Annotated in this window: 44 protein-coding genes, 1 rRNA gene and 1 riboswitch; of the genes, 27 read left to right on the plus strand and 18 right to left on the minus strand. The window is 40.2% G+C overall.

Annotated elements, in window-relative coordinates:
* The first annotated feature begins 50 nt into the window (after positions 1–50).
* From rrf to DP73_RS13840, 3 genes are all read left to right on the plus strand, one after another.
* Positions 51–166, plus strand: a 5S ribosomal RNA gene (rrf, locus tag DP73_RS13830).
* Positions 167–352: 186 nt separating this feature from the next.
* Positions 353–691: a YtrH family sporulation protein gene (locus DP73_RS13835; protein WP_034600279.1), complete on the plus strand. Its 339-nt coding sequence runs from the start codon at positions 353–355 to the stop codon at positions 689–691.
* The gene (locus DP73_RS13840; protein ID WP_034600281.1) at positions 688–1,158 is read left to right on the plus strand and encodes a hypothetical protein; all 471 of its coding nucleotides are present in this window, start codon (positions 688–690) and stop codon (positions 1,156–1,158) included. The genes DP73_RS13835 and DP73_RS13840 overlap by 4 nt, the downstream gene beginning before the upstream one ends.
* A 96-nt stretch (positions 1,159–1,254) precedes the next feature.
* Here DP73_RS13840 and DP73_RS13845 read toward each other — a convergent pair whose 3' ends face one another.
* From DP73_RS13845 to DP73_RS13855, 4 genes are all read right to left on the minus strand, one after another.
* A complete protein-coding gene (locus tag DP73_RS13845) occupies positions 1,255–1,638 on the minus strand; it encodes a DUF1330 domain-containing protein (protein WP_052090677.1) in 384 nt (127 codons plus the stop codon).
* A gap of 40 nt (positions 1,639–1,678) precedes the next feature.
* Positions 1,679–1,816 carry a hypothetical protein gene (locus DP73_RS23490; RefSeq protein ID WP_165574415.1) on the minus strand — a complete coding sequence of 46 codons (138 nt, stop codon included), beginning with the start codon at positions 1,814–1,816 and terminating at the stop codon, positions 1,679–1,681.
* A 49-nt stretch (positions 1,817–1,865) separates the two neighbouring features.
* Positions 1,866–2,492, minus strand: coding sequence for a 4Fe-4S dicluster domain-containing protein (locus DP73_RS13850; protein ID WP_034600282.1), 627 nt, complete (start codon positions 2,490–2,492; stop codon positions 1,866–1,868).
* A gap of 68 nt (positions 2,493–2,560) precedes the next feature.
* The gene (locus tag DP73_RS13855; RefSeq protein WP_052090679.1) at positions 2,561–4,924 is read right to left on the minus strand and encodes a molybdopterin-dependent oxidoreductase; all 2,364 of its coding nucleotides are present in this window, start codon (positions 4,922–4,924) and stop codon (positions 2,561–2,563) included.
* Between the two features lie 470 nt (positions 4,925–5,394).
* Between DP73_RS13855 and DP73_RS13860 the strand changes: the two genes are divergently transcribed.
* Positions 5,395–5,946 (plus strand): prolyl-tRNA synthetase associated domain-containing protein, encoded by a 552-nt coding sequence (locus DP73_RS13860; protein WP_034600283.1) that lies wholly within the window; start codon positions 5,395–5,397, stop codon positions 5,944–5,946.
* A 13-nt stretch (positions 5,947–5,959) separates the two neighbouring features.
* Here the strand turns inward: DP73_RS13860 and DP73_RS13865 are convergent, their stop codons facing one another.
* Complete coding sequence (locus DP73_RS13865) at positions 5,960–6,568, minus strand: nitroreductase family protein (protein WP_034600284.1); 609 nt, start codon at positions 6,566–6,568, stop codon at positions 5,960–5,962.
* 184 nt (positions 6,569–6,752) lie between these two features.
* On the opposite strand from DP73_RS13865, the gene DP73_RS24325 reads away from it, so the two are divergent.
* From DP73_RS24325 to DP73_RS13880, 4 genes are all read left to right on the plus strand, one after another.
* A complete protein-coding gene (locus tag DP73_RS24325) occupies positions 6,753–6,860 on the plus strand; it encodes a 4Fe-4S double cluster binding domain-containing protein (protein WP_348982431.1) in 108 nt (35 codons plus the stop codon).
* Position 6,861: 1 nt separating this feature from the next.
* Positions 6,862–7,497: a DUF3786 domain-containing protein gene (locus tag DP73_RS13870; protein WP_034600285.1), complete on the plus strand. Its 636-nt coding sequence runs from the start codon at positions 6,862–6,864 to the stop codon at positions 7,495–7,497.
* Between the two features lie 412 nt (positions 7,498–7,909).
* The gene (locus DP73_RS13875) at positions 7,910–8,596 is read left to right on the plus strand and encodes a response regulator transcription factor (protein ID WP_034600287.1); all 687 of its coding nucleotides are present in this window, start codon (positions 7,910–7,912) and stop codon (positions 8,594–8,596) included.
* Complete coding sequence (locus DP73_RS13880; protein WP_034600288.1) at positions 8,571–10,643, plus strand: HAMP domain-containing sensor histidine kinase; 2,073 nt, start codon at positions 8,571–8,573, stop codon at positions 10,641–10,643. The genes DP73_RS13875 and DP73_RS13880 overlap by 26 nt, the downstream gene beginning before the upstream one ends.
* A 137-nt stretch (positions 10,644–10,780) precedes the next feature.
* Here the strand turns inward: DP73_RS13880 and DP73_RS13885 are convergent, their stop codons facing one another.
* Positions 10,781–11,155 (minus strand): MerR family transcriptional regulator, encoded by a 375-nt coding sequence (locus DP73_RS13885; RefSeq protein WP_034600289.1) that lies wholly within the window; start codon positions 11,153–11,155, stop codon positions 10,781–10,783.
* A 223-nt stretch (positions 11,156–11,378) separates the two neighbouring features.
* Between DP73_RS13885 and DP73_RS13890 the strand changes: the two genes are divergently transcribed.
* A complete protein-coding gene (locus tag DP73_RS13890) occupies positions 11,379–12,512 on the plus strand; it encodes an MFS transporter (RefSeq protein ID WP_242865766.1) in 1,134 nt (377 codons plus the stop codon).
* A gap of 138 nt (positions 12,513–12,650) precedes the next feature.
* Here the strand turns inward: DP73_RS13890 and DP73_RS13895 are convergent, their stop codons facing one another.
* Positions 12,651–13,757 (minus strand): DUF362 domain-containing protein, encoded by a 1,107-nt coding sequence (locus DP73_RS13895; RefSeq protein WP_034600322.1) that lies wholly within the window; start codon positions 13,755–13,757, stop codon positions 12,651–12,653.
* A 433-nt stretch (positions 13,758–14,190) separates the two neighbouring features.
* Here DP73_RS13895 and DP73_RS13900 point away from each other — a divergent pair, with 433 nt between their 5' ends.
* From DP73_RS13900 to DP73_RS13915, 4 genes are all read left to right on the plus strand, one after another.
* Positions 14,191–16,965, plus strand: a complete 2,775-nt coding sequence (locus DP73_RS13900; protein ID WP_034600291.1) for a response regulator — start codon at positions 14,191–14,193, stop codon at positions 16,963–16,965.
* Between the two features lie 32 nt (positions 16,966–16,997).
* On the plus strand, positions 16,998–17,834 hold the full coding sequence (locus tag DP73_RS13905) for a protein-glutamate O-methyltransferase CheR (RefSeq protein ID WP_034600292.1): 837 nt from the start codon (positions 16,998–17,000) through the stop codon (positions 17,832–17,834).
* Positions 17,835–17,906: 72 nt separating this feature from the next.
* Positions 17,907–19,874: a response regulator gene (locus DP73_RS13910; RefSeq protein ID WP_034600293.1), complete on the plus strand. Its 1,968-nt coding sequence runs from the start codon at positions 17,907–17,909 to the stop codon at positions 19,872–19,874.
* A gap of 157 nt (positions 19,875–20,031) precedes the next feature.
* A complete protein-coding gene (locus DP73_RS13915) occupies positions 20,032–21,558 on the plus strand; it encodes an FAD-dependent oxidoreductase (protein WP_034600294.1) in 1,527 nt (508 codons plus the stop codon).
* Positions 21,559–21,733: 175 nt separating this feature from the next.
* Here DP73_RS13915 and DP73_RS13920 read toward each other — a convergent pair whose 3' ends face one another.
* The gene (locus DP73_RS13920) at positions 21,734–22,546 is read right to left on the minus strand and encodes a DUF2935 domain-containing protein (protein ID WP_034600295.1); all 813 of its coding nucleotides are present in this window, start codon (positions 22,544–22,546) and stop codon (positions 21,734–21,736) included.
* Positions 22,547–22,843: 297 nt separating this feature from the next.
* On the opposite strand from DP73_RS13920, the gene DP73_RS13925 reads away from it, so the two are divergent.
* Positions 22,844–23,308, plus strand: a complete 465-nt coding sequence (locus DP73_RS13925; RefSeq protein WP_034600296.1) for a NapC/NirT family cytochrome c — start codon at positions 22,844–22,846, stop codon at positions 23,306–23,308.
* A 98-nt stretch (positions 23,309–23,406) separates the two neighbouring features.
* Here DP73_RS13925 and DP73_RS13930 read toward each other — a convergent pair whose 3' ends face one another.
* The gene (locus DP73_RS13930; RefSeq protein ID WP_034600297.1) at positions 23,407–24,360 is read right to left on the minus strand and encodes a helix-turn-helix transcriptional regulator; all 954 of its coding nucleotides are present in this window, start codon (positions 24,358–24,360) and stop codon (positions 23,407–23,409) included.
* A gap of 221 nt (positions 24,361–24,581) precedes the next feature.
* Between DP73_RS13930 and modA the strand changes: the two genes are divergently transcribed.
* The 7 genes from modA (at position 24,582) to DP73_RS13965 (ending at position 32,636) form a co-directional block, all read left to right on the plus strand.
* On the plus strand, positions 24,582–25,391 hold the full coding sequence (gene modA / locus DP73_RS13935) for a molybdate ABC transporter substrate-binding protein (RefSeq protein WP_034600298.1): 810 nt from the start codon (positions 24,582–24,584) through the stop codon (positions 25,389–25,391).
* Between the two features lie 115 nt (positions 25,392–25,506).
* Positions 25,507–26,199 (plus strand): molybdate ABC transporter permease subunit, encoded by a 693-nt coding sequence (gene modB, locus DP73_RS13940; RefSeq protein ID WP_034600299.1) that lies wholly within the window; start codon positions 25,507–25,509, stop codon positions 26,197–26,199.
* On the plus strand, positions 26,192–26,860 hold the full coding sequence (locus tag DP73_RS13945) for an ATP-binding cassette domain-containing protein (RefSeq protein ID WP_034600300.1): 669 nt from the start codon (positions 26,192–26,194) through the stop codon (positions 26,858–26,860). Before modB ends, DP73_RS13945 begins: the two co-directional genes overlap by 8 nt.
* A 390-nt stretch (positions 26,861–27,250) precedes the next feature.
* Positions 27,251–29,926, plus strand: a complete 2,676-nt coding sequence (locus tag DP73_RS13950) for a sensor histidine kinase KdpD (RefSeq protein WP_034600303.1) — start codon at positions 27,251–27,253, stop codon at positions 29,924–29,926.
* A gap of 1 nt (position 29,927) precedes the next feature.
* Positions 29,928–30,611 carry a response regulator gene (locus tag DP73_RS13955; RefSeq protein ID WP_034600304.1) on the plus strand — a complete coding sequence of 228 codons (684 nt, stop codon included), beginning with the start codon at positions 29,928–29,930 and terminating at the stop codon, positions 30,609–30,611.
* A 27-nt stretch (positions 30,612–30,638) separates the two neighbouring features.
* Entirely contained in the window at positions 30,639–31,973 is a 1,335-nt protein-coding gene (locus DP73_RS13960) for a TrkH family potassium uptake protein (protein ID WP_205623396.1), read from the plus strand.
* Positions 31,974–31,985: 12 nt separating this feature from the next.
* Positions 31,986–32,636, plus strand: a complete 651-nt coding sequence (locus DP73_RS13965; protein WP_034600305.1) for a TrkA family potassium uptake protein — start codon at positions 31,986–31,988, stop codon at positions 32,634–32,636.
* Positions 32,637–32,770: 134 nt separating this feature from the next.
* On the opposite strand, the gene DP73_RS13970 is transcribed toward DP73_RS13965, so the two are convergent.
* The 3 genes from DP73_RS13970 to DP73_RS13980 all read right to left on the minus strand — a co-directional run bounded on the left by DP73_RS13970 (position 32,771) and on the right by DP73_RS13980 (position 35,182).
* A complete protein-coding gene (locus DP73_RS13970) occupies positions 32,771–34,177 on the minus strand; it encodes an MFS transporter (protein WP_034600306.1) in 1,407 nt (468 codons plus the stop codon).
* A 10-nt stretch (positions 34,178–34,187) separates the two neighbouring features.
* Positions 34,188–34,556 (minus strand): MarR family transcriptional regulator, encoded by a 369-nt coding sequence (locus tag DP73_RS13975; RefSeq protein ID WP_242865764.1) that lies wholly within the window; start codon positions 34,554–34,556, stop codon positions 34,188–34,190.
* A gap of 278 nt (positions 34,557–34,834) precedes the next feature.
* Positions 34,835–35,182 (minus strand): YggT family protein, encoded by a 348-nt coding sequence (locus DP73_RS13980; protein ID WP_034600309.1) that lies wholly within the window; start codon positions 35,180–35,182, stop codon positions 34,835–34,837.
* Positions 35,183–35,389: 207 nt separating this feature from the next.
* Between DP73_RS13980 and cooS the strand changes: the two genes are divergently transcribed.
* Positions 35,390–37,309 (plus strand): anaerobic carbon-monoxide dehydrogenase catalytic subunit, encoded by a 1,920-nt coding sequence (gene cooS, locus DP73_RS13985; RefSeq protein WP_034600310.1) that lies wholly within the window; start codon positions 35,390–35,392, stop codon positions 37,307–37,309.
* Between the two features lie 75 nt (positions 37,310–37,384).
* Here cooS and metA read toward each other — a convergent pair whose 3' ends face one another.
* The 3 genes from metA to crcB all read right to left on the minus strand — a co-directional run bounded on the left by metA (position 37,385) and on the right by crcB (position 40,597).
* Entirely contained in the window at positions 37,385–38,308 is a 924-nt protein-coding gene (metA, locus tag DP73_RS13990) for a homoserine O-succinyltransferase (protein WP_034600311.1), read from the minus strand.
* Between the two features lie 171 nt (positions 38,309–38,479).
* Positions 38,480–39,772 (minus strand): homocysteine synthase, encoded by a 1,293-nt coding sequence (locus DP73_RS13995; protein ID WP_034600312.1) that lies wholly within the window; start codon positions 39,770–39,772, stop codon positions 38,480–38,482.
* Positions 39,773–39,934: 162 nt separating this feature from the next.
* Positions 39,935–40,041: riboswitch (SAM riboswitch) on the minus strand.
* A gap of 181 nt (positions 40,042–40,222) precedes the next feature.
* A complete protein-coding gene (crcB, locus tag DP73_RS14000) occupies positions 40,223–40,597 on the minus strand; it encodes a fluoride efflux transporter CrcB (RefSeq protein WP_034600313.1) in 375 nt (124 codons plus the stop codon).
* A 267-nt stretch (positions 40,598–40,864) separates the two neighbouring features.
* On the opposite strand from crcB, the gene DP73_RS14005 reads away from it, so the two are divergent.
* Both DP73_RS14005 and DP73_RS14010 read left to right on the plus strand, forming a co-directional pair.
* Positions 40,865–41,791 carry a LysR family transcriptional regulator gene (locus tag DP73_RS14005; RefSeq protein WP_034600314.1) on the plus strand — a complete coding sequence of 309 codons (927 nt, stop codon included), beginning with the start codon at positions 40,865–40,867 and terminating at the stop codon, positions 41,789–41,791.
* A 64-nt stretch (positions 41,792–41,855) separates the two neighbouring features.
* Positions 41,856–42,932, plus strand: a complete 1,077-nt coding sequence (locus DP73_RS14010) for a radical SAM protein (protein ID WP_052090681.1) — start codon at positions 41,856–41,858, stop codon at positions 42,930–42,932.
* Between the two features lie 13 nt (positions 42,933–42,945).
* Here the strand turns inward: DP73_RS14010 and DP73_RS14015 are convergent, their stop codons facing one another.
* Together DP73_RS14015 and DP73_RS14020 are read right to left on the minus strand one after the other, a co-directional pair.
* Positions 42,946–43,371, minus strand: a complete 426-nt coding sequence (locus DP73_RS14015; RefSeq protein WP_052090683.1) for a YueI family protein — start codon at positions 43,369–43,371, stop codon at positions 42,946–42,948.
* 92 nt (positions 43,372–43,463) lie between these two features.
* Positions 43,464–43,934, minus strand: a complete 471-nt coding sequence (locus tag DP73_RS14020) for an HAD hydrolase family protein (RefSeq protein WP_034600315.1) — start codon at positions 43,932–43,934, stop codon at positions 43,464–43,466.
* 186 nt (positions 43,935–44,120) lie between these two features.
* Here DP73_RS14020 and DP73_RS14025 point away from each other — a divergent pair, with 186 nt between their 5' ends.
* Positions 44,121–44,654, plus strand: a complete 534-nt coding sequence (locus tag DP73_RS14025; protein ID WP_052090685.1) for a DUF2179 domain-containing protein — start codon at positions 44,121–44,123, stop codon at positions 44,652–44,654.
* 118 nt (positions 44,655–44,772) lie between these two features.
* Here DP73_RS14025 and DP73_RS14030 read toward each other — a convergent pair whose 3' ends face one another.
* Entirely contained in the window at positions 44,773–45,024 is a 252-nt protein-coding gene (locus tag DP73_RS14030; protein ID WP_242865765.1) for a hypothetical protein, read from the minus strand.
* Positions 45,025–45,280: 256 nt separating this feature from the next.
* On the opposite strand from DP73_RS14030, the gene DP73_RS14035 reads away from it, so the two are divergent.
* Positions 45,281–45,709: a universal stress protein gene (locus tag DP73_RS14035; protein ID WP_034600318.1), complete on the plus strand. Its 429-nt coding sequence runs from the start codon at positions 45,281–45,283 to the stop codon at positions 45,707–45,709.
* Positions 45,710–45,906: 197 nt separating this feature from the next.
* The gene (locus DP73_RS14040) at positions 45,907–46,335 is read left to right on the plus strand and encodes a universal stress protein (protein WP_034600319.1); all 429 of its coding nucleotides are present in this window, start codon (positions 45,907–45,909) and stop codon (positions 46,333–46,335) included.
* Positions 46,336–46,496: the final 161 nt, after the last annotated feature.

The raw sequence follows: 46,496 nt of genomic DNA on the forward strand, positions 1-46,496 counted from the left end.
GGTGCATGTTTGAGAGATCAGCCTTCGAGAGAAAGCGAATATCTCAGACATCTGGTGATTATGCCGGAGGGGTTCCACCCGTTCCCATACCGAACACGGAAGTTAAGACCTCCAGGGCCGATGATACTTGGGGCATAGCCCCTGGGAAAGTAGGTTATTGCCAGGTAACAAAGACAAAATGACTATCTCTTATGAGGTAGTCATTTTGTTTTTGTTACAAGTTTTTATTTGATAAAGTCCTGGGTTCACCCGTTCGAGTTTCATGCAAGGTAAGCTTGTTATATTCATAACTTAGGAGAGACTTCATAAAGGCTATGAAAGAATCATATCTTAATCATGAGGTGCTTAAGGTATGGTAATAATCTTGGCTAGTCTTTTTAGCAGTATTGTTAATAATTTTCTAATCTCTTTTGGGGTAGTGGTTGGAGCTAGCATTTTTGGAGGAATAGGAGCTGTCATAACGAATGATCCACCACTTAAGGCTATGCTGGATATCGCAAGTTCTATTAAAATATGGGCTGTCGCAGTAACCTTAGGAGGTACATTCGATTCTTTTGCGGTAATAGAAAAAGGCTTATTTGAAGGAGAATTTAAATCCATCATAAAGCAGGCTATATATGTGTTGACCGCTCTCGTAGGGGCTAATATGGGTTATAAAATTATTGAGTTAATCCAAAGGTGTAGCGAATGAACCCATTAAGAAATAAAAGATTAAACCTCAAATCGTGCTTTTTTTCTGGAATAATCATCGGAATACTTGTTGGTGGGGCGGCTTTTAGTATTATGGTAAGTTATAGATTAGATTCATTATATAAAAGGATTGCCTACCTTAACCAAATCATTCAAGATAAGAATGCTGTACTGGAAAAATTTGAGAAGAATATTAATACTAGAAATCTGCGAGTTAAGCGTATTGAAGTAGCACTGGTTTTTGATGGAGATGAAATTGATCAAATAAATATTGAAAGAAGCATAAAGGACAGATATAGCTCACTATTAGGCAAGGAAGTTAATAAAATTGACCCGGATTTAATTATTGAAGTCGTGGATAAAAGAATTATGAAGATCGAAGATAAAGAATATAAATTAAAGGTTAACAAACTAATTATTACAGAGGTAATGAAAATATGGATCAGTGTAGAATCAGTGAATCTATAAGACAAATTATTGTTCCGTAACTAAAGAAGAATCTTAAAACTTTAACTGCCAGAACTTTGTTCTGGCAGTTTTGAATCCGCTTATGCCTTATTGATCTTATTTTGAACCTTTGACCACCGTTTTAGAGGGTAAAGGTTCGGTGACATAAAGGACAGCTCGTTCAGTGCTGCTAATTCTATCTTTGTGAATTTCTTGATAGGCATGATTGTTAATCATTTCCATGAAAGCTTTCCGGGATGGGTATTCAACCAACATGATAAAATCCCATGTTTCTTGCCCTTGTAACATTTCATTTGGTTTTCCCATATAAATGACTCGGGCACCCACATCGGAAACTATCCCTGAAGCATTTGCAAGATACCTCTTGTACCGGTCAAACCCATCATCTGTTTTAAATTTAAGAAGATTTAGCATAACAAAGGGCGATTCATTGTCCAGATTACGTGTAAACTCCTCCATATTCACGACTGATATATCCATAGTGCCACTCCTTTCTTACATTAGCTAACCTGCGTAAAACCTAAAGTGTAAGTTGCAGAGCCAACTCTTGGCTGTTGCTTTTTAGAATTATGTGAGTTGTTGCTAGAATACTAAACATACCCGCAGCGAGCTGTATTAGTATAGTACTCACGGTTAATAGCCATTCTTTCCGCAGCATGTTGTGAAACACCTCCAGAAAACATTAATTGGTTAGTTTTTGTGTATCATTAAAGCAGGAAATATACCGAAGGTTGTGTTCCTTTTTCAGATAGAAGTTGAGTGTATTGTCGTCCATTTAGACGTTGCGATACATCACTATTGGGATCAGTGAGATCTCCAAAAAACCGTGCTTTTGCTGGGCAAACTTCGATACAGCTGGGGGCCTCACCTCGGTCGACGCGCTGATAACAAAAATTGCATTTAGAGACGGTTCCCTTTTCTTGGTCTATGATACCGTAATCTCCCGTTGGATAATCAGGAAAATAAGCTGGTTCTGTTTCGTTAAATTGTCGTACATTCTGATAAGGGCAGGAGATTACACACAGGCGACAGCCGACACATTTTTCGTAATCCTGCATGACTATGCCATCTTCACGTTGATGGGCAGCTCCTGTAGGACAGGCTTTTACACACGCCGGTTTTTCACAGTGTTGGCAGGCCAAGGTCAGATACTGAAGCTTTAGGTTTGGATAAGTTCCTTTAGGGGTATCCATGCTCTTTCCGCCATAGGTTAGAACACGATTCCACCAGATTTCATTGGGGAGATTATTGTTAAGCTTACAGGCAACGGCACAGGTATGACATCCTATGCATCGTTTTATATCGACTAGCATTGCAAGACGTTTTTTTACCATCCTTTTAACCTCGTTTTTCCTAGTGTACTAATGGCTTCGTGCAGAGAGCAGTTATATGTCTTCGTCAACTAAATCTTCCGAATCTCGCAAAGTACATCATAAAAGGGCTGATTGTAACTCGAGGTATTCAGATGATCTAAAGTGAGTTCCTGGTATGAGCCTTCCTTAAATTGTTTGCGTTGCCAACCTTTTGGGACGCTGACCATGCCGGGACGTAAACCATCGCTAAGGATTGCTTTTAATACAACATGACCACGGTCATTAAAAATTTCTACCATATCCCCTGTATTGATACCCCGCGCAGCTGCGTCTACAGGATTTATTTTTACAGTTGGTTCCGGATCAAGTTCGCGCAGCCAGGGTGTTGTTGCCCACTGGCTATGGAGGCGCCAGCGCACCCGCTCTGTATGATAGATCAAAGGGTATTTATTCTTCAATGGGTTATCATGCCAGGCTTCGGCCGGTAAAGTAAAACTTGGCAAATGTTCTTTACTTTGATCAATAGGCACCCCACAATCTAGGCGTGGCTTTGGATTCTCGAGGTAGAATTCCAATCGGCCTGAAGGAGTAGGGAATTTGTCGCCCTTCCAGTTTATCCAGCAGCTGGGCAAAGTTTGGATGACCTTCTCTTTTTGAAGTCTCTCCCAAGTCAGCCCTGCTGATCGAGCTTGATCCGTATCAATCATCATCTGGATAAACTCCTCATCGGTATACTTAAAAAATTCTTCAAAACCTAATCCTTTAGCTAATAAACGGTAAATATCCATATCGGATTTTGATTCATAAGCCGGTTCCACGGCCTTTTCAGATATCGTCGTTGTAGGTTGGTCAGGTCCTTGCACGAAATCAACAGTCTCAAACCAGTGTGCTTCAGGTAAAACCATATCAGCATAGTTGGTTGTATCCGTTTCCATTTGATCAACGGCTACAATAAATTCGACTTCCGGCAGAAGGGTGTTAATAATTTTGTTTTGATTTGTAGCGTTAGACACTGGATTGCTGCAATAAATATACATGGCTTTAATGGGATGGGGTTTATCTTTAAATTTTCCCGTCTCGAAGACTTCTTGCAGATAAATCCAGGGTACATAGCTGGCTTGTTTTCCCCGTGGAAATAAATAAGGAATTAAATTTAGGTTGTAGCCAGTTAACCCCGTGTGCCCCAAGGATGCCCCAGGCTTAGCAATATTTCCGGTTAGAGATGCTAGGATGCCCCAAGCATGTCCTGTTTGTAAACCATTGTCATACTGAATAAAGCCGGTATAGATACTTGCTGGTTTCTGGTTAGCGTAGAGCCGTGCTACATCCCGGATAGTGTTAGGTTTAATCTCGCATATCTCAGTCACTGCTTCCGGTGTATATTGGACGACAGACTCTTTGAGCAGCGAGAAGGCTGTTTTGACGTTTATTCCCGAGATTGTGAAACTGCCTTCCAAGGCGGGGTGTTTTACTTCAGAAAGCACTTTTCCTTGGTTGGATTCTATATCCCAGACTATATAGGGACTGGGTTTCTTAGGGTCGTTTTTTATAGTTTCGGAATTGGTCTCTGAGTTCCTAAGATCACTCTGTCTTAAAAACTTTCCGGTATCGTCGCGTACTAAGAAGGGGGCTACCGTGTGATCCAGTAAATAGGGCAAATCATATAATTTTTCCTCAATGATAACCTGTACCATGGACAGGGCTAGAGCCGGGTCTGTACCGGGACGAATGGGAATATGTTGATCAGCTTTAGCTGCAGCGGTGGTAAATCGAGGATCAATTACTACAACCCTTGCCCCAGTCTCCTGGGCGTCTGCGATGAAACGCCAATCATGAGGATGGGAATCGGTAATATTTGCGGCCCAGACAAGGATTGTCTTAGCATTGGCCAAGTCGGCAGGATCATTGCGCTGGTTGAAACTACTACCGCTACCGATAACTCTTCCTAGGCCATAGGTATCTGACATATCCAAAGAGTGTTCTGTTAGGGTTGCCTGCATTAAATTGGCCAAGCGATGAGCACTATAAGCTCCATTGATGAAGCCCATATTTCCGCTCACTGCAGAAAAGGCTACAGATTGTTTTCCGAAGGATTCCTGATAGGTTTTGAATTTATTGACAATTGTGTTAATTGCTTCATCCCAAGTAATGCGTTCCCATTTTCCTTCTCCGCGTTTTCCAATCCGTTTCATGGGGTATTTGAGACGATTCTGATCATTAATGCGTTGAACGTGACAGAGTCCCCTTAAACAAATCCGGTTATAGCGTGGATCAGGAAAAGGGGCTAGAGATGTTTTTACCACCTTACCTTCACGTACGTGAACATAGAGACGACAGCGTGATTGACAGTTACCTATACACATGCAACTGAAAATTTGCTCCTTGGGGGACATTCCTGCCGGTTTGCCTTCAGCCAGCTTACCTGGGCTTGTTCTTTCTTGATTTTTACCCACAGTAAATACCTCTCTTAAAATGAAACTCAGACTAAAAGAATGTTATGCATATTCCATGCCAACCCATTAAACTCCAAAAATTAATATTTTTGGGTTTTAGGTGTGCGTAACAAGTGACAAATAATACAAGTACTGTATATAAATGCAACAAAAAAATTGATGTACGGAGAAGTGCGAGAAATTGAAGTCGATTTTGAGGATTTCGTAGATTACAAGCACAACGATTAACTTAGGAAACCATTTCCCTTTAAATATAAAATAACAAGAGATAACACTGCGGATGGAAGCAGAGCTTATTTATAGTGCCAAGGGAATATGTACTCCCCTCGTGGTAAAAATAAAGGCTTGATACCTGCATTGAATTACAATGGAAGCATCAAGCCTTACCTTTTGTTTAGTCAGATTAGCTGTTGTTGAGCTGACAAAAGTACTATAATAAATACAAAAACTAAAAAGCGAGAAATGTTCGAATGCAAAACATAATAATGGACCGCACGCTTTATCAGTCCAAACCTAACGAGGCAAACCGAACGAAAAAGGAAATGGATACTTACAATCTTTTGGATAAGTTGGAGATTTCGTATTTCCGGTTAGATCACGAAGAAACTCCGTCCATAGAGGTTTGCTACGAAGTTGAAAAGCTATTAGGAATTGAAATCTGCAAAAATCTATTTCTTTGTAACACCCAAAAAACAAGATTTTATCTGCTAATGATGCCGGGCCGCAAGAAGTTCAGAACGAAGGATTTATCCAGACAAATAAATTCTTCCAGATTATCCTTTGCCGAGGCCGATGATATGGAGAAGTATTTAAACATAGTTCCTGGATCAGTTAGCGTATTAGGTCTGATGAACGATGTAAACAAATGTGTAACACTGTTAATTGATAAAGATGTATTACGGGATGAATTCCTTGGATGTCATCCTTGTGTCAACACATCTAGCTTAAAAATCAAGACTACAGACCTTTTAACCAAGTTTTTGCCTTATACCGGACATGAACCCACTTTTGTGGAATTATAATTATGACAAGCTCTTAAACCTCTTTAAGCAAAATCTGGTCCAGCTCGATTCGAGGACGAGCATTTGGGCTTTGGTCAGGGTAGCCGACAGGCAGTAAGGCTACTACATTGTAGTTCTCGCCTAGTCCTAAAATCTGCTTAACTTTCTCTTGATCGAACATCATAACCCAGCACGTGCCAAGGCCCAGGTCGACAGCACGTAGTGTAATATGATCGACAGCGATGGCGGCATTTAGGCGTAAGTAGGCTTCGGCAGTGGCTTGATCCATCGGTCGGCGTTTGGCATAGCTTTCTGTGTCCATTTTTTCCAGGGGAGTATCTTTAAAGGCTCCCGCTTCCATGAGTTCGCGTGCGCGGGTTCCTATGCCACTAAGGGACTCTGTGTCTATACAACAGGCGATGACGACTGGCGCTTGGCTTACAAAGGGTAAGGGAGTAGCATCCCTTAATTGGCCACGAGCGGTTTCACTTTTAATCACGACAAAGCGGGTAGGTTGAAGATTACTGCCAGATGGGGCTAGTCTTGCAGATTCAATAAGTTGAGTAATGTGAGATTCTGGGATTGGATCTGATTTGAATTTACGAATACTACGTCTGGCTTTCATTGCTTCGAGTAATTCCATTTTAAAAAACCTCATTTTCTTTAAATTGTTGGAGTTATTATGGAAATTTGCATGTAGTATGGGGCATAGCGGTTACCTCGCAGCTACCGCAGTCGATTTAAAGATAGTATTAGGAATGAAATGGTTCTTATTCCTTATCCAATGATTTTACCATAATATAATATATTAAAGTAACCAAGATCATATGGGAGAAAGTTACATTGAATCAGACAATCGTGATAAAATGGGCACAAAGATTCATGGGTGCGACATCTGCCAAGAGGTCTGCCCCCGAATGAATAGGAGGGCATAAGATGGAAACAAATTACCGAATTGCCTATAATAAATACTGGCAGGATTTGAAAAAGATGGATCCGGAAGAAATTGCCACACACCTGGCGGTGACCTATTCTAGCGATACTCAACAATTCATTGTAAACTTCTTCAATTCAGAGTACATAGTGGATTACAATACCGAAAGGATCTATAGAAAAGCAGATGGACATGTACCTGAGATAAACGCTGCAATAATCATGCTTAATTACCTGGCCTATGCTAAAAAGCCTCAAGACGTGCCTAGAAAATGGGTTAGTCTCAAAGAACTTCCGAATGGAGGAATGTTGTTCTATCCTGCCTTTCATAAAGATTCGATCTTAGGACTAGTTAAATCCTTCGGGCAACAGTCTAAAAGATTATTAGAGTGCGCTGCTGCCTTAGGTGGAGTACCGGCATCCTTTGGAGATGCGTCAGTTGTTTTTCAAGCCTTTCCCGAAATTCCTCTATGTGTAATAGTTTGGGAAGGGGATGAAGAAGTTCAGGCGAATGCTACCATCCTATACGAGCCTTCTATTGAACATCTACTGCATATTGAGAGTGCAATTGGGTTGGGGATGTATCTGGCAAGTAAATTAAGGCGGGAAGCAAAATCCTCTTATAAGATAGGGAGTTAAAAATAATAGATATACACGTTAGGGATAATCTGAGGATGGAGTGGAAGAATGTTACTTAAGGAATAAAAGGCATTAGTCTAATTTAGTAGACTTTAGATGTCTCCCGTTTACTTAATACACAGGTAATGAGCCTGTGTTTTTTGTTTATCTGAATACTGGCAGAAAGTACATCACCATTTTCCTTCTCCTCCTTTACTAGACATTGTTATAAATTCAGTGTAGTTTACAAGTGGTAGTTTAATGTTTAATCTCTAATGTCTAATGTCTATATTTCAAATCCTAGAGAAGTTAAGAAGTTCTTAAGAATTAGGTTAAGATTATCGTAAGATTTAGTTGATATCATTCCTTTAGAGCAAAATAAATAAAGGGTGTGATATTAATTGTCTAGATTTATATGTAGGAGTGATACATCGTGAATATCCTTGTTTGTGACGATGATAAAGAAATATCGGATGCTATTAAAATTTATTTGGAAAATGAAGGATATAAAATATTTAAAGCTTCTAATGGCCTAGAAGCGTTGGAAGTCATAGAGGAAATTGAAGTACATCTGGTAATTATGGATATTATGATGCCCCGAATGGATGGCTTAAGAGCAACAATGAAGATCAGAGAGGATAAGAATATTCCCGTGATAATGCTCTCAGCAAAATCTGAGGATACTGACAAGATAATTGGGTTAAATATGGGAGCCGATGATTATATCACTAAGCCATTTAACCCTTTAGAATTGATTGCCAGGGTGAAGTCACAGCTTAGACGATACACAACTCTAGGGAGTCTGGAGACCAAAACTAATGTCTATAAAACAGGTGGACTTGTAATAGATGATGAGTTGAAGACTGTAACAGTTGATGGTGACGAAGTGAAATTAACTCCCGTTCAGTACAAAATGCTAAAGCTGTTGACTGCTAATGCTGGAAGAGTGTTTTCAATTGATGAAATATATGAAAAGGTATGGAAAGAAACGGCTTTTTGTCCGGAAAATACTGTGGCAGTTCATATCAGAAAAATTAGAGAAAAGATTGAAATAAATCCTAAAGAACCTAAATACTTAAAGGTGGTGTGGGGCATTGGATATAAAGTGGAGAAACTATAGTCATTCAATGGTAGCTAAGGCTGTGGCTTTTATAATCGTGATCCTCTGTTTGACTAGTTCTCTAACAATATTTGCAAATATTGTAGTTTTGCATAATGAAGATTTTGATATTGTTTTTGAAGAAAGTTATTATCAGGGTAAGGATTACTTGAGCAACTGCTCAGGAGTCATTGAAAATATCAAGAAGGTGCAAAAATATAAGAGCAAAGAGAACATTATAAATGGTGGAACTTTGACTGAAAATGTCATAGCAGAGCAAGAAGATAGATTATTTTGGGAGTTTCAATATAACTCAAAAAGCTATAATCCTAATTTAACGTCTGAGGAGAATCGTAAGACATTCAGGGAAGTTTATGCTGATGAACTATTGCAAGCGAAGAATAGTCAAATCAAGCAGGATCTCAATGACTTTAATATGGCCCTGCAAAGATTAACAGGATACCAAGGCCTTGTTTATTATGCGAAGAATGGTGAAACCGAATTCTCTAACAGCACAGATAAAAACAAAGAATCCTTCAAAGCTTTTCCAGCCTATATGATATTTGAGGGCTATGAAAATGAAGTATTTCCTCAAGAAGTTAACCAAAATACTCGGTATTACTGGCTTTCATCAAGTACGAATAATATAGAACAACAAGATGCTATTTATATCGCTTTTACTCAGGATTATTTGAATCCCAGAATTGTCGAATGGAAAGACAATAAGCTGTTGATAACAAATAGTCTCTATCAAATCGCTGCTTTGCTCATAGTTATGCTGATGGCCTTAATATATCTAATACTTGTAATAGGAAGGAAACCCTATGACGAACAGGTACATCTGAATTCCTTTAGCAGAATCTTTAATGATATTAACTTAGCTATGTGCATTTTGCTGGTCGCTATATGGGCAATTGTCATCTCTGAATCAGAACAGTTTAAAAGCCTTAACCTGATATTTCTAATAACTTTATTTACTGCAAGCTTAGGTTTATTATTGTTTCTTTCTTTAGTAACCCATTTTAAAAACCGGACGCTTATCAAGAACACCCTAATCTATAAAATATTTCATAAACTATTTACCTTCTTCAGAGATATCTATAATAGTGGAAGTGCAGGTGTAAAGGTTGTCTTAATTGTTATAGGTTATCCGATAATCGTAGCCATAACATTTTTTATGTTTCCGATAACTCTTGGGGCAGCAGCCTGGATAGCGCATAAGAAAGTTAAGGAATTTAACGCTATAAAAGAAGGCGTGAAAAGGGTAAAAGACGGAGATCTCCACTTCAGCATAAACGCTAACGGAAATGGAGAGTTTGCTAAGCTTGCGGCAGATATTAACAGTATCGCCGACGGGCTATCTAAAGCGGTTGAAAACGAGATCAAAAGTGAACGGTTAAAAACAGAATTAATCACTAATGTCTCCCATGACATTCGAACCCCCTTAACTTCAATCATTACCTATGTTGACTTATTAAAACACGAAAAGGATCAATCAAAGGTAGATAATTATTTAGAAATAATCGATCAGAAGTCACAAAGGTTAAAAGTACTAACAGAGGATTTGTTTGAAGCGGCTAAAGCATCAAGTGGGAATATTCAGGTCAACTTCGAAGAAATTGATCTCATGTCTTTAATAACCCAAGGGTTAGGCGAACTTGATGACAAAATCCAAGAGAGTAAGTTAGAATTCAAAATCAGTCATCCAAAGGAAAGACTGGTCGTTAAAGCCGATGGGAAGTTATTGTGGCGAGCTATTGAAAATTTGTTATCAAATATATTTAAATACGCCCTGCAAGGGTCAAGAGTCTATATTGACGTTACCAATGTCGGAACAGTAGCAACCCTAACTATTAAAAATATATCGGCCTATGAACTAAATATCTCTTCTGACGAGCTTATGGAGCGATTTAAAAGAGGGGATGAATCTAGGAGCAGTCAAGGCAGCGGGTTGGGATTATCTATTGCTAAGAGTTTACTGGAAATTCAAAGAGGTGGTTTTAATATTGAGATAGATGGGGATTTATTTAAAGCAATAATTCAAATGCCTCTTGTACAGAGGAATTAAATTATTAAAATCGACAATATAAAAGTTGAGGGCAGCAAACTGAAGTTTGCTGCCCTCTATTCAATAAAGTTAGATGCAATATTTATAAAAAATCTTATTTAGCTAAAAGGAATCTAATAATATAATCAAAGAGAGGATTACCTAGGAACGGGTATATTACAGCCAGTGTCATACATTTTAAGTTTAAAATCGATAAGTTTGAGGTTTTCTCTTAAATCAGCCATGTGCTTGAGAACCTCTTTGCGGTGATCGAGAAACAATTGCCGACGAATTTCTAAAGTCTCATCACCTTGCAGACACCACTCGATATATTGCTTAATTTGTTTTATAGGCATACCAGTATTTTTCAAACAGCAAATGAGCTTTAACCACTCTAGGTCACTATCAGAAAACTCTCTGATTCCAGATTTGCTGCGATCAACAAAAGGAAGCAAACCCTCTTTGTCATAATAACGTATTGTATGTGCAGTTAGGTCGAATTTCTCAGCGACTTGACTGATCGTGTAACTCATAGTAATTCTCCTCTAAGGTCTCTAATTCAACTTAGAGCAAACTCCAAGCATTTTTTTAGTATAGACTACTTAATCTTGAATTACAATCAGTTTAGTAATACAGTGATAGAAGCCGAGTATAGAATTAAAAATAAAATGCTTTATGAAGGGATTAGGGGATTAATTGAAAAATATCGATGATGGAAAAAGTAATTTCGAATTAAGTAATTCTTTAGTGTTAGTAATGGCTATAGCCAGTGGTATCACTGTGGCTAATTTATACTATAGTCAGCCTTTACTTGTAGAAATTGCCGAAAGCTTTCAGGTAACTCAGGTTAGTGTTGGTTTTGTGGCTATGCTTACTCAGATCGGATATGCCCTAGGGATGCTTAGTATTTTGCCTTTAGCAGATATTAAGGAAAAAAGGTTTCTGATTGTTTCCATGCTGCTGTGTTCTGCTTGTGCATTGTTAGCTATGTTTTTTTCTTTTAATATAACGGTAATTTCAATTGCATCCTTTGCAGTAGGCTTTACATCTGTAGTTCCTCAGCTGATTGTTCCCTTTGCTGCACAATTAGCTAATCCGCAAGAGAGAGGAAAGATCATTGGATCTGTCATGAGCGGTTTATTTATAGGTATATTGGTATCCCGTACCTTCAGTGGTCTTGTGGGAGAATATTGGGGATGGCGAATTGTCTACTTAATTGCAGCTGCCTTAATGATTGTTCTGGCCATTTTCTTAAGCAGAATGCTGCCTTTATGTCCTCCAACTTCGAGTATGAAATATAAGGAATTGTTTAAATCTATGGTGAGTTTGACCAAAGGTCTTCCGGTATTAAGGGAGGCATCTTTGAATGGAGCCCTGATGTTTGCCTCCTTCAGTGCCTTTTGGACATCTTTGGTTTTCTTGCTCGAGAGTTCACACTATAATATGGGAGCTGATGCTGCCGGTCTCTTTGGATTAGTCGGTGTGACAGGCGCTATGGCTGCCCCGATCGTTGGCAGGATAGCAGATAAACGAAGCCCGAAATTTACTGTGGTAATCGGCATGATCTCAGTAACAATGGCTTATATTTGTTTTATTACTTTAGGGTTTAAATTATGGGGATTAATTATTGGAGTGGTATTTCTTGATTTAGGAGTTCAGTCTTGTCAGATTTCCAATCAGGCTAGAGTGCATTCTCTTAACGATGAAGCACGTAACAGACTAAATACAGTTTACATGGTCTCATACTTTAGCGGAGGTGCCCTGGGATCCTATCTGGGATCATACAGCTATGCCCATTTTGGGTGGTATGGAGTTTGCAGTTTAGGACTACTAACTCAACTAATAGCCTTTATAGCTCTCAAGACCTATAAAGCAAAGCCACATATCTAAATACATACTTAGTTGGTTCGCTAATCTTTCAAAGTGTTTTGTTTTAGCTAATAAACAGAAATCCCCAATGGTGATAAGGATAGGCTCAGCGGAAAGTGTACCGTTGAGCCTTCTACCGGTTTTATAGGAAGTTTTTATTTAAATTGTAATTAACTCGTAGTCTTTACTGCCTAGCCCCATTTCGACGGCATAGTCAATTGCCACTTTCCAGTCGGTGGTTGGGCTGACAGCGGTAAAATGATCATGATGCCCTTGGGAATGTTTTTCTAATATACTGCCGGCCATAACGGGCTGAGAGTTTACAGCATCTGCACAAGCAGCATCGAGGGCTACCGGGTCAAAGGAAGCAAACATACCTACATTTGGAACAATCGGGATATCGTTCTCAGAATGACAGTCGCAGAAAGGGGATACATCAATTACTAAACTGATGTGGAAGTGGGGACGCCCCTTCAGTACAGCCCAGGTGTATTCAGCAATCTTTTTATTCAATATTTCATTGGACTCTCCCCAATCAGCTTGAACAGCATCCGTTGGACATACGCCAATACAGCGTCCGCAGCCGACACAATTTAGATGATTTATGTTAGCTTTGTGTTCTGTCACGGTTATGGCATTATGGGCGCAGATTTTTGTACATACACCACAGCCGATGCATTTCTTCTGAAAAACTTGGGGTTTGCCGCTGCTGTGCATTTCCATTTTGCCGGCGCGGGAACCGCAGCCCATCCCAATATTTTTTAAGGCACCGCCAAAACCGGTTAGTTCATGTCCCTTGAAATGGTTTAGAGAAATGAATACATCGGCATCCATAATAGCTTGCCCAATCTTTGCTTCTTTCACATAGTTGCCGCCTTCAACGGGAATTAATGCCTCGTCGGTACCTTTCAAGCCATCGGCAATCAGTACATGACAACCTGTAGAAAAAGGAGAAAAGCCATTGAGGTAAGCTGAATCCAGATGGTCAAGAGCATTTTTTCTGCCACCGACATATAAGGTATTACAATCGGTGAGAAAGGGTTTTCCGCCTAGTTCCTTCACAATATCCACGACAGTCTTGGCGAAATTTGGTCTTAGATAAGATAAGTTTCCCGGTTCTCCAAAATGAATTTTAATTGCGGCGTATTTTTTCTCAAAATCAATTTGATTCATTCCTGCAGTTTTGATCAACCGGCTTAACTTCTGCTGCAAATTTTCTTTCATGGTCACGTGCATATCCGTAAAATACACCTTTGATTTTTCCAACATAATAACCTCCAAGAAATTTGATTCGTTAAGTGTACCTAAAGGATTAATCATTGAATTAGATTAATGGGATAATCATATGTCACCCTTATTTTAGCATAAACCCTTGAGCATACTTTAAGTCAAGTGAAAATTTCTTGAAATAAACCTAAACATTATACCCTTCAACGATATCATTCTTAGAGTTTATGAGTGACTCTCTTATTTGAGAGAATAAACATTAGAATTTGTAAAATTATTTAGTAAGAGCAAGAGATCTCGCGTTGAAGGTGAGGGACGACTTTTGCTCTTTTCTCCACGTATCAATCCAAAATATAACAATTACCGACAGATTTACCGAAGGAGATTGAACGATAAATGTTGAATCACTACACTAAAGTAAAGAAGTAGGCAGTATTGGATTTGTCCATTCTTTCAGGAAGGAATCAGAGCGATGAAACTTAAATCAAAGCTATCTCTGGGTTTTGCTTCGGTATTATTAATAGTTGCTGTTTTTTTTGGGATATCTATTTACTCTATTGCCCAAGTAAATAAGAGTATTGAGAAAAACCAACAAGATAGATATCAGAAAATTAAGTATTGCAAGACTATTGAGCAAGAGCTGAACAATATCAGTAGGTACTTAAGAGACCTGGCTTTTCTCGATGTCGATTATAATTATTATCAAAAGATCGAATCAATTCATACTTCGAGGAAAGAGATCGAAATTGCCCTGAATTTGCTGGAGGACACAGCCATCCGTGACGAGACCGAAAATCTGCTTCGCCAGATAGAAACCGAGAATCTTGTTTACATTGAGCTGCAGGAAAAAATCATAGCATTGGCCACTTCCGGTCAGAAAGAGAAGTTTGAGCAGGCTATCAATGATGGAGCCTTTGAGAGGGGGCAAATTTTCAAGTACGTTGAAGAGTTAGATAGACTTGAAGATAAATCCATGAATGAATTATTGCAATCATCCTCAGGTGTCTATAACTATGCCTTAATATTCTTTTTTATATCACTACTACTTACAATACTAGTCGGAACAGGAATAACTGTCTGGATTACACGAAAGGTTACTAGAGACATACGCTATATCACTGACATTATGAATCGCTTTCCTTCGATACGTGATCATGTCAATTTACCACGAATTGATATTCGTTCAAATGACGAGGTTGGCGAAATTGCAGCGTCCTTTAATGAAATGGCTGGTTTTTTAGAAGAACATGCTAAGCAGGAAAAAGAATTTATCTCTAAAATACAGGATCGTGATTGGCTGAAAACAGAAGTCCTAGAAATTACGACTTTATGTCAAGGGCTTCAGGATATGAAAACATTGGCCAATCTCATCATTACAAAGGTTACTCCCATGATCGAAGCAAGTTATGGAGTTTTTTATGTCCTGGAACGGCAAGGAGATAAGGAGTTCTTAAAGAAACAGGCGGTTTATGCAGAAAGTTCCCATGACCCTGCAAGAGAGATAATTCCTACTGGTGAAGGATTAGTGGGACAGAGTGCACTAGAAAATCGAACAATCATTCTGGACAAGGTACCAGAAGATTATATAAAGATTTCCTCCGGATTGGGGGAAACTTTACCCCAAGTGATTATCATACTTCCGCTAACGTTTAAGGAGCAGGTTCTGGCTGTCATAGAGTTGGCCTCGCATCAGTCGTATACAGCTATACAGTTAGAATTGCTGGAATTTATTTCAAAATACATCGGAACGGCTATAAACCGTGTTCAAAGTCGGATGGAGATTGAAAGACTGCTGGAGGAATCACAGGTTTTGACGGAAGAACTCCAGTCCCAATCTGAAGAACTTCAATTGCAACAGGAGGAACTAAAAACCTTTAATGAGAACCTGGAGGAACAGTATAATGAGTCCGAAAAGAGAGCGACAGAATTAGAGGCATTAAAGGAAGCCTTTCAAGAAAAAGCTCGGCAGCTTGAAGAAAGCTCAAACTATAAGTCGGAGTTTTTATCCAATATCTCACATGAGCTAAGAACACCATTGAATAGTTTGCTTATTCTTTCACAAATCCTGATTGATAATAAGGAAGGAAACTTGACTTTAAATCAGATTGAATACGCTGAAACTATCTTTTCTTCCGGCAATGAACTCTTGGTCTTAATTAATGATATTTTAGATCTTTCGAAAATAGAGTCCGGGAAAATAACCCTTCATCCTGAAGTGATTAAATTAGCCGATATACTGGACTATGTTAGACAGTATTTTCTTCCAATGGCTAGTCAAAAGAACTTAGAGTTTACTATAGAGATGGATAAGAACCTGCCAATGACTATCTGTATTGATGAACATAAGCTATTGCAGATTCTCAAGAATTTATTATCTAATGCCTTTAAATTTACGGATAAGGGAAGGGTCTCCTTACGAGTCAGTAATGCAGCAGAACATGTAGCTATGGATAATGGAATGAGTAAAGAGGTAGAGTGGGTATTGGCATTTTCCGTTATAGACACTGGTATTGGTATGCCAAAGAGCAAGTATGAGATTGTCTTTGAGGCCTTTCAACAGGCTAATGGGTCAACTGCCAGGAAGTACGGAGGTACGGGCCTGGGGCTTACGATTAGCCGGAAGCTTGCCGGATTATTAGGGGGATTTATAGATATAGACAGTGTTGAAGGTCAAGGAAGTACATTTACTCTCTATTTGCCGGGCCACCCTGCTCAAAAAGAGGCTTTTATTAAACACTTCTCTGAAGTGGCGGCTACAAGGTGTACCGATTCTGATGATTCTTCTGCTCCCGGAGTTAATAGGGGTGAAGATAATTCTGATAGTATCTATCAGGCCGATGATGCTGAACAAACTGAGAATAGAAATGTGCGCTTACAAGGTAAGAAAATTCTAGTAGTAGATGATGACATGAGAAATGTCTTTGCACTCACCACGGCACTTGAAAATCATAAGATCAAGGCAGTATTTGCCGAGAATGGTAGAGAGGCTATCGAAGTTTTATATGAGAATCCGGATACAGACCTAGTACTAATGGACATTATGATGCCGGAAATGGATGGATATGAAGCTATCCAACGTATTCGGCAAATACCTGAATATGAGAACTTACCGATTATTGCTCTGACGGCTAAGGCTATGAAAAATGACCGTGAAAAGTGTATTGATGCGGGGGCCTCAGATTATATTAGCAAGCCGGTGAATCTGGAGCAGTTATTTACTTTAATAAAGATCTGGTTATATAGATAGGGCGGGGTAAAGAGGGGGCAAAGCCTGAGAATATGGCGAATCTAGAAAATCAAGACGAAATAGAGAAAATTGAAATTGAACTTCTTTTAGAAGGAATATACCGTTTCTATGGTTTTGATTTCAGAAATTATGTTGCTGCTTCAATAAGGCGCAGAATCTGGAATCGTATCCGAGCTGAACGTTTGAAAAATGTTTCAAGCCTACAGGAAAAAGTTCTCCATGATCCGGGTGCTATGGCTCGGCTCATTGCAGATTTTTCTATCCATGTCTCTGAGATGTTTAGAGATCCCTCTTTCTTTAAGACGTTTAGAGAGGAAGTAATTCCAATTCTTAAAGACATACCGTTTATTAGAATTTGGCATGCCGGTTGTTCCTCCGGAGAAGAGGTTTACTCTATGGCCATGATCTTATATGAAGAAGGTTTATACCATAAGACGAAAATTTATGCGACAGATATGAATGAAGAATTATTAGAAAAGGCGAGAAAAGGTGTATACCCATTAAACAAAATGCCTCGTTACGAAGATAATTATCTTGCCGCAGGGGGAAAGCAAGATTTTTCGGTGTTCTTTAATGTATGTCATGATAAAGCTTGTTTTCACAGGTTTCTTACCCATAATGTAGTATTTGCCCAACACAATTTGGCGACAGATTATTCCTTTAATGAGTTTCATGTCATAATTTGCAGAAATGTAATGATTTACTTTGATAAGATTCTACAAAACCGAGTACATCAGCTGTTTTATGAGAGTTTGTGTATGAGAGGATTCTTAGGGTTAGGTGGCAAGGAGGATATAGCCTTTAATGATTATTCTCAATACTATGAAGTCCTTAGTACTCGGCAGAAGCTGTATTGTAAGGTGAAGTGACTACCAAGGAATTGTGATATTCATTAAGAGAGAAAGACAAAGTATCTTAGGGTACCGAGGATGTTAAAAAGTATGAAGATCTTAATTGTAGATGACCGCCGAGATAATTTGCTGGCCTTGGAAGCTGTACTTGAATCACCTGATTATCATCTGGTATTGGCTATGTCTGGAGAAGAAGCTTTAAAATGCTTACTGAAAGATGATTTTGCCGTAATTCTACTAGATGTTCAGATGCCGGGTATGGATGGATTTGAAACTGCTAAGCTCATCAGGGCGCGGAAAAAGAATGAGGAGACTCCTATAATTTTCATTACAGCAATCTATCAGTCTACAGAAAATATTACTAAAGGGTACTCCTTAGGGGCTATTGATTATTTGTTCAAACCATTCAATCCTGAAATGCTGAAATTCAAGATAGAAGGGTTTATTAAGATACACATACATAAGAAAAAGATAAAGCATCAGAATGATTTGCTAAAGCAGCATGCCCTTGAACTAGAAATTATTAATAACAGCCTGGAACGCACGACTACGGATTTGCGCAGAGCAGAAGCTCTGGCTCGGGTAATCGGAGAAACCTCAACAGATACAGTGATCACCATGGATACTATGGGCAGAATCATTAACACTAATCCAGCAATTAAAACTATGTTTGGGTATGAACATGGGGATTTGCTGGGGGAAACTGTTGAAGTTCTTTTGCCGGATAACAACTTTTCGTTTCATAATTCCATTAATAACTTTGTTCTTTGTCAAAGTAGTAAGGTGCTAAATTCCATGGCTAAACATAAAACCGGAAAGGTTTTCCCCGTAGAGATTCAAGTGGGAGTTGCCAGCATAGATGAGCAGGAGATTTTAGTATGGTCTGTTAGGGACATTTCTGAGCGGAAGCAGCTGGAGAAAGAGAGAATAGACCGTTATAGAACTCTTGAAAAATTAGTCTTGGAGAGAACGGGTGAACTGTTCCGTACGAACCAGAAGTTAAAGGAAGAAATATTTAAACGCAACAAAATAGCCGAGGAACTTAGGAAGACCAGTCTAAGGCTTAATAATATCCTGGAAAGCATAACGGATGTGTTCTTTACCCTAGACCACCATTGGAAGTTTATTTTTGTCAATGAAGAGGCGGAAAAATACTGGTTGAAGGGCCGGGATGAGCTAATTGGAAACAATATTTGGGATCTCTTCCCTGAAGCACTTTTAGAGTATTATCCTTTATTTAGGAAAGCGAAATCAAAGAAAGAAGCTATACATTTTGAAATTAAAGGACTATATTCTGAGACACCTTATGAAGCTCATGTTTATCCCTCCGAAGAAGGACTATCTATTTATTACCATAATATTATGGAGCGGAGAATGTTCGAAAAAGAAATGGCCCGTCTCGATCGTCTAAACCTTGTGGGGCAAATGGCGGCTGGAATAGGTCATGAGGTGAGAAACCCTCTTACGACAATTCGCGGTTTTCTTCAGCTCATGGAGGGGAAAGATGAATTTGCAAAGTCCAAGAGTTATATCAAGTTAATGATTGAGGAGCTTGATAGAGCTAATTCAATTATTTCAGAATTTCTAAGTTTAGCCAAGAACAAGACAGTCGATCTCCGGCCTTTAAACCTGAACACGCTTATAGAAAACTTATTTCCCTTGTTACAGGCAGATGCCATGGTTAGTGACAAGAATATTAAAACAGAATTAGAGGACATAGAAGTCTTATCTTTGGATGAGAAGGAAATTCGCCAGCTTATTTTGAACCTTGTCAGGAATGGGATGGAGGCCATGAGACGCAATGGCACATTAACACTGCAAACTTTCATGGATGGTGATAGGGTTGTTCTGGCAGTACAGGATGAAGGGTGTGGAATCAAGGCTCAGGACATTGAGAAGCTTGGAACCCCGTTTTTCACTACTAAAGAGAGCGGAACGGGTTTAGGGTTGGCTACTTGTTACAGCATCTCTGCTCGGCATAATGCTCAAATAGATATTGAAACGGGGAATTCGGGAACAACCTTTTATGTGAAGTTTAAGACTAAGCAGAAATATTGAGAATTGAGGGACAGGTTTCTTGAGCTATTGAAACCTGTCCTTTCTCGTGTTTTCAAAGCTCTGCTTCTATTAATAGATAAACCTTCTAGACATGCTTATATAATAATTAAAGTCGGGTACATTAAGGGAAATGCTATCAAGGGGTTGAATACGTAAAATGAATCAACAAAGTAAAGCTAACTACACCTTGCAGAATCCCCCAAAGTCCTTTTGGATTGCCTCTACTCCCAAGACAGATTATCCGACCTTAAATGAAGATCTAAAAGTGGATGTCGCTATTATTGGCGGGGGAATGGTCGGTATTACAGCAGCTTACTTACTTGTAGAAGAAGGAATGAAGGTTGCCGTTTTAGAAGCGGATCGTATACTCTTGGGTACGACGGCTCATACCACTGCGAAACTTACCTCGCAGCACGGGTTGATCTATAAGCAATTAAAAGATCAGATGGGTTCTGAAAGAGCAAAGCAATACGCAAATGCTAACGAAACTGCAATAAAATTTGTCGCCAAGTTAATAGAAGAGAAAAAGATTGATTGTGATTTTAGTTGGCAGTCTGCTTATATATATACTCAAGCAAATGAGTATATCCAAAAACTTCACGATGAGCTGACTGTGGCGGAGGAATTAGGCATTAGAGCAGCCGATCAAAGTGAATTAGAGATACCAATCCCAATTAAAGGTGCGTTGCGGTTTGATAATCAAGCGCAATTTCATCCTCGAAAGTATTTATTGGCCCTTGCTAAAATGCTTGAAGACAAAGGGGGTCTGATTTTTGAACAATCTAGGGTTGTGGATCTTCAGGGAGAAGGCCCTTATGATGTGATAACCCTTAAAGGAAAGAAAATTACAGCCAGTCATGTTATTATGTCATCCCACTACCCTTGTCATAACTTTCCTGGACTCTACTTCTCAAGATTGTATACGGAAAGAGCTTATGCGGTGGTGGCAAAGGTTAAGGAGCCATTCCCCGGCGGAATGTACATAAATGCTGAAACTCCTACTCGATCACTTCGATCGCTGCCCACGGAAGATGGAGAAAGAGTTCTGATTGTCGGAGAAAAACATAAGACTGGCCACGGTGAGAATTTAGTTCAGCATTATCTAAATCTGATGGATTTTGCTGAAGAGCTCTTCACAGTGGAGGATTTCCCATATCGTTGGTCAACTCAGGATTGTACTACGCTGGATGATATTCCGTACATAGGTCAGATGACATCTGATCGGCCAAATCTCTATATTGCAAGTGGATTTAGAAAATGGGGGATGACTCATAGCACAGTATCAGGTCTAATCCTGCGAGATTTAATTGTCAAAGGGGAATCGCCATGGCAAGAAGTCTATCATCCCTCTCGTTTTAATTCCTCTTCTGCGGTTGAGTTTGTTGTTCAGAATACAGATGTGGGGATAAACTTTGTATCCGGTAAACTCAAACCGGTTCAAGATGAGCTCACAGTCAATCCTGGGGAGGCTATAGTTGCTGATGTCAAAGGGCATAGAGCAGGAGTATATAAGGATTCAGAAAACCAGTTGCATATTGTAGATTCAACATGCACACATATGGGGTGCGAAGTACAGTGGAATGACGCTGAACACTCTTGGGATTGCCCTTGCCATGGGTCAAGATTTACGATTGATGGGAAGATCGTGGAAGGTCCGGCTATGAAGGAGCTCGAGACAATATAGCCCCATAAAATGAGCTGTTACAGGCGGATTTATCAAAGCAGAGTTCTGATAATCTTATGAAGATAGTATCGAGTTTCAAGGTTGAATAATATATAGGGTATATTAAGGAGTAGTAAAAGAGTTGCTAAAGAACTCGATTACTACTCCTTGTCTGTAATTTTATCGCTTATGGTTGTCAAAGCTTTTCAGAGATTCTCGGCTTTCCCGGGTCGCAGGGAGGGCTCTTAACATCGGAAACACAGGAAAGCTTTATTAAATAGTAGCATTCCTCTCGCAGCATGTGATCTGGTATTAAAGGGTCAATGATACCTAATGCAGTATTATTAAGGAGCATTTCTTGGAGCTGTATCAAAAATTGATTAAACTGTTGGATCTGGCTTGCTGCCTCATGGTTGAACTCAGCTAACTCTGGAAAAATCTTTAATGATCTTGCAAGGCCAACCATTTCAATAGCTTTCTGATAAGATGACTCAAAATCTCTAGTAAATTGCTGACCTTGCATGCGTAAGGATTTTTCGACAGCGTCGAGGGAGGTTGCTATTGAATCAGCATGTCCGATGGCATCAAGCAGCCATAACAAATGATAGTGAGTAGGATGGAGTAACGGGACATCTTCCCCCTTGAGCAGAAAGCCTAACACTAATAGATACTCTTCTAGTTCATTGACCATATGGCTTATAAATGAAGGAGGGAGAGATAATCCGATTTGACCTGCGAGATGTCTTTGAATTAAATGCAATTTAAACTCTTTTAATTGTTGAACTCGCTGCCAAATAAGTTGATTGATACTACTTAGTTCCTCCCTATTTAAATCCTGCCTGGTTTGAGTGAGTAAATTATCAAATTCCTGAATAAAGTAAAGCGCCCGGCTGATTTCCTCCTTTTCTGAGGGACTTGAGGCTTTATAGATGAAACGAGAATGATCGCCAAGAACCTGTAACCAAAAACGGTGCTCATATAAAGCACGTGTGGTATAGTCGTTGCTCATGAGAAAACCTCCTTTATAACCCTTTGCTAGTTAATGATATTCGCCTATAAATGAGTTATACCATGAGATAAGCCTATATCCGGTAGCGATTGTTCTATGGAAATAGGGCTTGGTCAAATTTTGACCAAGCCCTATTAATCAAATCCGGGGTAAGGTTTTTTGCTATATAGAGTAGATTATTTCGTGATTTCAAGTCAATGATCAAACTATCAAAAATTATTAATGATTAGGAATGCTTGCGTGAGAAATGAGAATCCTAATTCATAACTTGTTAACGAAGAAGGGTGATTATCGGCTATGAAATCTATCAATAAGGGCTTAACGCTTAGTGGACTTGTAGTAGTAATAATATTATATATCGTTTATAGAGTTAGCTATTCCTTCTTTGCTAATCCATCAGCATGTCTAAGATGTCATGAAGTGGAGCCCTATGCAGTGTCGTGGAAAAAGTCTCCGCACAGCATGGTGGACTGCAGGGCCTGCCATGAAAATCGAGGGATTTTTCATAGGCTTGATTTTGCTACTCGAGGTGTTAGAGATATTGGAATACATATTAGGGGTGACTACTCATTTCCGATGAAAGCTATTGTTTATGAGTCAAATTGTATTACTTGTCATTTAGGTGATTTTAAGCCGGAATTAGAGGCACCTCCCATGCCTAAAGGGCATGCCAAACATATTAAGAATAGTGTAGGCTGCAACAATTGCCATAGAGATACGGGGCACAAGAATGGCCTTATGGTGGATGAGGGCTTTGAATAGTCACATAGGAAATGATAGTTATTTAGAAATCAGTGAACATGGAGCAAGACTTCCCCGTTCGGAAAAGGGATTGAAGAGAGACATCGCAAAATATTCAACTAGACTTCTGCTATGATCTCTCCCATTCGAGATATGTCATACCCTCCAATTCCCTGTACTTCATTGCGAAATGCGGAGGATCTTAAGATGCCGATTAATGCCTGGAAATGTGGACGTTCTACATCTTCTAAGCGCATTACTAAATCGTAGCGTTCTTTATGAAGGGGGATAAAATCAAGATTTGCAAATTGCATGGCAACTTTTTCAATCCCTAAGCCTACGTCTGCTTCTCCACGGGCAACTTTGCTAGCTACTGCCAGGTGAGTTAATTCTTCTTCTCCGTAGCCAAGAATGTCTTGGCGCATAATTCCCGAGATCCTCAGTTGTTCATCTAACAATACTCTTGCCCCTGAACCTCTTTCTCTGTTTACATAACGAACTTCAGGTTTGACTAAGTCTGCCCAAGTGGTTATGTTTTTTGGATTTCCCTTAGCAACATAGAATCCTTCCATTCGATAGACTAAGTTAATGACACAGGTTTGGTGACCAGGCATTAGTCTTCGTACATACGGGGTGTTGTATTCGTTAGTATCGCTATCCCATAAATGGGCAGTGACAACGTTGGCCAACCCGCGGTATAAGGCCATCAGCCCATCAATACTACCGATATAGCGGCGTAAGAAGTGAACCTGGGGAAATTGCTTCTCTAAATACCGGGTCAAAATGTCTAAAACGATATCTTGGCCGCAGATAACTAAGCTTTCGTCACTGGTAAAACGATGGCGATGAACTAATTGCTCGTTGATAGCTGAGGGGTCTAGAGGAGGGTTAGATGTGCTTGGGCCCTTAGATTTTTGCTTATAAGCCTCAAGATCAGCACCCTCTACACGGACTTTACGACCAATGCGATAAGCAGTAAGCTCACCTCTTTTGATCAGCTCATATACTGTAAATTTCGAAATCTTTAAGATCTTGGCAATTTCTTCGGGTGTATAGGAAATATCAGTGGACATAGCTAAGCTCCTGTCTCTTGAAGTATGCAAATGTACTGTATACTTTGCTGAATGTACTTGCTAATGTATTATAACACATAGTATAATGTCAGTGTAATTCAGTCTTGTTAGTTTTTGTTTGCTTATGAATGGTTATAGAAGTTGTCGTTGACTAGCATTAGCTAACAAAACCTAACATGAATGAAGTGATGTAAATAGAAGTGTTTGAGGAGGGGGATAAAGTGAAAAAAGTATCATGGCTCTTAGGATTAAGTTTTGGTTTATTGTTCATCTTAGCTACTGTAGGTTGTAATGCGAATAATGCTGCCCAATCGCCAGAAAAAACAAGCCAGGGTAAACCTATAGAAATCATGGTATCGGCTGCGTCAAGTCTGCAAAATTCGCTAACTGAACTGCAAAAGGACTATGTTCAGAAAAAACCCGAAGTGAAGATTACCTTTAACTTTGGAAGTTCGGGAACTCTCCAACAACAAATAGAGCAGGGTGCACCGGCTGATCTTTTTATTTCTGCTGGAAAATCTCAAATGGATGCTTTGGGGCAAAAAAATTTGCTGGTTAAAGAAAGCAGAATTGATTTACTGGGGAATGACTTAGTTCTTGTTACAGGAAAGCAAAACAACGAAGTAACCTCTCTAGAAGATCTGGCTAAAGGGGAAGTAGGGAAAATTAGTATCGGCACTCCTGAATCTGTGCCTGCCGGAAAATATGCTCAAGAAGCTTTGAAGAGCCTCAATCTTTGGGATCAATTAACGTCTAAGTTTGTCTTGGCTAAGGATGTAACCCAAGTCTTAAATTATATAGAAACAGACAACGTGGACGCGGGCTTAGTATACCAATCCGATGCTCAGGGCTCAGATAAGGTGAAAGTCCTTATGGCTCTTCCTGAGAGCAGCCACAAGCCTATTGTCTACCCTGCGGCGATTATCTCAGCTACTAAAAATCAACAAGCCGCAGAAGACTTTTTAAAGTACTTACAGAGTTCAGATGCGCAGAAAATCTTTACTCAATTTGGATTTAAGCCCATCCTGTAATGCCCTGTACTGATTAAAGGGCTTTACGCCAAAGGAGGCTTATCGTATTCCTGAAAAAACCACCCCTACATATTAAGTAGGAACCCTAAAAACTGAACAAAGTGCGGTGAGCCTTATGGATTTTAGCTTTATTCCAATTATCTTATCCCTAAAAGTTGCCTTCGCAGCCGTTATTATTGTAACTTGTATCTCCATACCACTAGCTGGTTTGATGGCCAAGAGGGAGTTTCTGGGCAAGGATGTCGTCGAGTCAATTATTACCTTACCTTTGGTATTACCGCCCTCGGTTATTGGTTTTATGCTGCTTTTTGTTTTTGGCAAGAATGGTCCTTTAGGAAAGCTGTTAGAACAATGGTTTCATACCAGAATAGTCTTTACCTTGGCAGGAGCAGTTGTTGCGGCTGCCGTTGTCGCTTTGCCTTTAATGTATCAATCTGTGAAGGTAGCAATGGAGAATGTAGACCCGAACCTCGAAAAGGCTGCCCGTACATTAGGGGCTAAAGAATTGAGAATATTTATCACCATAACTCTGCCTTTGGCTTGGAATGGAATTGTGGCAGGCTTGGTTTTAGCCTTCGCCAGATCTCTGGGGGAATTTGGAGCAACATTGATGATTGCTGGGAATATCCCGGGTAAGACTCAAACAATGCCATTAGCTATATATTTTGCCAATGAATCAGGGGACACTGGGCAAGCCAGTATATTGGTGATCATTATGACTGTATTTAGTTTTATGGTTATTTATGGACTTAATCGCTGGGGTAAGAAGTCACAGCATGATTCAAGAGGAGGTGGGGATAATGCTTAAAGCTCATTTCAAAAAAAAGTTACCAACCTTTGATCTTGAAGCAAATATCTCCTTAAATAGTGGAATTCTAGCTCTTGTTGGTCCCTCCGGTGCCGGCAAGACGACAATCCTTCAGTGTATAGCTGGTCTCCAAACCCCTTCCCAGGGTGAGATTAAGATCCGTGAAAAGGCGGTCTATTCTTCTGAGCAGGGCATAAATGTTCCTATTAGAAATCGACGCATAGGGTATGTTTTTCAGGACTATGCTCTCTTTCCCCACATGACGGTAGAAAAGAATGTGATGTATGGTATCCCTAAAAAAGATAATATCTCTAACAAAGTTTTAACTGTTTCTAAGGTATTAGAGATGCTAAAGATTGAACATCTCCGGCATCGCTATCCTAACCAGATTTCCGGGGGAGAAAAACAAAGGGTTGCCTTGGCTCGCGCCTTAATGACTGAGCCTGAACTGTTATTGCTGGATGAGCCACTTTCAGCACTTGATCAAGAAACCCGTGGTACACTTCAACAGGAGTTGCTCAAGCTTCAGGCCCAATGGCAGATTCCATTTATCTTAGTCACCCATGATCCTCAGGAAGCAGAAATCCTAGGTGATCAGATTATTAAGTTAGATCGAGGCAGGCAAGAGAGTATTAGAGGTGGGAGTCTTAAGATTGGCTGACTGTGTTATAGAAGCGATCATGAGCGAGGAATGGAAATGGGCTTAATGACCTGAGAGAGAATAAAGTATTAAAATATAGCCTGTGTTATATAAAGATAGAGGGCGGTAAAAAGCTTGTTTTTCAAGCTCTTTACCGCCCTGTTTTAATCTAATCCAATTACAATTATTAGAGGTTATGTTTTTAGTTTTTATAAAGTCCGAATTGCTGTCCACAGTATTTTTGGATAATATTTAATAGGATACGATCTTTATTTTTTATTTATGCTCTTAACTTAAATTTTTACATCATTTATATGTACAAAAGCACTATAATTAAGACTGCATTTAGTATGTTTGTTTAAGTTTGTCGGACAATAATGATGTAGACCGTAAATAATGAGGGTGATAAGGATGTCAAAGGGAAAACTTACAATATTCTTAGGAGCAGCTTACGGGGTTGGAAAAACTTATGCCATGTTAGAAGCGGCTATAGGAAGGTTGTCCGAAGGTATAGATGTCGTTGTGGGTTTCGTTGATACTCACAATAGAACAGATACTGAGGCAATGGTTCAGAAATTAACGGTCATTCCCACAAGATATCTGAACTATAGGGGTAAGATTTCTCAAGAAATGGATTTGGATGCTGTCTTGACAAGGCATCCACAAATTGTCTTAATTGATGAACTGGCTCATACGAACGCAGAGGGATCCCGGCATAGAAAACGTTATATGGATGTCAAAGAGTTATTGTCAGAGGGCATCAATGTATATACCACAATGAATATTCAGGACTTAGAAACCTTGAATGATATCGTAGCCCAAATTACTGGGGTAACTGTAGGAGAGACAGTCCCGGACCAGATGTTAGAACTAGCCTCTCAAATTCAGTTGATCGATATCCCTCCCGAAGAGTTAATTCAAAGGTTAAAAGATGGTAAGGTGCATGTTCCCGATCAAGAAACAGAGGACTTTAAAAACTTCTTTCGGATGGGCAATATCAGCGCTTTGAGAGAGTTAGCTCTCCGCTATACTGCGCAACGCGTAGATCGTCAACTGGAATCTTATCGGAGAGTTCATGGGATCGCCGTACCCTGGCCGACGGGGGAGAAGATTTTGGTCTGCATAAGTGCCAGTCCCTTTTCAGCTCAGTTAATTCGGATAGCCAAAAGAATGACAGAGAAGGTACAAGGGGAGTTATTGGCCGTCCATGTGGAAACTCTGCGTCGCTTGCCAAGTAGTGAGGCAGAAAAAGATTCTATGGCTAAAAATCTCCGTTTAGCGGAGGAATTAGGTGCGGAAATTATTGGGCTAACCGGGAACAGTGTTGCTGAGGCGATTTTAGAAGCAGCCGAAAAACGCAATGTATCCCAGATAATTATTGGCAAGCCCGAGCACACCCGTTTCTGGGAGATCCTGCATGGATCCGTCGTGGACAAGGTAATTCGCCAAAGTCAAGGAATTAGTATCCATGTTATTCCTGGGAATAAGCAGGAGGTAGGCCTGTCGCAAATTCATAGATTGAAGAAAGATGAAGATACTGGAGCTAAGATCCAGCAGAGGGTTTTTCCACAGATCATTCCTTATTTGGCCTCAAGCCTAATGATTACTGTCATGACCTTATTTTTTATGGCACTTAGTCCTTTTTTGGGGCTGGTTAATATTTCTTTATCTTACGTACTTCCTATTCTAATCAGTGCTGCTCGCTGGGGGACTCTGCCAGCCGTTGCAACGGCGTTAATGGGAACGATCGCCTTTGACCTTTTCTTTGTCCCTCCAATTTTTAAGTTTACGGTGGCAGATCTGCGCTATCTCATCAGCTTTGCTATTTTTCTGTGGGTAGGTGTGATTACGGGAACTCTATCAGACCGCCTAAAAAAGCAAGTGAACTATTCCCGGCAAAGGCAGAACAGCATTTCCGCACTTTATTCTCTAAGCCGGGATATAGCAGCTGTCGACGACCTAGATGCCGTATTAGACAGTATCGTCAGTAATGTATCGAAAACCCTAGAGGGACAAGTAATGTTACTTTTGCCCAATGATCAGGCACAACTTACCTTAAGAAAAAATTCCGGATCCGATAATTTCTTAGATCGGCAGGAACTTTCAGTTGCTACTTGGGTCTATGAAAGGGGACTAAAAGCGGGCAATGGAACAGAAACTTTGGGAACTGCTAAGGCCTTATACCTGCCACTACGCACAGAACAGGGAATGCAAGGAGTTCTGGGAATATACAGCAATGACCGAAAGGCGAATTTAGATCCCGAAAGATTTCGCTTATTAGAAGCCTTTACAGGATTAGCTGCTATGGCCATTAATCGAGTTAAATTGGCGGAGCAAGCCAGAGAATCTCTTTCTTTAATCGAATCTGAACGTTTACGCACGGCACTTTTTAATTCCCTTTCTCATGATTTGCGCACACCTCTTGCTTCTATTATCGGAGGAGTCACTGGGTTGTTAGAAGATCAAAATCTTGTCTATAGCCCCGAGGTTCGCAAAGAATTGCTAAAAACCATTCTTCATGGAGCTGAACGAATGAATCGTTTTATTAGTAACTTGTTAGATATGGCGCGGTTAGAAAGTGGGATGCTGCGCTTAAAGAAAGATTGGTGTGATCTTCAAGATATTGTCGGAGTGGCAATTATGAGACTGGGAGACACCTTAACTCGACGACCTCTGGACATTAATATCCAAGAAAATCTGCCCTTAGTTCAGGCAGATGGAATCTTGATCGAGCAGGTGTTGGTCAACCTGCTGGATAATGCCCTTAAGTACTCTGAAGCAGCAAGTAAAATTAAGGTATCGATCCGGCAACAAGAAAACCATCTGGAAATTGTGGTCTCTAACCGGGGGCAAAGCATTCCTGAGACAGATTTAAGCAAGGTTTTTGATAAGTTCTATCGGCTCAGTTCGCCGCTGCAAGTAAGTGGAACTGGGCTTGGACTGGCTATTTGTAAAGGATTTATCGAAGCACATGGGGGAGACATTTGGGCGGAAAACAATAAACTCGGCGGGGTGACAATTACCTTTACTTTGCCATTAACCGATCAATTTTTGGGTATTGTACCCGAGATGGATGAAGGGGAGTAAGATGGAAAACAAAGGTCAGCGGATTTTGATTGTTGATGACGAAACTCAAATAAGGAAATTTTTGAGGGTGGCCTTAACGAGCCATGGTTATGTAGTGAAAGATGCCAAGACGGGTAAAGAAGGTCTTGAGGAAGTTGCTATTTTCAGCCCGGACTTAGTAGTTCTAGATTTAGGGTTGCCTGATCTTGATGGGATAGAGGTAGTGCGTATACTGCGAGAATGGACAAAAGTACCTATTATCATTCTATCGGTGAATGAACAAGAGAATGATAAGATTACGGCTCTGGATGTTGGGGCGGATGATTATGTGACGAAACCCTTTGGCATGGGTGAATTGCTGGCTCGAATTCGAGCGGCAATGCGTCATAGCAAAGGAGTAGAGGAACAGCCAGTTTTGCATTTTGCTGACCTGTCCATCGATTTTTTACATCGCCGGGTCACCAGAGATGATCAAGAGATCAAGCTTACCTTGACAGAATATGAAATTGTTAAGAATTTGGCGATTAATGCCGGAAAGGTATTAACCCACAGCTATCTACTGCGTACAGTATGGGGACCCTCCTATGAAAAGGAAGTACAGTATTTGCGGGTTTATATTGGCCAGATTAGGAGAAAGTTGGAACGTGATCCATCTCGTCCACAGCATATTATCACTGAATCAGGGGTAGGATATCGTTTGTTGTAATACAGACTCACTTGGAGGGAATAGGAATTGGACGCATTGGGAAAATTTATGTCACCATCACGAGTTTTAGTTTTTGGATTTGCTCTTTTAGTTCTCTTTGGGGCCTTATTACTGACTTTGCCTCAAGCAACTCAGGATGGATTGGGCTTACCTTTCTTTAATGCAGTGTTTACAGCGACTTCGGCAGTTTGTGTTACAGGGTTAGTTGTTGTGGATACAGGCACAACATTTTCGATTTTTGGGCAATGGATCATCCTTTTCCTGATTCAAGTGGGTGGCCTGGGTTTTATGACCTTTGCAACTTTGTTTGCCATGATTTTGGGAAAAAGAATTACGCTTAAGGAACGCTTGTTATTACAGGAGGCCCTAAACCAGTTTTCCGTCGAAGGGATCGTACGCTTAACAAAGTCTGTCTTGCAGATTTCCTTTGCAATTGAGGCGATTGGCGCAGTTATTCTAACCTTACGGTGGCATTCGGATTATGGCTGGAGTAAAGCCCTTTATTATGGTGTATTCCATTCGATTTCTGCCTTTAATAACGCGGGTTTTGATCTTTTTGGTGATTTTTCTAGTTTGACGGCTTTTGTTGGCGACCCCATCGTTAATATTACCATTATGCTTTTGATAATTTTCGGGGGCTTAGGTTTTATTGTTATGGCGGAAATACTGGAAAACCGGAAAAGGTTTAGACTTCATACAAAAATCGTTCTTCAGGTTTCTGGGGTGCTGATCTTATTAGGGGCTGTGTTTATATTTATCATGGAATACTCAAATCCTCTGACTTTAGGGCCTCTCCCTTTAGAGACAAAGGTGCTGGCAGCTTTCTTTCAATCCGTTTCCCCTCGGACAGCGGGCTTTAACACCATCAATCTGGCAGGTATGCATGACACAACCTTGCTTTCTGTGATTGTACTCATGTTTATCGGAGCTTCTCCGGGGGGTACAGGGGGAGGAATTAAAACTACAACTTTTATTTCCATTGTTTTATCGGTATTAAGCACCTATCGCAGTGATCAGCATGTAGTTTTAGAGGGGCGGACTTTGCCCAGGGATGTGATCCAAAAGGCTTGGGCGATTACGACTACAGCAGTAATTCTGGTTTTCTTAATCTTATCAATTCTATCCTATACCGAGAACTCAGATTTGCTAACCGTCCTTTTTGAGGTGACCTCTGCCTTTGGAACTGTGGGTCTATCCTTGGGTATTACCCCCACTCTTTCCTCTGTCGGCAAAGTGGCGATTATTTTAACCATGTTTATAGGCCGGGTTGGGCCCTTGACCTTGGCATTTGTACTTTCTCAGAAAAAGAACCAACAGGCCGGTCATGTTAAGTACCCAGACGAACGGATTTTGATTGGGTAGGAGGAGAAAAATTTGCGCAAACAATTTGTAGTTATTGGCTTAGGTAGATTCGGAACCAGTGTTGCTAAAACTCTTACTGCTTTGGGGCATGAGGTTCTTGCGCTAGATAAGAACGAACAGGCCGTTCAGTCTGTCATGCAGGATGTGACCCAAGCAGTTCAGGCCGATGCTCGAGAGGAGGATACCCTTAGAGGATTAGGGGTGCGGAATTTAGATGTCGCGATTGTTGCAATTGGCGATGACCTGGAGGCAAATATTCTAATAACTCTAATGCTGAAGGAAATGGGGATACCCTATGTTGTAGCTAAGGCTCAGTCAGCACAACACGGCAAGGTATTAGAGAAAATTGGGGCAGATAAAATTGTTTATCCGGAACAAGATATGGGGATTCGCTTGGCTAACAATCTTATTCGAACAAATGTCATGGATTTTATAGAGTTATCCTTAGATTACAGCATCTTTGAAATAATTGCCCCCTCAAAATTTGTGAATCAAACTCTCGGAAAATTAAACTTAAGAGCTGTCTATAAGATTAATGTGATGGCCATCAAAAAAAGTAAAGAGGAAATTGTGATTGCTCCAGGGGCCAGTGCACTGGTGGAAGAAAAAGATGTTTTAGTAATTGTTTGCAACAAAAAAGCTCTTTCCAAGTTGCCGGACTAATTATTTAATTTTATTAACTAGCAAGAAGGTATTTGTTTTAATATACTTTCCTTTTTAATTATTAATCAAAGAGTGGCGGAATAACAAAGGGAGGTCGCAGTGAACTGGATTGTTCGTTGCGACCTCCCGACTATTTACTGGGCTTTAGCGTAACTCTTGCGATTAAAGGATATTACAGCAGCTGTAAGGGCAATAGCCATAGCTACTAACATAACATAATGGTAAGCAGACATGAAAGCGTCTATTTGAGAAGGATTTGGTGCAGCGACACCGCCTAGGGCATCAAATAAGGATACAGACCAAGCAATGCCAATGACCATACCTAAATTGCGAACTAAACTGTTAATTCCTCCGGCAACCCCAAGCTTTTGAGGAGGAACTGAACTCATAACGCTGCTATTGTTGGGAGATTGGAACATTCCCGCTCCTAAACCGGTAAGTATAGCGCCTGGGATTATATGGTAAAAACTAGCTGATGCTGAAAGGGTAGAGAAATAGAGCAGGCCCACACCAGTGATAGTCAAACCCGTTGTGGTCAGGAATACAGGTCCGAATTTATCTGAGGCATTACCACTTATTGGAGCTGCGATGGCCATTGTAATGGGAAAAATCATTAAGAGCATACCTGCTTGAGCCGGATCGTAGTTTAAAACACCTTGTAGGTAAAAAGGCAAAATCATATTGTTAGCAAACATAGCGATAAAGGATAAACCACCTGCCAGGTTACCGATCAAAAAGGGGCGATTGCGAAATAGAGATAAATTGATCATAGGATGGGTCACTTTGCGCTCAGTTAGAATGAATAAGATAAGTAGTATGATTCCAATGATAATACTCATGAGTACCGGTAGACTTGACCAACCCCAATCTTCTCCATTGGTGATTCCGAGAAGCAGAAAGATCATTCCAATGGTAAAGGATAATGCACCAAGATAATCAAAGGGTTCTTTTTCTTTATTAGGTACATCTTTAGGAAGAACTAGGAGTACAGCAGCGAAACCAAGAAGTCCTATCGGGACATTTATGTAAAAAATGGACCGCCAGCCCGCTAATTTAATGAGTATACCGCCTAAAGCAGGTCCTGTCAGAGAACCCAGAGCTACAACTGTTCCCGTCAGACCTAAGGCCTTTCCTCGCTCCTTTGGGGGAAAAATTGCGGTGATAATAGCTGGGCTGTTTGACATAAGCATTGCGGCGCCTAGGGCTTGCACCACTCGAGTAGCTACTAAAAACCAGATGTTTTGAGCCAATCCACAGAGGGCGGATCCAAGAATAAAAACTAAAAAGCCATAGCCGAAGACCTTTTTGCGTCCCATTAAATCGGCAAGACGCCCGAAGACCGGCAGTAAGCTGGTAATGGTTAAAAGGTAGGCGGTAACCACCCATTGTAAGGTAGAAAGATTGGAGTTCAGTTGATGAGAAATTGTGGGTAAGGCTACATTTACGATGCTTCCGTCTAAGGTTGCCATAAAGGTTCCTACAGCGACTGTCGCCAAGACATACCAACGATAATTCGGCGAATTCTTGATATTGTCAATCATGGTTATCCCCCTAATCGATATTAGCACTAATTCTGTTCATTAAATTGGTAAGTTGAGACCTTTCCTCTTCTGATAGTCCACGTAAGGCGTGTTCCAAGGCTTTACGAGCCAGAGGTTTGAGAGAGGCCTCAATTTCTTGGCCTTCTTTTGTCAGGTAAATTAAAGAAACTCGTCTGTCCCCAGAATCAGCTTGGCGACGAATCAACCCGCGTTGCTCCAGTTTATCTAGAATCCTGGTAATCGTAGGTTGATCCTTATAACTTCGCTCGGCTAATTCCCTTTGGGAAATGCCATCCTCTACCCACAACCATTTTAGTAATGGCCATTGCTCGTGTGTAACATTATAGGGTTTAAATGCTCTAGCAAGGTTATTCTTCATTTTTGAGTTAGTTTTGCCGATAATAAATCCTAAATTCTCTTCGAAAATGTTAATTCCTCCTCTATTAACATTGTTGCAACAATATTTGTATCTATAAAATATTGTTACAACAATTATATTTTCAGTTTATCACCCTTATTAAGAGTAATCAAGGGATTAAAGCGAAGAGATTCTATAAAGATATCGTTTGATACTCCTATAAAAAAGCAATCCCCTAACAAGGTTTCGTTAGGGGAGGCCAAACTATCGTACATGAGTAGTGTCTTTATCAAGCTAATTTAACGAATACCGGGTTTTGAAGAAGATTTGCTAATCTCAATTAACTTTACTATCCCCCAGGCAATAATAGCATAGACAATCATGGCAATAATGGTGGTTGGCTCCAAAATTGACTGGGTTTCAATACCTTTAGTAACAGCAGACGGAAAAATACCATTAAAGGGAACTAAGAAGGCTTGGGATACTGAATATATGAATGAAACAAAGGGGCTTTTTGGATTTGCTCCCAGAAGCTTAAAAACCAGGCGGAAGGCAAATAAAACCTCCAGCACACCTAAGATATAATAAACAATATTCTTGGCTTTTATATAATCGGGGTTAGTTTTTATATCCGTACCTTCGTTCATTAGGAACCCTCCATTAATTAATTTATAGTGTTTTTAGCTTTCCATTTTTGAATACTTACTATTACATCAAGAGCAGATTTAATAAAAAATATGGACTAAACGAAATGCCGTAAACTCATTAACTTAGGATAAACCATGAAGACTAGTACATAATTGGGGAATATAATGGGTAAAATTTTTCTAGTAATAAAAGAAGGGAGATAGGAAATGTCAGAAACTATCCAAGAGAAAACTGAAGGTAGATTAAGCTACCATGATTCAGTAGAAGAGATGATGCCGCGAATCCGTGAAGATGGAATGTCCAATGTCTTCGACCGCTGGGTTCAACAAGAGAAAATACGTTGTAAATTTTGTTTGCAAGGTCTAACCTGTCAACAATGTTCTCATGGTCCGTGCAGAATTAGTGAAAAAGGTGGACAGGATAAAGGGGTCTGCGGAATTGGTCCGGATGCTATGGCTATAAGAAAGTTTCTTCTGCAGAACATCATGGGAGCAGGAACTTATAGTCATCATGCTTATGAGGCGTTTAGAACGTTGCGGGCAACTGGTGAAGGAAAAACTCCTTTTAAGATTACCGATGTTAATAAGCTTAAATGGATGTGTGAAAAGCTTGGAATCAATACGAATCAGGATACTAACCAGATGGCCATACAATTAGCCGATCTGCTCGATGCTCAACTGAATATTGGGACTGAAGAACCTAATTTAATGGTTGAAGCCTTTGCTCCTAAAAAGCGAAAAAAGGTCTGGCAAGATCTACATATCTATCCGTCCGGTGTAAACCATGAAGAACAAAATTCAGTTGCCAGCTGCTTAACAAATGTTGACGGTGACTATGCTTCCTTAGCCTTTAAGGCGATGCGCTTAGGATTAGCAACCATCTATAACGCCCAGATTGGACTGGAAATGACTCAGGATATCTTGTTTGGTACCCCTAAACCCCATGAGGTTAATGTTGATTTAGGAATTATGGATCCTGAATATGTCAATATTGTGTTTAACGGACACCAGCCTTGGCCCGGAGTTGCCACTATACAGAAAGCTAAAATGCCCGAAGTTCAGGAAAGAGCGAAAGCTGCAGGTGCAAAAGGACTTAGGGTTGTCGGTTCAATTGAAACAGGACAAGAGCTAGTCCAAAGATTTGGAATGGATGAAGTTTTTGTAGGAATGATGGGGAACTGGTTATCAATCGAGCCTTTACTGGCAACCGGGACAGTGGATGTTTTAGCAATGGATGAGAACTGCTCTCCACCTGCGATAGATATGTATGCCGAACAATATCAAGTATCTTTGGTCAGCGTCAGTACAATTATTGGGGTTCCCGGACTCCAACATAAGATTCCATACCATCCGGAAAAAGTCGATTCAATGGCTGATCAGCTTATAGACATTGCTATTGAAAACTTCAAAAAACGCAAAGGAAAGGTTGTTCCAAAGGTTCCTCAAATAACCCAAAAAGCAATTGCCGGATTCTCTACAGAAGCTGTTTTAGAAGCCCTTGGCAATAAACTCGATCCACTTGTTGATGTAATAGCCGCAGGAAAAATTAAAGGTGTTGTAGCTTTGGTCAGTTGTTCTACGATTAGAAATGGCCCACAGGACTGGAACACAATTAACCTTACTAAGGAGCTCATTAAAAGAGATATCTTGGTGGTTTCCGGTGGGTGTGGAAACCATGCTTTAGAGGTTGCGGGACTGTGTAACATGGATGCGGTAAAACTGGCAGGTAAAGGTTTGGGTGAAATCTGTACTGCTTTAAAAATCCCCCCGGTTTTAAGCTTCGGAACATGTACGGATACCGGTAGAATTTCCATGCTTGTTACGGCATTAGCAGACCATTTAGATGTTGATGTTCCTCAATTACCGATTGCCGTCACTGCTCCTGAATGGATGGAACAAAAAGCAACGATTGACGGAATTTTTGCTGTTGCATATGGTGCCTATACGCACTTATCCCCGACACCCTTTGTAACCGGTGCTCCTAATGTGGTCAAGCTATTGACTGAGGATGTAGAAGGGCTAACCGGAGGTAAGGTGGCTCTCGGAGATGATCCCGTTGAAGTCGCTAATAATATCGAAGCCCATATAATATTAAAACGCAAGGGTCTGGGTTTAAGTAACAATTAAGCAGATTTTCATTACGTCATACAGATAAAATGTATTAAAAAAATGGTTGTCAGTAGGATCTGACAACCATTTTTTTCAACGTGCTCCTAAATCATAAGGGGTCGTTTGGTAGACGTAGTAATTCAGCCAGTTCTGAAAAAGTAAGTTGGTATGGGAACGCCAATTATGAATAGGGGTGTTGGTGGGGTCATCCTTGGGAAAATATCCTTTCGGCAGAGCTATAGATAATCCTTTGGCGATGTCCCGGTCGTACTCCTCTTTTAAAGTTAAGGTATCGTACTCCGAGTGCCCGGTTACAAATACTTGTCGTCCATCTTTGGAGACAACAAGGTAAAGACCTGCTTCATTCGATTCTGATAGAATTTCTAATTCAGAGTGTGTTTCAAGGTCTGAACGCCTAACTTCTGTGTGACGAGAGTGGGGAACATAAAACTCATCGTCAAAACCACGGAGGAGCTGCATTCCGTTTAAGCCGCTTTTGTTGACATTATGCTTAAAGATCCCGAACATTTTCTCAGCAAGAGGGTACTTAGGAATTCCATAGTGATGATATAGACCAGCTTGAGCTGCCCAGCAAATATGAATCGTTGAAGTTACATGAGTAGTTGTCCAGTCCAGTATAGTTTGGAATTCTTCCCAGTAAGTTACCTCCTCAAAGTCTAAGTGCTCCACCGGTGCTCCGGTTATAATCATGCCATCGAACTTTTGGGCCTTGATTTCACTAAAACTTTTATAGAATGAATCTAGATGCTCTTGGGCGGTATTTTTAGAGACATGGCTTTCGATATGCAAAAGTACAATATCTACTTGTAAAGGCGAATTGCCCAGTAATCTTAATAGCTGTATTTCAGTAGCCTGTTTAAGAGGCATGAGGTTCAAAATCACAATTTTCAAAGGACGGATATCTTGGTGAAAGGCGCGTTCTTCTCCCATGACGAAGATATTTTCTTGGTGCAATATATTTAGTGCCGGCAGATTCTCAGGTATTTTGATAGGCATAGGATAAACTCCTTTCAGGCGCGAGGGTCGATGGGAAGTCAAAGTTTAATAAATATCCCATCAGCGGTTGGCGCAATTTATATTGAAAAAGATCAAAAACTTTCTAGGTGAATAAAAGAATCGCTTCTAAGTTGCGTGCCCAAGTTGCTGGGACTTTCCTAAGGGCAAGTGTTAGGGACGCTGACTTGCCAGGAGGGCCTGATCTAGATCATCCAGCAGGTCAGCAATTGTTTCGATTCCAATGGACAGTCTGATCATATCCGGTGAGACCCCTGCGCTGCGTTGGGATTCTTCATCAAGCTGTTGATGAGTGGTGCTTGCTGGATGGATGACTAAGGATTTAGCATCCCCGATATTAGCTAAGTGAGAGAAGAGTTGAAGGTTGTTAATGAATTTTTTTCCTTCGTTAAGCCCGCCTTTGAGGCCGAAGGTAAAGATTGATCCTGACCCTTTGGGCAAATATTTTTCAGCGAGTGTATGGTAAGGGCTTTTTTTCAGACCAGGATAGTTTACCCAGGTTACTAAGTCATGTTGATCAAGGAATTCTGCTACTTTTTGGGCGTTTTCAACATGACGCTCCATACGCAAAGGAAGTGTTTCTAATCCTTGCAAGAATAGGAAGGCGTTAAAGGGAGAGAGGCAGGCTCCTGTATCTCGAAGAAGGGAGACTCTAGCTTTTGTAATATAAGCGGCATTTCCACAGGCTTCTGTAAAGACAATATCGTGGTAACTGGGATCGGGTTGGCTTAGCCCTGGGAACTTCCCGTTGTTCCAATTGAATTTTCCGGAGTCGATAATCACACCTCCGATTGAAGTACCGTGTCCGCCAATAAATTTTGTTGCTGAATGAACGACAATGTCTGCTCCATGTTCGATGGGGCGACATAAATAAGGTGAGGCAAAGGTATTGTCAACAATTAGGGGAATGCCGTTCTGGTGAGCGATACCGGAAATTATCTCCAGATCCGCAATGTTGATAAGGGGATTCCCGATGGTTTCAGTATATAGGGCCTTAGTCTTAGCCGTGATTTTTGAGCGATATTCCTCCGGTTTGTCAACATCTACGAAATGAACCTTAATGCCCAGTTTAGCAAATGTATAGTTGAACAGGGTAAAAGTGCCGCCGTAAAGGGAACTTGAAGCAACTATCTCGTCTCCGGCTTGAACAATATTTAAAAGGGCATAGGTAATTGCAGCTTGGCCAGAAGCGGTAGCCAGAGCGCCGATACCTCCTTCCAGAAGAGCTAGGCGTTGTTCGAAAACATCTTGGGTAGGATTCGTTATTCGAGTGTAAATATTACCGGATTCTTTGAGAGCAAATAAATTGGCTGCATGATCAGTGTCATTGAAGACAAAGGAAGATGTCTGGTAGATTGGAACAGCCCGTGAATTTGTGGCGGAATCAGGGCTTTGCCCTCCGTGTAAGGAAATTGTTTCGATACCCAGTTGTCGTATTTCAGTCATGATAACTCCTCCTTAATTTGCTGATGAAATGTGAGACACGGGGATGGTTCTTGTAATCAGTAAGAATGAGGGTTGATATGTTGTGAGAGAATTTATTGAGGTTTCCTGGATAAATAGAAACGACCACTTCAAGAGAAGCGGTCGTATATTATTTACACGCTACTCTCATCTCTCAGAACCTAAGGTTCTGCTGGAATTAGCACCTTATAGCTTACGCTATCGGTTGCCGGGCATCATAGGGCCAGTCCCTCCGCCACTCTTGATAAGAGAATTCAATATTTAATTGTTTTACTTGGAATATAGTTTACTATAAAACAAAAAATAACTGGTGTCAACAGAGGGTTGGCTGCCAATTTGTGACAAACTAATTCTTGAGAAAGGCAAGCTAGGTACGGACTGACCTGCAGACACGGGAATTCGACCAAGAAACCGCTTCCGTATTTAGAGGGCTTAGAATAAACGAGCTAGGTTTACTCCTAAAGCTACTCCGGAAAAACCAACGACAATGCTGAGTATGACATACAATCCGGCTGTTATAAAACTTCCGCCTTCAAGTAAGGAAATTACTTCAAAACCAAATGTGGAGAAAGTGGTAAAGGCCCCCAAAAAACCAACACCAATTCCCAAACGCCAGAAAGGACTTACATTAAGTCGTTCAACAAATAATATATGTAAGAAACCAAGGAGAAAGGCTCCCGAGATATTTATAAGAAAGGTGTGCAGGGGAAAGCTGCTATTCCATTTGTTGGAGATCCATACTCCAAGACTATAGCGGGAGAGGGCCCCGAGGGCCCCTCCCACTGCAATGACTAAGGCAGTTTGCATTGTCTTTAACCTCTAATTTTCAAAATTTAGGATCAACGAATAAAATTAGATCAGTAAGGGGAATCAACTAGGGAGTTATATATAATAATATATTGATTGAGTGTTAACCACAAGGAGTCAAAGCCTGAAGAGTTACAAACGTCAAGAGTATGGGTCTGTGTAAGTTGGCAGACATTGTGGAATTTTGAGAAAAGAAGTATTATTATACAAATCTACAAAATAAAAGTTTAGTTAAATTAAACAGTTATAAAAACAAGAGGTGTAATCGTGATTATTGATCCATTGAGAATTTTCGTGACTATAGTTGAGAACAAACATTCCTCTCTTGCAGCAGAAGAACTTTATTTAACTCACCCAGATGTAAATTCTCAAATAAAAAGTTTAGAAGAGGAATTAGGCTCAAAGCTTATAGATAATACATCGAAGCATTTAACCCTTACGCAGTCTGGTGAAATCTACTATGGATATGCAAAGCAAATATTGCTTTTGCAGGATAAGGCCAAACAGGAAATCAAGCAGTTATCGAATGTGGTTACAGGGGATTTAAGGGTTGGAGCGAGCTATACCATTGGAGAATATATTTTACCCTCTGTAGTGGCAGAATTTGCAACCAGATATCCCAAAATAGAGATTGATACTGCTATTGCTAATACGCAAGAGATAATTCATGCAGTGCAAGCAAATTATTTAGACATTGCTCTTGTCGAAGGAGAAGTAAATAATTCAGATATTATGATTCGTCCAATCATGGAGGATGAAATTATTTTAGTAGTACCCAATCAACATCCTTTGGCAAGGCTCCCTATAGTTACTTCAGAGCATCTCCAAGACCAAGTATGGATTCTTAGAGAAAGGGGTTCAGGAACTCGTGCGTTCAGTGATAAGCTTATTAAAGAATGGGGGATAGAGGTCAGGAAAACCTATGTTTTTGGAAGTGGTCAAGCAGTTAAACAGGCTGTAACAGCAGGTTTAGGAATCGCCTTAGTCTCGCGTTGGATTGTAAAAAAAGAGTTGAATGCCAAGGAATTAAAGTCAATCAGAATTAAAGGAAAGCGATTAACCCGTTCTTTCTATTTAATCGGATCTAAAGACCAAGAAACGGCCTCAGAGGCTATAAAGGCTTTTATGGAACACCTATTTGCCCTAGAGGCTACTTCGTGGAAGAAAATCGGAAAGAAGAGTCTGGATATTTAATGCCACAGGGTATTTTTCATGAAGATAAGAATAAGTCTAAGAGTGGAGAGGAAGGGTGACAAATATGAAAGATGTTGTTGAATTAGTTTTTCATCCAACACCATCTATTGAACGTCTTTACTTGGAATTGACCAACCGATGTAATTTATCATGTGAAATGTGTTATCGTCAAAAGTGGCAGGAACCTTTGGGAGACATGTCTAAAGAAGTGCTGAATTCAATTGCGGAAGAGGTAAATCAATTCCCAGATCTTAAAGAAGTAATCCTTGGCGGAATTGGGGAACCCACAATTGCCTATAATTTTCGTCAAGCAATAGAACTTTTCTCTTCCCGGTATGAAGTGACTGTAACCACAAATGGAACTACCTTGGACACAGAGTTGATAGACTTTCTCGTTTCTCATAAAGTAGCAAGGATTGTTTTGTCGATTGACACAACTGATGTAGATACATTTGACACAATTCGTCATCAAAATATTCAAGGCATTTTAGAGAGCACGCGTTATATTGCTGAGCAAAGACCTCAGGGAGGGCCGGAGATAGTATGGGAATTTGTAGTCATGAAGAATACTCTTCCTTTTTTAGTGGAAACAGTTCGACAAGCTGGGCAGTTAGGAGTAACTAGGATTTTTGTTTCTCATGTTATTCCTATGCGAGAAGAAATGATCTCGGAGACTCTATATGGCCCTACAAAGTCTAAGGAAGTAGATAAGGTTTTTCAAGCAGCACTAATCGCGGGTTTGACCAAAGGGGTAGAGGTGGTCTTGCCGAAAAGTGAGATAACTACTGAACGGTACTGCAAATTCATAGAAACTCAAAGTGCCGTCGTGCGTTGGGATGGTCATGTATCCTCCTGTTATCGTTTTTTGCATTCCTACCCGGAATATGTTTTTGGGAGATATAAACAGATTGAAGCTCATAGTTTTGGATCTCTCCAAGAGAAATCCTTGCTTGAAATCTGGACTTCTCTTGAATTCATGAGATATCGTTATAATGTTCTTCATAGTGAATATGCTTCATGTCCTGATTGTAAGTGGGTTGAAGGGTGTGATATGGTTCTCCGGTCAGACATGGATTGTCTAGGCCATGCCCCGTCTTGTGGGGATTGTCTTTGGGGACGAGGGATAAGCGTTTGTCCCTAAGTTCATCTGAAAGTTAGTCTTGAGAATCCGAATTTTGCGGTTGAACGTCAATATCTTTTATGTCCACGGCCTGGTTACTCACTACGACTAATCCAGTGTTACCGGTAAGTTGTGGATCATAAATCATCGTGTAGGGTTTATCAACTTGACGGGCTAATTTTATGTACTTATCAGTTGATTGAGGGCTCAGGGTGCCATTTATAAGCATTTTTGAGCTCTTTTCGTGTTTTAATGCTTCCTCTATCTCAGTGTAAACAAATCTGTCAGCAACTTGTTTTTGGGTTAGGCGGCGAATAATGCGCTCGCGAAATTCTCCCAGGTAGTTCATCTTTTCGTCGCGTTTTAATTCTGGTGCCCCATGTATACCTAGAGATATTCTTTGTAAGGTCAGATCCTGATCGACTGAGGGCAGAGTATCATTATAAGTATCAGATTCCATGGAGACTCCTCCTTTGAGTGTGATACTGATATGATCTGCCTTTATCATGAGGATATACATTAGGAGTATATATAATACGACAGGTTGGGCATTTATAGTCTAAAAGTTGCCTTAAGACGTTTAGTCTCCAGGAGTAAACCGAAGGCGTCTTCTATGTCATTAACAACTAAATCAGCTGATAAAAGAGCCTGTGCAGAGGCACCTTCGCCGCCAATGACGGCAATGCCTAATTGAGCGTGCTGAAGCATTAACTGATCATTTGCTCCGTTTCCAATGGCCACAACTTCACGAGGCCTAAATTTCAGCACATAATCTCCCTTTTCTTTAATGTGTTCAGCGCTTTCTAATACTTTAACTTGTAGGGGTAACCCCTCACATTGTTGGACGACGGAACCGAAGGTGTCTGAGGTGATAATATGGATCTCTAGATAAGGTGATAAGCGCTTGAGCTTTTCTTTAACAGAATCGAACATTCTACCATCTAAGGCTAAAGTTCCATTATAGTCTAAGACTAGGATTTCCAGATTAATATTTCCACGCCCTGGTATATACGTTTGAATCATGAGTTCGCCTCCTATCTGAATATCATTAACTTATTCATGGGAAAAATGGTCTTCACCTTTGATTGTACCACTATAATATGTTTGTGATAATTGTCTGGCTGTGAAAAATAGTAATTGGATCTATCCGTGACAATGCCGTAGTAAAAAGGTAGAATAAAAGGAAGAGAGAATAAATACTGAGTGGAAATGGAGGAGCTTATGGAACTGATTTTAATTATAATAGGGATAAATGTAGTCTACGTATCCTTATACACTCTGCGGACGATTTTCGTAATTAAAGGGCAGAAAGGCTTAGCGTCCGCTCTTTCTATAGTTGAGGTTTTCGTTTATATGACAGGGCTGGGAATAGTTCTGCAAAACCTCGATAATCACTGGAATCTAGCAGCCTATTGTATCGGTTACGGTCTAGGAGTCTATACAGGAAGTCGGATTGAAGAGTATTTAGCCCTAGGTTATGTTACTGTTCAAGTAACAGTGGATTGCGTTGAAATAGAAATACCTACAAAGCTCAGAGAATATGGCTATGGTGTAACTTCTTGGTTAGCTGATGGCAAAGATGGACAGCGTCTTATGATGCAAGTGCTGGCAAAGAGGAGTAATGAACGTAAATTAATTGACATTCTTGATAAACTTTGTCCTAAAGCCTTTGTTGTTTCTTACGAACCTAAAAATTTTAAAGGTGGATTTTGGAAAAAAAGAATGCCTAAGTCTTTCGAATAGTAACTAATAATAGCCGGGGTTCAGATAAAAGGTATCGAACTTAGGGGTTCATTTCTAAAAAAGTGTTTGGAAAGATTGCTGCCATAAGTTTAATGGAGTTAACAAAGAATAAAAGCAACTAGGCTTTATATAAATACCATTTACATGTATTTAGCTCATATTTGAGTTCGTAGACCCTTAATTGTCCACTAACTTCACTTTGGCAGCGAAAAATAATCATGCGATTGCCGGCAAGCTTTTCCTCGGAGCGGGTAACGATTCGGTCAACTTTAACCACTACCTTGGAGGCGTCAGATGAAGCAATCTTATATCGAATTGGATTAGGGATTCCTTCTAGGTTGAACCAAGCAATCATCTCAACGGGTTGCATTAAAATCCTCAATACATATCACCTAGCCTAATCAGAAATTGATTTTTGCGAAGCTGATTCTTTTATAAATACTTTAACAGAACAGGTGTTCTCTGTAAAGAGTATGCCTGTTTCCTTGGAATTATACATACCCAAAATCAGAGGTTAAGCTTATAGCTTTAAAGAGCAATTATTATTTAGGATTCAAGTGAATCAGATGGTATAATATAGTATAATAGGAACTACGAAGAAAAATTTATTGTTAGGAGCTGAGTGGATGTTTAAAAAGATATTAGTAGCCACGGATGCCTCGGAATATTCTCGTCGGGCTTTAATAACTGCTTTAGAAATAGCCCAAAAATATGATGCAGAAATTGAGCTTTTGTTCGTCAGTTATATCAGGGAGGCCTATTGGGGCAATAACGTTGCTTACGGAATCCTGGTTCCCCAAGAGCAAATTGATGAAGCAGGAGAACAAGCCTTAGAAGCAACCCTTCAAGGAATAGATGTAGGAAATATTTCCGTGCAGAAGAAAATGGTACAGGGCTATCCGTCAACAATGATTTTAGAAGAAGCTAAGAAACTAGAGGCAGATTTGGTGGTCATGGGAAGCCATGGCTATGGTCCAATTACAGGTTCTCTGTTAGGAAGTGTAAGTCAGCGCGTCCTTCCACGAGCGGAATGCCCGGTACTTATTGTAAAGTAAGAAAATTGAAATAGGTAATATTAATTGAGGCCATATGGCAATAATATTGACTTGTTAGATATAAAGTGATAATCTGCAATCAAGGAAAATATAGCCTGTTTTTACAAAACTTAAGATTATCCTAGGAACAGAAGCCCCGTAGTAGACAGATCATTAATGATGGTGGTAAAAGATCTGAAATAGTAGGAGGGTGAAGTATGTTTAAAAGGATATTGGTGGCCACAGATGCCTCGGAGTACTCACGTCGAGCGTTTAAAACTGCCTTAGAGTTTGCCCAGAAGTTTCAGGCTGAAATTGTCCTTTTGTTTGTAGCTTATACTCCGGAAGCATATTGGGGTTATAATTCAGCCTATTCTATTGAAATTACTCTTGAAGAAATTGAAGAAAGAGGGAAGCTGACCTTAGAAGCCACTCTTGAAGGAATTAATACTCAGAATATCCCTGTCAAGAAAAAAGTAATCCAAGGGCACCCTTCGACCATAATTTTAGAAGAGGTTGTCACTGAGAATATTGATTTAGTGGTTATGGGAAGCCATGGCTATGGACCAATAGCCGGAGCGGTATTAGGAAGCGTAAGCCAGCGTGTTCTTCGAAGAGCAACTTGTCCCGTTCTCATCGTCAAGTAAAGTTAGGAAAACTGTCAATAAAATAATAAAAGGCCGTTGCCAACGGCCTTTCAGACCGTAGACAAAAAGGTGCCTTATGCAAACTGCATGGCACCTTTTTGTCTCTTAATAATGAATTGAGAATCTGAGGGCTGTCACTTATACCCATCGAACGCTGCCGA

Origin of the sequence: Desulfosporosinus sp. HMP52, from assembly GCF_000765145.1 — a bacterium.
Classification (GTDB): domain Bacteria; phylum Bacillota; class Desulfitobacteriia; order Desulfitobacteriales; family Desulfitobacteriaceae; genus Desulfosporosinus.

What these genes read in the sequence shown, in the direction of transcription:
- DP73_RS14020 (WP_034600315.1), bottom strand. Translation starts at nt 43,934, where the DNA reads ATGATTCAAACGTATATACCAGGGCGTGGAAATATTAATCTGGAAATC.
- DP73_RS14015 (WP_052090683.1), bottom strand. Translation starts at nt 43,371, where the DNA reads ATGGAATCTGATACTTATAATGATACTCTGCCCTCAGTCGATCAGGAT.
- DP73_RS13840 (WP_034600281.1), top strand. Translation starts at nt 688, where the DNA reads ATGAACCCATTAAGAAATAAAAGATTAAACCTCAAATCGTGCTTTTTT.
- DP73_RS13885 (WP_034600289.1), bottom strand. Translation starts at nt 11,155, where the DNA reads ATGAGTTACACGATCAGTCAAGTCGCTGAGAAATTCGACCTAACTGCA.
- DP73_RS13995 (WP_034600312.1), bottom strand. Translation starts at nt 39,772, where the DNA reads ATGACTGAAATACGACAACTGGGTATCGAAACAATTTCCTTACACGGA.
- DP73_RS13905 (WP_034600292.1), top strand. Translation starts at nt 16,998, where the DNA reads ATGGCGAATCTAGAAAATCAAGACGAAATAGAGAAAATTGAAATTGAA.
- DP73_RS13890 (WP_242865766.1), top strand. Translation starts at nt 11,379, where the DNA reads ATGGCTATAGCCAGTGGTATCACTGTGGCTAATTTATACTATAGTCAG.
- DP73_RS24325 (WP_348982431.1), top strand. Translation starts at nt 6,753, where the DNA reads ATGGGAGAAAGTTACATTGAATCAGACAATCGTGATAAAATGGGCACA.
- DP73_RS13920 (WP_034600295.1), bottom strand. Translation starts at nt 22,546, where the DNA reads ATGAGCAACGACTATACCACACGTGCTTTATATGAGCACCGTTTTTGG.
- DP73_RS13910 (WP_034600293.1), top strand. Translation starts at nt 17,907, where the DNA reads ATGAAGATCTTAATTGTAGATGACCGCCGAGATAATTTGCTGGCCTTG.
- DP73_RS23490 (WP_165574415.1), bottom strand. Translation starts at nt 1,816, where the DNA reads ATGCTGCGGAAAGAATGGCTATTAACCGTGAGTACTATACTAATACAG.
- DP73_RS13980 (WP_034600309.1), bottom strand. Translation starts at nt 35,182, where the DNA reads ATGAACGAAGGTACGGATATAAAAACTAACCCCGATTATATAAAAGCC.
- DP73_RS13845 (WP_052090677.1), bottom strand. Translation starts at nt 1,638, where the DNA reads ATGGATATATCAGTCGTGAATATGGAGGAGTTTACACGTAATCTGGAC.
- DP73_RS13955 (WP_034600304.1), top strand. Translation starts at nt 29,928, where the DNA reads ATGGAAAACAAAGGTCAGCGGATTTTGATTGTTGATGACGAAACTCAA.
- DP73_RS14025 (WP_052090685.1), top strand. Translation starts at nt 44,121, where the DNA reads ATGGAGGAGCTTATGGAACTGATTTTAATTATAATAGGGATAAATGTA.
- DP73_RS13970 (WP_034600306.1), bottom strand. Translation starts at nt 34,177, where the DNA reads ATGATTGACAATATCAAGAATTCGCCGAATTATCGTTGGTATGTCTTG.
- DP73_RS14040 (WP_034600319.1), top strand. Translation starts at nt 45,907, where the DNA reads ATGTTTAAAAGGATATTGGTGGCCACAGATGCCTCGGAGTACTCACGT.
- cooS (WP_034600310.1), top strand. Translation starts at nt 35,390, where the DNA reads ATGTCAGAAACTATCCAAGAGAAAACTGAAGGTAGATTAAGCTACCAT.
- crcB (WP_034600313.1), bottom strand. Translation starts at nt 40,597, where the DNA reads ATGCAAACTGCCTTAGTCATTGCAGTGGGAGGGGCCCTCGGGGCCCTC.
- modB (WP_034600299.1), top strand. Translation starts at nt 25,507, where the DNA reads ATGGATTTTAGCTTTATTCCAATTATCTTATCCCTAAAAGTTGCCTTC.
- DP73_RS13950 (WP_034600303.1), top strand. Translation starts at nt 27,251, where the DNA reads ATGTCAAAGGGAAAACTTACAATATTCTTAGGAGCAGCTTACGGGGTT.
- DP73_RS13900 (WP_034600291.1), top strand. Translation starts at nt 14,191, where the DNA reads ATGAAACTTAAATCAAAGCTATCTCTGGGTTTTGCTTCGGTATTATTA.
- DP73_RS13870 (WP_034600285.1), top strand. Translation starts at nt 6,862, where the DNA reads ATGGAAACAAATTACCGAATTGCCTATAATAAATACTGGCAGGATTTG.
- DP73_RS13930 (WP_034600297.1), bottom strand. Translation starts at nt 24,360, where the DNA reads ATGTCCACTGATATTTCCTATACACCCGAAGAAATTGCCAAGATCTTA.
- metA (WP_034600311.1), bottom strand. Translation starts at nt 38,308, where the DNA reads ATGCCTATCAAAATACCTGAGAATCTGCCGGCACTAAATATATTGCAC.
- DP73_RS13865 (WP_034600284.1), bottom strand. Translation starts at nt 6,568, where the DNA reads ATGGAATTACTCGAAGCAATGAAAGCCAGACGTAGTATTCGTAAATTC.
- DP73_RS13835 (WP_034600279.1), top strand. Translation starts at nt 353, where the DNA reads ATGGTAATAATCTTGGCTAGTCTTTTTAGCAGTATTGTTAATAATTTT.
- DP73_RS14035 (WP_034600318.1), top strand. Translation starts at nt 45,281, where the DNA reads ATGTTTAAAAAGATATTAGTAGCCACGGATGCCTCGGAATATTCTCGT.
- DP73_RS13975 (WP_242865764.1), bottom strand. Translation starts at nt 34,556, where the DNA reads ATGAAGAATAACCTTGCTAGAGCATTTAAACCCTATAATGTTACACAC.
- DP73_RS13915 (WP_034600294.1), top strand. Translation starts at nt 20,032, where the DNA reads ATGAATCAACAAAGTAAAGCTAACTACACCTTGCAGAATCCCCCAAAG.
- DP73_RS14010 (WP_052090681.1), top strand. Translation starts at nt 41,856, where the DNA reads ATGAAAGATGTTGTTGAATTAGTTTTTCATCCAACACCATCTATTGAA.
- DP73_RS13925 (WP_034600296.1), top strand. Translation starts at nt 22,844, where the DNA reads ATGAAATCTATCAATAAGGGCTTAACGCTTAGTGGACTTGTAGTAGTA.
- DP73_RS13850 (WP_034600282.1), bottom strand. Translation starts at nt 2,492, where the DNA reads ATGGTAAAAAAACGTCTTGCAATGCTAGTCGATATAAAACGATGCATA.
- DP73_RS13860 (WP_034600283.1), top strand. Translation starts at nt 5,395, where the DNA reads ATGCAAAACATAATAATGGACCGCACGCTTTATCAGTCCAAACCTAAC.
- DP73_RS14030 (WP_242865765.1), bottom strand. Translation starts at nt 45,024, where the DNA reads ATGCAACCCGTTGAGATGATTGCTTGGTTCAACCTAGAAGGAATCCCT.
- DP73_RS13945 (WP_034600300.1), top strand. Translation starts at nt 26,192, where the DNA reads ATGCTTAAAGCTCATTTCAAAAAAAAGTTACCAACCTTTGATCTTGAA.